The 57,671-nt window shown below is 45.8% G+C and carries 36 protein-coding genes, 3 pseudogenes and 1 riboswitch (1 of these 40 running past the window's edge); of the genes and pseudogenes, 25 read left to right on the forward strand and 14 right to left on the reverse strand.

What is annotated here, in order from left to right; genetic code table 11:
- Window positions 1–407, reverse strand: a pseudogene (locus K5Q99_RS08445) (hypothetical protein); the annotation flags it as partial.
- A gap of 330 nt (window positions 408–737) precedes the next feature.
- Between K5Q99_RS08445 and K5Q99_RS08450 the strand changes: the two are divergent.
- Window positions 738–3,515 (forward strand): TonB-dependent receptor domain-containing protein, encoded by a 2,778-nt coding sequence (locus K5Q99_RS08450; protein ID WP_198555537.1) that lies wholly within the window; start codon window positions 738–740, stop codon window positions 3,513–3,515.
- Between the two features lie 56 nt (window positions 3,516–3,571).
- Here K5Q99_RS08450 and K5Q99_RS08455 read toward each other — a convergent pair whose 3' ends face one another.
- Together K5Q99_RS08455 and K5Q99_RS08460 are read right to left on the reverse strand one after the other, a co-directional pair.
- Window positions 3,572–5,002 (reverse strand): cytochrome C biosynthesis protein, encoded by a 1,431-nt coding sequence (locus K5Q99_RS08455; RefSeq protein ID WP_220776602.1) that lies wholly within the window; start codon window positions 5,000–5,002, stop codon window positions 3,572–3,574.
- Between the two features lie 275 nt (window positions 5,003–5,277).
- Entirely contained in the window at window positions 5,278–5,703 is a 426-nt protein-coding gene (locus tag K5Q99_RS08460; RefSeq protein WP_220776603.1) for an organic hydroperoxide resistance protein, read from the reverse strand.
- Window positions 5,704–5,841: 138 nt separating this feature from the next.
- Between K5Q99_RS08460 and ohrR the strand changes: the two genes are divergently transcribed.
- The 5 genes from ohrR (at window position 5,842) to K5Q99_RS08485 (ending at window position 12,069) form a co-directional block, all read left to right on the forward strand.
- On the forward strand, window positions 5,842–6,339 hold the full coding sequence (gene ohrR, locus K5Q99_RS08465; RefSeq protein ID WP_220776604.1) for a transcriptional regulator OhrR: 498 nt from the start codon (window positions 5,842–5,844) through the stop codon (window positions 6,337–6,339).
- A gap of 133 nt (window positions 6,340–6,472) precedes the next feature.
- A complete protein-coding gene (locus K5Q99_RS08470) occupies window positions 6,473–7,648 on the forward strand; it encodes a glycerol-3-phosphate dehydrogenase/oxidase (protein ID WP_220776605.1) in 1,176 nt (391 codons plus the stop codon).
- Between the two features lie 109 nt (window positions 7,649–7,757).
- A complete protein-coding gene (gene rlmC, locus K5Q99_RS08475) occupies window positions 7,758–8,930 on the forward strand; it encodes a 23S rRNA (uracil(747)-C(5))-methyltransferase RlmC (protein ID WP_220776606.1) in 1,173 nt (390 codons plus the stop codon).
- 199 nt (window positions 8,931–9,129) lie between these two features.
- Window positions 9,130–10,278, forward strand: coding sequence for a chromate efflux transporter (gene chrA / locus K5Q99_RS08480; RefSeq protein WP_106651474.1), 1,149 nt, complete (start codon window positions 9,130–9,132; stop codon window positions 10,276–10,278).
- 126 nt (window positions 10,279–10,404) lie between these two features.
- On the forward strand, window positions 10,405–12,069 hold the full coding sequence (locus K5Q99_RS08485; protein WP_220776607.1) for a methyl-accepting chemotaxis protein: 1,665 nt from the start codon (window positions 10,405–10,407) through the stop codon (window positions 12,067–12,069).
- Between the two features lie 140 nt (window positions 12,070–12,209).
- Here the strand turns inward: K5Q99_RS08485 and fdhF are convergent, their stop codons facing one another.
- Window positions 12,210–16,499 carry a formate dehydrogenase subunit alpha gene (gene fdhF, locus K5Q99_RS08490; RefSeq protein WP_220776608.1) on the reverse strand — a complete coding sequence of 1,430 codons (4,290 nt, stop codon included), beginning with the start codon at window positions 16,497–16,499 and terminating at the stop codon, window positions 12,210–12,212.
- A 539-nt stretch (window positions 16,500–17,038) separates the two neighbouring features.
- Here fdhF and prfB point away from each other — a divergent pair.
- The 6 genes from prfB (at window position 17,039) to K5Q99_RS08520 (ending at window position 26,915) form a co-directional block, all read left to right on the forward strand.
- Window positions 17,039–18,137, forward strand: a protein-coding gene (prfB, locus tag K5Q99_RS08495) for a peptide chain release factor 2 (RefSeq protein WP_006080387.1) whose coding sequence is annotated in 2 segments (ribosomal slippage) — window positions 17,039–17,113 and window positions 17,115–18,137 — 1,098 coding nt in all. Because the reading frame shifts where the segments join, the coding sequence is not laid out codon by codon here.
- A 28-nt stretch (window positions 18,138–18,165) separates the two neighbouring features.
- On the forward strand, window positions 18,166–19,668 hold the full coding sequence (gene lysS, locus K5Q99_RS08500) for a lysine--tRNA ligase (RefSeq protein WP_220776609.1): 1,503 nt from the start codon (window positions 18,166–18,168) through the stop codon (window positions 19,666–19,668).
- 687 nt (window positions 19,669–20,355) lie between these two features.
- Entirely contained in the window at window positions 20,356–21,828 is a 1,473-nt protein-coding gene (locus K5Q99_RS08505; protein ID WP_220776610.1) for a carbon starvation CstA family protein, read from the forward strand.
- A gap of 310 nt (window positions 21,829–22,138) precedes the next feature.
- Window positions 22,139–24,304: a catalase/peroxidase HPI gene (katG, locus tag K5Q99_RS08510; RefSeq protein ID WP_220776611.1), complete on the forward strand. Its 2,166-nt coding sequence runs from the start codon at window positions 22,139–22,141 to the stop codon at window positions 24,302–24,304.
- A gap of 180 nt (window positions 24,305–24,484) precedes the next feature.
- Window positions 24,485–24,919 (forward strand): PaaI family thioesterase, encoded by a 435-nt coding sequence (locus K5Q99_RS08515; RefSeq protein ID WP_106651469.1) that lies wholly within the window; start codon window positions 24,485–24,487, stop codon window positions 24,917–24,919.
- A 307-nt stretch (window positions 24,920–25,226) separates the two neighbouring features.
- Window positions 25,227–26,915 (forward strand): OpgD/OpgG family glucan biosynthesis protein, encoded by a 1,689-nt coding sequence (locus K5Q99_RS08520; RefSeq protein ID WP_006083981.1) that lies wholly within the window; start codon window positions 25,227–25,229, stop codon window positions 26,913–26,915.
- A 97-nt stretch (window positions 26,916–27,012) separates the two neighbouring features.
- Here K5Q99_RS08520 and K5Q99_RS08525 read toward each other — a convergent pair whose 3' ends face one another.
- Window positions 27,013–27,729 carry a type 1 glutamine amidotransferase gene (locus tag K5Q99_RS08525; RefSeq protein ID WP_106651467.1) on the reverse strand — a complete coding sequence of 239 codons (717 nt, stop codon included), beginning with the start codon at window positions 27,727–27,729 and terminating at the stop codon, window positions 27,013–27,015.
- A gap of 84 nt (window positions 27,730–27,813) precedes the next feature.
- Here K5Q99_RS08525 and K5Q99_RS08530 point away from each other — a divergent pair, with 84 nt between their 5' ends.
- Both K5Q99_RS08530 and K5Q99_RS08535 read left to right on the forward strand, forming a co-directional pair.
- A complete protein-coding gene (locus K5Q99_RS08530) occupies window positions 27,814–28,629 on the forward strand; it encodes an AraC family transcriptional regulator (RefSeq protein ID WP_106651466.1) in 816 nt (271 codons plus the stop codon).
- Window positions 28,630–28,877: 248 nt separating this feature from the next.
- Entirely contained in the window at window positions 28,878–30,347 is a 1,470-nt protein-coding gene (locus tag K5Q99_RS08535) for an inorganic phosphate transporter (protein ID WP_220776619.1), read from the forward strand.
- Window positions 30,348–30,594: 247 nt separating this feature from the next.
- On the opposite strand, the gene K5Q99_RS08540 is transcribed toward K5Q99_RS08535, so the two are convergent.
- On the reverse strand, window positions 30,595–31,548 hold the full coding sequence (locus K5Q99_RS08540; protein WP_220776612.1) for a DUF72 domain-containing protein: 954 nt from the start codon (window positions 31,546–31,548) through the stop codon (window positions 30,595–30,597).
- A 294-nt stretch (window positions 31,549–31,842) separates the two neighbouring features.
- Between K5Q99_RS08540 and K5Q99_RS08545 the strand changes: the two are divergent.
- Window positions 31,843–33,325 (forward strand): annotated as a pseudogene (locus K5Q99_RS08545) (sensor domain-containing protein).
- A gap of 136 nt (window positions 33,326–33,461) precedes the next feature.
- On the opposite strand, the gene K5Q99_RS08550 reads toward K5Q99_RS08545, so the two are convergent.
- From K5Q99_RS08550 to K5Q99_RS08580, 7 genes are all read right to left on the reverse strand, one after another.
- Complete coding sequence (locus K5Q99_RS08550) at window positions 33,462–35,354, reverse strand: methyl-accepting chemotaxis protein (RefSeq protein ID WP_106651463.1); 1,893 nt, start codon at window positions 35,352–35,354, stop codon at window positions 33,462–33,464.
- Window positions 35,355–35,831: 477 nt separating this feature from the next.
- Window positions 35,832–38,465, reverse strand: a complete 2,634-nt coding sequence (gene pepN, locus K5Q99_RS08555) for an aminopeptidase N (RefSeq protein ID WP_220776613.1) — start codon at window positions 38,463–38,465, stop codon at window positions 35,832–35,834.
- A 249-nt stretch (window positions 38,466–38,714) separates the two neighbouring features.
- Window positions 38,715–39,308: a penicillin-binding protein activator LpoB gene (lpoB, locus tag K5Q99_RS08560; RefSeq protein WP_006080406.1), complete on the reverse strand. Its 594-nt coding sequence runs from the start codon at window positions 39,306–39,308 to the stop codon at window positions 38,715–38,717.
- Between the two features lie 69 nt (window positions 39,309–39,377).
- Entirely contained in the window at window positions 39,378–40,781 is a 1,404-nt protein-coding gene (locus K5Q99_RS08565) for a COG3014 family protein (protein WP_106651461.1), read from the reverse strand.
- Complete coding sequence (gene def / locus K5Q99_RS08570) at window positions 40,781–41,338, reverse strand: peptide deformylase (protein ID WP_220776614.1); 558 nt, start codon at window positions 41,336–41,338, stop codon at window positions 40,781–40,783. Before def ends, K5Q99_RS08565 begins: the two co-directional genes overlap by 1 nt.
- Window positions 41,339–41,403: 65 nt before the next feature.
- Window positions 41,404–41,616 carry a SlyX family protein gene (locus K5Q99_RS08575; protein WP_106651459.1) on the reverse strand — a complete coding sequence of 71 codons (213 nt, stop codon included), beginning with the start codon at window positions 41,614–41,616 and terminating at the stop codon, window positions 41,404–41,406.
- A gap of 9 nt (window positions 41,617–41,625) precedes the next feature.
- A complete protein-coding gene (locus K5Q99_RS08580; RefSeq protein WP_220591001.1) occupies window positions 41,626–42,576 on the reverse strand; it encodes a WD40 repeat domain-containing protein in 951 nt (316 codons plus the stop codon).
- A 154-nt stretch (window positions 42,577–42,730) separates the two neighbouring features.
- Here K5Q99_RS08580 and fkpA point away from each other — a divergent pair, with 154 nt between their 5' ends.
- The 6 genes from fkpA (at window position 42,731) to katB (ending at window position 50,001) form a co-directional block, all read left to right on the forward strand.
- Entirely contained in the window at window positions 42,731–43,504 is a 774-nt protein-coding gene (gene fkpA / locus K5Q99_RS08585) for an FKBP-type peptidyl-prolyl cis-trans isomerase (RefSeq protein WP_220591000.1), read from the forward strand.
- A 619-nt stretch (window positions 43,505–44,123) separates the two neighbouring features.
- Complete coding sequence (gene exeM / locus K5Q99_RS08590) at window positions 44,124–46,736, forward strand: extracellular exonuclease ExeM (protein WP_220776615.1); 2,613 nt, start codon at window positions 44,124–44,126, stop codon at window positions 46,734–46,736.
- Between the two features lie 111 nt (window positions 46,737–46,847).
- Window positions 46,848–47,303: a hypothetical protein gene (locus K5Q99_RS08595; RefSeq protein WP_220776616.1), complete on the forward strand. Its 456-nt coding sequence runs from the start codon at window positions 46,848–46,850 to the stop codon at window positions 47,301–47,303.
- 106 nt (window positions 47,304–47,409) lie between these two features.
- On the forward strand, window positions 47,410–47,847 hold the full coding sequence (locus tag K5Q99_RS08600) for a PaaI family thioesterase (protein WP_006080418.1): 438 nt from the start codon (window positions 47,410–47,412) through the stop codon (window positions 47,845–47,847).
- Between the two features lie 96 nt (window positions 47,848–47,943).
- Entirely contained in the window at window positions 47,944–48,186 is a 243-nt protein-coding gene (locus tag K5Q99_RS08605; protein WP_006080419.1) for a YgjV family protein, read from the forward strand.
- 339 nt (window positions 48,187–48,525) lie between these two features.
- On the forward strand, window positions 48,526–50,001 hold the full coding sequence (katB, locus tag K5Q99_RS08610; RefSeq protein WP_106651453.1) for a catalase KatB: 1,476 nt from the start codon (window positions 48,526–48,528) through the stop codon (window positions 49,999–50,001).
- A 111-nt stretch (window positions 50,002–50,112) separates the two neighbouring features.
- Here the strand turns inward: katB and K5Q99_RS08615 are convergent, their stop codons facing one another.
- Window positions 50,113–50,667, reverse strand: coding sequence for a TMEM165/GDT1 family protein (locus K5Q99_RS08615; protein ID WP_106651452.1), 555 nt, complete (start codon window positions 50,665–50,667; stop codon window positions 50,113–50,115).
- A gap of 410 nt (window positions 50,668–51,077) precedes the next feature.
- A riboswitch (cyclic di-GMP riboswitch) is annotated at window positions 51,078–51,177 on the forward strand.
- Between the two features lie 122 nt (window positions 51,178–51,299).
- Here K5Q99_RS08615 and gbpA point away from each other — a divergent pair.
- The 4 genes and pseudogenes from gbpA to K5Q99_RS08635 form a co-directional block, all read left to right on the forward strand.
- Window positions 51,300–52,745, forward strand: a complete 1,446-nt coding sequence (gene gbpA / locus K5Q99_RS08620; protein WP_220776617.1) for an N-acetylglucosamine-binding protein GbpA — start codon at window positions 51,300–51,302, stop codon at window positions 52,743–52,745.
- 566 nt (window positions 52,746–53,311) lie between these two features.
- A complete protein-coding gene (locus tag K5Q99_RS08625; protein ID WP_220776620.1) occupies window positions 53,312–54,487 on the forward strand; it encodes an aromatic amino acid transport family protein in 1,176 nt (391 codons plus the stop codon).
- 295 nt (window positions 54,488–54,782) lie between these two features.
- On the forward strand, window positions 54,783–56,939 hold the full coding sequence (locus K5Q99_RS08630) for a S46 family peptidase (RefSeq protein WP_220776618.1): 2,157 nt from the start codon (window positions 54,783–54,785) through the stop codon (window positions 56,937–56,939).
- Window positions 56,940–57,510: 571 nt separating this feature from the next.
- Window positions 57,511–57,671: pseudogene (locus K5Q99_RS08635) on the forward strand (IS3 family transposase); its annotated part runs 575 nt beyond the window's last position; the annotation flags it as partial.

Raw genomic sequence — 57,671 nt, forward strand, 5'->3', positions numbered from 1 at the left:
CCTGAGTAATCTTTATTCCTCACTCCAAATAATTGTATTTTACTTGAACAGTCTGCATTGCCTGAAAATAGCTCACCAGTCAAAAATGGAGTCGCATACTGTCCTGATTGGGTTGAGATTGTCATTACTACTCGTTCTTCATTTGCCCACCAAAACTCCATGACTGACTCTTCTTCACCAAAAAAAAAGTTACAAACTACTTTTTGATTGCTTTTATTGATAATCGCTAATCTTTTATGATTTTTATACGGATAAGTCGCGGCTAAGAAATCACCTTTAGGAGATATTTTAATCGCATTAAACATACTGTGCTTGGCGAGATCGTGTGCGTTTGTCGCGGCTGATGCATTAAGCCCACTTCCTAATATTAAACCAAGAAAAATCAGTATTTTTGTCATGTTAGTCATATGGATCTCCATCGATAGAATCTATTTCTACTTACTTCGTTTGATAACTGGCAGTACTCTCGCGCAATTACATTGACAGACGAACAGAGCATTACTCATTAATCAGCTGTTTGAACTGTTACGTCTCAACAGCTTACTATAACTTCATTTGTTTTTTTTGCCTTAAAACACACTTAATGGCAACATATTTTAAACATTAAGTTCAAAATATTTACATGAGGTGGTCTTTGCTATACCTTACATATGATTGCAAGAAATATGCAATTTTCACATAAAATCATCCGTCTGGTAACATTTTTACGTGTTATTAACAGCCGTTTTGGAGAATGTATGTATAAGACAACACTGCTTTGTAAAGCAATACAACTAGGCCTATTTACCGCTTCGATTTCTATTGCCAGCCACGCGTGGGCTGCAGAAGAAAAAGATGCTCAAACCAAAAATGAGAAAATTGAGCGTGTAGAGGTTACTGGTAGTCGAATTAATAGAACTGATTTAGAAAATGCTCAGCCCGTTGTTGTGTTAACCGCTGAAGATATGAAAAATGAGGGTTTTACAACGGCGTTCGATGCAATCCAAAGTATTTCTCAAAATACAGGAACAGCACAGGGTAACGAGTGGGGGGCGCAAGGTGGTTTTACACCAAATGCTGATGTAATCAATTTACGTGGTTTTGGGCCTGGCTATACCCTTGTTCTTCTCAATGGTCGACGTATTGCTGAAAACCCTACGCCCTATAATGGGCAAAGTAATTTTGTGAATTTAAGTGGCATTCCATTTTCTGCGGTAGAGCGAATTGAAATTCTGACTCAAGGTGCATCAGCTATATACGGTTCAGATGCTGTTGCTGGTGTTGTAAACATTATTTTGAAAAAGGATATAGATTCAACAACTGTGACTGCTATGTATGGTATTACACCAGAAGGTGGTGGTGCTCAAAATCGGTTTAGTCTTACCTCTGGCAGTACAGGGTCTGATTATTCAATTGGGGGAACCATTGAGTATTATAAACAAGATCCGATTTACTCTCATGAGCGGGATTATATGGATTCTGTTGATGATAACCCTGCCGGTGCGACTCCTCTTTCTCGAGGGATTTTATTGCTTGATAATTTTACTGGTAAGTATAGAGATCCTGGCGAACAAGGATGTGTAGATTCTGGTTCTGGATATGAATATGCGGATCGTAATGGTTTTGGTAAGTATTGTGGTGTTGATACTACAGGTGACAATACGATTCGAAATGAACGTGAAACCTTAACCGGTTATTTGTTTGGTACATACGACATCAACGATCATATGCAACTCTTTGCTGATACTATGTATTCAACAATAGATTCTGCAGTTTATGGTTCTCGTCACTTTTATAGTGAGAATTTGCTATTAAATACTCCTGATGGTTCTGGTAATTTCGGAGGAACCCGAGACTATGTATTGGCACAGAGGATTTTTAGTTTTGATGAGTTAGGCCAACGTAACACTCTATTTGATGAGCAGAGTTATAATGTCACTGTTGGTATTAAAGGTGATATTGATACAGCCTATAACTGGCAAGTGTATTACTCTGAGAGTCGTTATGATTACGAGAGTAGCCGAGATTGGATGAAGGAAGAAAAGGTCACCGAACTATTTCTAGGTGAAATAGATAATCCATATGGTCTTTATAATGGTGATGCTCCCGTAGGATTGTATGACAAAATTACACCAGAGATTCGGGACCAGTTACTTGGAACACAAGTTATTTTAGCTGATTCGTATGCTAGAACTTTATCTGCTGAAATTAATGGTGATTTATTCGAATTACCATCCGGTCCTATTGGATTTGCTGCTCTTATTGAATATAACAAGCAAGGCTATGATCTTAAACAGGATGACCGTACATTAAATACTGAAGGCAACGGATGGCAAGGCTTAACGGGTACGGAAGGTGGTGGCGATCGCAGTCGTTATGCTGCAGGTCTTGAGCTTCTGATCCCTGTGATTGAAGACTTAGATCTTGGTGTTGCAGCCCGCTACGATCAGTATGACGATGGCACTACCGAAGTTGGTGGTCGTTTAACCCCATCAATTACTATGACATATAAAGCTATGGATGAGTTAAAGTTCCGTGCAAACTGGGGGCAAAGCTTTAGAGCTCCAGATATGCACTATGTCTTTGCTGGTGATTCAGGCTACTTCACTACTGCGTATGACTATATTGATTGTCGTGTAAACGATCACGATGATGACCCTAATTTTGTACCGAGTCCAAGTGCTTGTGAAACGACATCTTTAAAAGGTAATCGTTCTGGTAGTAAAACGTTAGAAGAAGAGAAGGGAACAAACTGGGGCGTGGGGGTAATTGCTGAACCAGTGAAAGATCTTAGCTTAACTTTTGATTATTATAATATCAGTTTGAAAGATATTATTTCTGATGAAAGCGAACAAGATATATTAGATCTTGAATATGATTGTAAATATGGGCGAAATGGTAAAGACCCGTCTAGCAGTGAATGTACTAACAATGCAGCAAAAGTAGTTAGGGCTGCAGCGGGTGCTCCGAATGCTGGAGATATTGAAACTATTGTGGTTAATCCTGAAAACAAAGCACTCTATGAACAGAGTGGTTTAGATGCTAAGTTATTTTATACTTTAGATACTGAGTATGGAGACTTTGGCGTTCAATTAGGATGGACTCATATTTTAAGTACAAAATATCAAGTGGATTCTGCATCTTCTATTCAAGAGTTGCGTGATGATAAAGATAATTATGAGCCTAGATCTAAAACTAACTTAGTCTTGACTTGGCAATACCAAGACTGGTCCGTTGCTGTTCGTGGCGATAGAATTGGTGAAATTCCACTTTGGGAGCAACCTGCCGAAAACTACGATGATGAAACTGGCGATGTCATTAAAGTAGACCGTTTGAATCCTTACTACACGGTTAACATGAGTGTTGGCTATGATTTTACTGATAATTTGAAAGTATTAATTAGTGGTGAGAATATTTTCAATCAACGCCCTGAAGTAGATGTTACCCATGATGAATGGCCATTCTTTAACAGCTTCTCGTACCCTGGTGCCGCGATTGGCTCTGCTTATCGTGCAGAAATAAGTTATAAATTCTAAACAATAAAAAGTGATAGCACTTGTGCTATCACTTTTTTTAGAAGTATTTTTGTCTATCAGCTTTTGGTCATGAGGTATTTTCGACTTAGAACGATAATCGCTGTGGCAATGAGCGAGCCTAAAATCAATCCGAGTGCCAGGCTCACATTTTGCAGTGCTGTTGGGTCAATAACCAGTGCGATACCCATACCCAACATCATCACGCCTGACATAAGTTTCAGGGTTTGGCCTTCTTTTTCGGTTAACTTACGTTTGCCTAAGGTCGCACTGAAAACGATAACAATAATCGCCAGCGGGATCACATACACAATGTTATATAAAACCAGATACATATAGCGTTCAATGTCTGGCAGATTGTGCATAGAGAGCACGCTGGTGTAGATCATCGGGAAGCCTGCGGTGCAGAGCAGTTCATAGGCGTTGGCGAGGACTGCTAGTACGGTCGATCCAATAAGCAAGGCGCCTAAGCTACTCGAATTTGACAGTTTACCCATGCGCTTTATCAAACTCGTCCGATTTTCCGCCGACATCGACAGCGTCACCTCCCCCTTAGTAAAGAAGTAATCTTTGATGTTGATGACTCCAGCGATTAAGGCCAAACAACCCGCCGCTAAGATGATCATGCCGCCATCACTGCCTGCGCCCAACAGCTGGAAGATGTTCAGCCATGCCGTCATAAACAGGAAATAGATAAAGCCAGAGAAGAACACGAAAATCCCGCCGACGAGCAACATGCGGCTGCGACTCTTGGCATTAACCATGATCGACAATAAAAACAGTAAAACGAAGAAGGCGCAGGGGTTAAAGGCATCCACGCCTGCGAGCACTAAGGTGAGCAGCGGCAAAGACATAGTCTCGGGAGTCACTACGCCTACTAAAGGTAATTCAACGGGTTGAACTTCTGGCTCTGCAACGGACGCCTTTAAGTTGGAGGCATCACAGGTGCCTTCGCCAGTATCTGTACCACAAGTGCCAAAGAGCGGCGCATTGGTTTCTGTACTCGCGCTCGTACTGACAACGCCATTGGTGGGCATGTCCGCTTCGCTGAGTTGACCGCCAAGGGATAAATAACAATTCTTCAGTCGATTAACGAGAAACTCGCCCGTGACCGCTTCGCTCGAATAGCCCACAATGGCCTTTTCACAACTGGCCATATAGGGTACAGAACGTGCTTCTGTATTAGTTTTTGCGGCGATATTTTGCCAAATATCCTGCACACCTGGTGCGGACACCATATGAGATTCAAGTTCTATCCAAGGGTATTTTTGCGGCAATGAATCGATGAAAGGATGGGCCTCTGCACAGTGTGGGCAAGTTTTAGACCAGAAGAAATACAGCTTAATTTTGAGTTCACCCTGACCATTTATATTATGCCACGTTCGATCCGCTGAGCTTGCTGGTGTTGTCTCGGCCCAGCTAGGGATTGAAAAGGCAAAGAGGAATAATAGCGAGCAAAACAGAGATAATTTCGATAGATATTTTGTCATAGCGCCTCCCACAGAGAGTGGGTTTAAGTATCGTCAAACGGTTCGATTATCTCTTACTCTACTTAAATCAATCATTTTGATTAAATTAGATATTAAGAAGTGTTAGTTAACTCGCGAATAATAATTTTTTGGGAACTGAAACCAGTTTATCTCCCTGTGAAATGGGGTGATGCACACTCACTCTCAGCTTGAGTCGTTATTGGCTAATAAAGAATAAAGCACCCGAGGGTGCTCTATTTCTGACGTTATCAACAGGTGTCGATGATGGATTATGGTTAGCCTAGCGTTACGCCATTTACGCTAAGTTTCACGTCGATATTATTGCGAGTGGCGTTAGAGTACGGACAAACTTGATGCGCGTGACGTACTAGCGCTTCTGCGGCTTCTTGCGGTAAATCTAAGCTGACTTCTAAGGCAACCGCTAATGCAAAACCGCCGGTATCATTGGCAGCTATGCCAACAACCGCACTGACTGGCGCTTGTGTAATATCCACTTTGCCGATTTTAGCGACATGCAAAACAGCGTTTGAGAAACAAGCTGCATAACCAGCGGCAAACAGTTGTTCTGGGTTAGTGGCAAGTCCGCTACCGCCCATGGCTTTTGGATAGGCTAACGCGACATCCAGTAAACCATCATCCGTGCTCACTTGACCTTGACGACCCGCTTTTGCTGTGGCGCGTGTTTCATAAAGTGTTTTCATAATATTGACCTTTTAAGTTTAAGGATTAAGTAAATTGATTTGAATTGCGCTCAATTCAATTGTGGTAAACTATAATTCGATCTTTGGTGTGAATGCAAGTATATTGTGCGCAATATATTTAATTTGTCGGATCTTCCTATGGCAACAACTCAACCCAACACCCGTGTTAATACTGTCGATATGGCCGAAAATACCAGCAAAGAGAATGCCTTATGTCTTGAGAATCAAGTGTGCTTCTCACTTTATAGTGCCGCAAATGCTATGGTGCGTGCCTATCGGCCTTTGTTGGACAAATTAGATCTAACTTATCCGCAGTACTTAGTCATGCTAGTGCTGTGGGAAGAGCAGGGCATTAGTGTCAAAACCTTAGGCGATAAACTTTTCCTCGATTCAGGCACGTTAACGCCATTGCTGAAGCGACTAGAATCTAAAGGATTAGTGACTCGTGGTCGTAGCGAACAGGATGAGCGCGTGAGAGTGCTCGCCTTAACGCCAGCAGGGCTTGTCCTTAAAGCGCAGGCCAGTGAAATCCCCCATTTAATGCGTTGCAAAGTCGGCGGTGAGGCGAGCGAGTTAAAAGCCTTAAAGGCCATGTGCGATCAAGCACTTAAACAATTACATGCCAGTATTGATTAAACTCTTATCGTCGAGATTTGATCTAAGACTAACTTATTGACATATTAACGCTTATTAGCCGTTCGACTGAGCTTGATTGAATGTTTGAGGCTCAGTAGGTCGGTCGTCTATGGAAGGTTAGCGAGAGTGAGTTATGGCCAGTTTCGATATAGCCATTATTGGCGGTGGGATCAGCGGTGTCGGCATTGCCCAATATGCGGCAGCGGCGGGCTATTCCACCTTGCTGATTGAAAAGGGGGAAATTGGCGGCCAAACCTCGGCTAATTCCAGCAAGCTTATCCACGGCGGCTTGCGTTATTTAGAAACCGGGCAAATCAATTTAGTCCGCAAGTCCTTGCTTGAACGGCGTCATTTACTCAATCTTGCGCCCACTCTGGTTAAAGCTGTGCCTTTTTATATTCCCGTGTACGACAACAGTCAGCGCAGTCCTTGGACTATACGCGCAGGCTTAAGCATGTATGCACTGCTGAGTGAGTTTGATCCCTTGGGTCAGTTTGTATCTGTGCCTGCTGTGCATTGGCATCGTTTCAAAGGATTAAAACTCACGGGATTAAAAGCGGTATTTCAGTATTGGGATGCGCAGACCGACGATAAATTGCTCACTCAAGCGGTGGCGCGCAGCGCGCAGGCACTGGGCGCTGAAGTGTATGCCGAGGCTGAATTTCTTGAGCTGGAACATAAGCGCGAGGCTTGTGAGCTGAGTTTTAGCCACAGGGGCGAAATCCATAAAGCCGAGGCGAAGCTTGTGATTAATGCTGCAGGTCCTTGGGTGAATGCGGTTTTAAGCAAAGTCTTGCCCCCACTTGCGGGTGTTGAACTCGATTGGGTGCAAGGCGCCCATGTGCTACTGGATATTCCTGCGCCCGATGGCATCTTGTATTTAGAGTCTTGCTTCGATAAACGGGTCATATTTGTGATGCCTTGGTATGGACAAACCTTGGTTGGCACCACAGAAACTGAACTGGCTTCTTTGGATACACCACCCCAAGCGACCGAATCTGAAATTAATTATCTGCTTGGAATTTATAAGCATTACTTCCCGCTAACGCCGGAGATTGATGAGCTTAAGGCGAAGATAACCCAAATCTTCTGCGGCATTCGGGTTTTACCTAAGCAAAATAGCCTAGCCTTTGAGCGGCCGCGGGATACCTTGATGAAAACATCAATTTCCCATCCGCGCATCCTCAGTTTATACGGCGGTAAGTTAACGACGTTTCGCAGTACCTCGGCAGAAGTACTTGAATGGATTGAAAAGACCCTCGGTAAGCGCGAGGTGATTGCCGATGTTGATAAACTCAGCTTGTCTTGAATACATCTAAAATTGCGCCCTTGATACTGGTTTGAGCGTGTTTCGAGATGATTTTTACCTGTAAAACCGCTACAGTGTGGCGCTTTTTTACTGATATCTAGGATCTGCCGTGAGTGCTGCTATTGTAAATACCATCAAGCAATGTGGTTATTTTAACCAAGGTCAGTGCCTTTCTTGCCGGCATATTCAGCAGCCTCTAGCGCAGCAAGTGGCGGTTAAAACCCAAACGTTACAGCAATTACTCGCGCCTTTTATTCCCGCAAATTCGGTTGAACTTTTTCTGCCTCCCATTACTGGTGACGACAGCGGTTTTCGTAATAAAGCCAAAATGGTAGTGCTTGGTGCCGCCCATGAACCCGTATTGGGGATTATTAGCCCAAGTGGCGAGGCGGTGGATCTTTGCGACTGCTTGTTATATCCCGCTGATATGCAAGCCTTGTTGCACCGTTTAACCCGCTTTGTGCAGCAGGCGGGGCTTCCTCCCTATCGGGTTGATAAAGCCAAGGGTGAGCTTAAGTTTATTCTGCTGACCCGCAGCCAAGTACGCGGCGAATATCTGCTGCGTTTTGTGCTGCGATCCCATAATGGCATTGAACGCATCGAACGCGAATTACCTGCATTATTGGCGGAATATCCGCAAATAAAAGTCGTGTCAGTCAATATTCAACCGATTCATATGGCAATCCTTGAGGGCGATGAAGAGATTTTCTTAACAGAAAATACCCGTCTTGAAGAGCGTTTTAATCATGTGCCTTTATTCATTCGGCCCAAGAGCTTTTTCCAAACCAATCCGCAGGTGGCAGCAAAGCTGTATCAAACCGCCCGTGAGTGGGTTGCTGAGTTTTCTCCTCGCTCGTTATGGGATCTGTTCTGTGGCGTAGGCGGTTTCGGACTGCACTGCGCATCCAAAGACATTACCCTCACAGGGATTGAAATTGAAGCCGAGGCTATTGCCTGTGCGCAAATGTCTGCGCAAATGATGGGGCTTGAGAATGTGAGCTTTATGGCGCTCGATTCCACCGACTTTGCTAAGGGTAAAAGCGCTGCCGATAAGCCGGATTTGATTATAGTTAATCCGCCGAGGCGCGGTATTGGCGAGGCTTTATGCCAGTCATTAAGCGAGTTTGCCCCTAAGGCGATTCTCTATTCCAGCTGTAATCCCAAAACCTTAGCGAAAGATCTCGAGCATATTCAAGGTTATCACTTAACCAAGGTGCAGCTATTTGATTTATTTCCCCATACGGATCATTTTGAAGTCTTAGCTATGTTGGTGAAGGATTAGTTTTTAGCTCATCAATTTATCACTAAGCATTTGTACTTGTTCGTTTTACGATTATTGAAATCCGCTTAAACTATCTTAAGGGCTCTGCTGTGTGGAGCCCTTGTTATGCTTTTATCTGCGTTGCACGCGTGAAACTTCATCATAATGTCTTTTTAGTGGCATAATCTTCAGCACTTTATGCATTGATGGACGGCGATTTATGCAACAGATTTTCCTACGCTTTTTTACCTTAGGCTTGATGAGTTTTGGCGGACCTGCGGCGCACATTGGTTATTTTCGCCAGACCTTTGTTAATGAACTCGGTTGGCTCGATGATAAGCGTTACGCCAGTCTCGTCGCCTTAAGCCAATTTATGCCGGGGCCAGGGTCGAGCCAAGTGGGCTTTGCCATTGGTTATCAAAGAGGTGGGCTTGTTGGCGCGCTTGCAGCTTTTGCCGGTTTTACACTACCTTCCTTTATTTTGATGTACTTACTGGCGGTAACAACGTCGGCCTGGCTCGCTAATCATTATGTTCAAGGGATGATTTATGGGCTTAAATTAATGGCTGTCGTTGTGGTTGCCGATGCCGTTCTTGCTATGTTTAAACAGTTCTGCCAACGCAAATCCGCCCGTTTGCTGATGCTAGTCAGTGCTGCGGCGATTTTGATTGCGCCATTTATGTGGACGCAAATCCTGCTGTTACTCGGCGCTGCGACTATCGGTATCTATAAATTGAGTACGACGCAAGATGACACTGCACCGCTTGCACCGATTCGCTTGAATTATCTCTATTTACTGCTCTTTTTCGTGCTGCTCATCGGCAGTTTTTTTATGGTGGATTTCGGACCTGAGGCTTGGATCTTCAGCGAGTTTTACCGCGTAGGGAGTTTAGTGTTCGGTGGCGGTCATGTTGTGCTACCTCTGCTAGAAACAGCAGTGGGCGATACCATCGGCGGCGATCGTTTTCTGACGGGTTATGCCTTTGCCCAAGCTGTGCCTGGGCCTATGTTCACATTCGCGACCTTTTTAGGCGCCGAAGTCATGCTAGATAAACCTTTCATGGGGGCTTGCATCGCAACAGCGGCCATTTTTTTACCCGGATTTATCCTCATGCTGGTGGGCCTGAAGAGTTGGCATGCGATTGCCGCAAGACCAAAAATTGCTGGCGCGATAGCGGGCGTCAATGCCTGCGTTGTTGGCTTACTTGCCGCTGCACTTTACCAACCGGTGTTTTCTCAGGCGGTATTCTCGGGCAAAGATATGGCCTTGGTATTGCTCGGTTTTGGTGCATTAAAGTTATTTAAACCACCCATGCTGGTGCTGGTTTTAGGCTTTAGCCTGTGTGGGATCTTGCTAAATGTATTTTGAACTGAGGGCGATTAATTGCAGGTTTCTTGAGCAAGATTAAGATTTTGTTACTTTAAGCGCATAGTGAAATAACAATGTTAGCTATACTCCAAAGATACAAGTTGTATTCCTCTGGAGCATTCAAGTATGTCTAAGTTGAGTTTGCGCAATAAATTATTATTGCTATCGCTGTTCCCTTTGATCCTCGCATTATTTGTGTTGATGTCGGTTTCCTATTATGTCGAGCAAGATGCGCTTGCCGATGAGGTTGTTACTTTTAGATCTAAGCTCGTTGGTGAGCGCAAACAACAAATTAAAGAAGCTACCGAAATTGCCGCTGGTATAGTGAATTACCAATTATCGTTAAAAGAACAAGGGAATGTGAATCAAGCACTCAGAGACATACGTTTTGGTAGCGCGGGTTACTTCTTCATGTATGACTCTCAAGGTAAAAGCATCTTTCATGCCCTAATCCCAAGTTTAGAAGGGCAAAATAAGATTGATATGACAGATCCCCGCGGCACTAAAATTATCGTCGGCCTGCTCGACGCCGCTAAACATGGCGATGGTAGTTTCTCTTACTATTATCAAAAACCTAATACCAATGAGCAGATTGAGAAGATTAGCTATGTCATGATGATCCCGGGCACTGACTGGATGTTAGGTACTGGGGCATATATTGATGATATTGAAGCTGTTGTTGAAGATTATCGCGCCACAGTGACTGAGCAAATGGCGGATAAATCCTTCGCGATTTTGCTGATAGCGCTTTTCCTTACGGGTATTACTGGCTTTATCATTATGGTTGCTGCCCATCGTATGGTGGTGCCAATCAAGAATATGGCCGATAACTTAAATGATATCGCTAAGGGCGAAGGGGATTTAACCAAGCGACTTAGCGTAAAAGGTGAAGACGAAATTGCCCAACTTGGGCGCTCCTTTAACCTCTTTGTCGATAAACTGCAAAATATCATCGGCGATGTCGCGACCGCGACCGCTAAAGTAAAAACGGCAGCCAATGCGATTCATGATCAAACTAAAGTCATGTCGAGCCAGTTGGTGAGTCATAACAATGAAACTGACCAAGTGGTGACGGCGATCACTGAGATGTCATCTACTGCGAACGAAGTGGCTAAGAATACCACTCAAGTAGCCGAAGCGACTCATGCTGCTACTGGCGATGTAGCTAATGCCCAGCGCTGTGTTGATGCTTCACTTGAGGAGATTGCCTCCTTAATGTCGCAAATCAACAATGCGGCAGGCAGTATCAAATCACTCAGCGAGCAATCACAGAAGATCAACAGCGTACTGTCTGTGATTGGCGGTATTGCTGAGCAGACTAACCTGTTGGCATTAAACGCCGCCATTGAAGCTGCCCGTGCTGGTGAACAGGGTCGTGGATTTGCTGTGGTCGCCGATGAGGTGCGTAATTTAGCCAGTCGAACTCAAGCCAGTACGTTAGAAATCAACGAGATGTTATCGGCATTACATAAGCTAGTGACCCAAGCCGTGAAAGCCATGGAAGAGAGTCAACAAAGCTGCGTGCGTTCGGTGGATTCTTCTCGCACGATTTCCGACAGTTTAGGTTCAGTGACTTCGGCTGTGACTGCGATTAACGACATGAGTACCCAAATTGCAGCTGCGGCGACAGAGCAAAGCTCAGTAACCGAAGAAATTAACCGTAACGTGTATGCCATCCAAGAGATTGTGAATGAGCTACTTCATTCCAGCGAAGATGCCGCTAGGATCAGTATGACAGTCTCGGAAGAAGGCATTAACTTGGGCAAGTTAGTGGGCCAGTTTAAGATTTAGTGGGACAGTTTAAGATTTAATTGCAGCAATCTTGATTAAAAACGGGAGACTTAAAGTCTCCCGTTTTTATTTGGCTTATTTATCTTTTTGAAGAGCACTTAATCCATTTACTTTAGTCAATCCAGCCTAGTCAGTTCATTCTAATCAATTTTCTCGGCAACCCGCTCAACCCTTACCGAGCAGACCTTATATTCTGGGATAAAGGCCACAGGATCGAGCGCATTGATGGTGAGTTTATTCGCCGCAGCTTCCACAAAGTGGAAGGGCAGGAATAGTACGCCAGCTTGGGCTCTTTTCGTCACAAAGGCGTCGATTTCAATTTCACCGCGACGGGTAGTGAGTTTGATTTTATCGCCATTGCCTATGCCGAGTTGCTCGGCGTCATAGACTGAAATCATTACTTTAGGCGAGCCGAGTAAGTCGAGTCCGGCCGTTTTACGGGTTAAGGTGCCTGTGTGGAACTGTTCCAGTAAACGTCCGGTTGAGAGGGTGAGCGGGTACTCACTGCAGGGCATTTCTGCGGGTAAGCGATAACTCACTGGCGTGAACTTACCTAAGCCGCGGGTGAATTGATTTTGGTGCATGATGGGCGTTCCCGGATGGGTTGCATCTGGACAAGGCCATTGAATACCTTGGGGGATTTTACCGTCAACTCCAGTGCTTAATCGCTGCCAAGTAATGCCGCGATATTGTGGTGTTAGCTCATTGATCTCCTGCCAAATCGCTTCTTCATTGGGGTAATCCCAAGCGGCACCCATCGCATTGGCAATGGCTTGGACAATTTGCCAATCGGGCAGGGCTTCGCCTGGCGGTAACAGAGCTTGTTCGAGTCGCTGCACTCGTCGTTCAGTATTGGTGAAATGACCACGTTTTTCGACAAAGGCGGCGGCGGGCAGAACCACATCGGCAAGCTCGGCAGTTTCGGTGAGGAAGATGTCCTGCACCACTAAAAAGTCGATTGCATTAAGCGCCCTAAGCACGTGGGCTTGGTCAGGATCGCTCAATACGGGGTTTTCGCCCATCACATACAAAGCCTTTATTTTCCCTTTGGAAATATCATGCATCATATGGGTTGCGGTCACGCCAATTTCTCCCGATAACGGCGTTTGCCAATGTGCCTCGAAACGCATTCTGGCATGAATGTCAGTGACTTTTTGGTAACCACTAAAGAAGTTGGGCAGAGCGCCCATGTCACAGGCACCTTGCACATTACTCTGTCCACGAAGCGGGTTAATTCCCGCACCTTCAACCCCAATATTGCCGCATAGAAGTTGTAGATTGGATATGGCGGTGACATTGTCGTGTCCCGTCGTGTGCTGAGTGATCCCCATGGCATAGTAGATTGCTGTTTTTTCGGCCGTGCCTATGGTGCGGGCGATACAGGTAATATCTTCGACTTTAACGCCAGTTATCAAGGCCGCGTTTTCTAGGCTGTAATCTGCTTTTGCGAGTTCAGCGTAGAGAGCATCCACACCTTCGGTGCGTTCAGCGATATAACGTTTATCCTGCCAGTCGTTGCGGATGATTTCCGCCATAATCGCATTGAGTAGCATGACGTCAGTGCCGGGTCTGTGGGCGACATAAAGCTGTGCACTGTCGGCAATCGCGACACGTTTAGGATCGGCCACCATTAATTTTGCACCATGCAAAGCCACGGCTTGTTTGATTTTCGAGGCGATGATCGGGTGAGCGCTGCTGGTGTCTGAGCCTATGATAAAAATCACATCCGATGCTTGAATGCTCGGAATGTCATTGGTCATGGCGCCACTGCCGATACTTTGCTGTAGCCCTGTGACTGTGGATGAATGGCACAGGCGGGCGCAATGGTCGATGTTATTGGTGCCGAGTATGCTTCTGACAAATTTTTGCAGCAGGAAGTTTTCTTCATTGGTGGCTTTTGCCGAGGCTAAGCTTGCCAGTGCATTACTGCCATGTTGCTGTTTTATTTGCTGTAAATGTTCGGCCACATAGGCGATGGCTTCAGGCCAACTACTTGGCGTGAGTTGGCCATGTTTACGAATGAGTGGCGTGGTGAGGCGTTTTTCACTGTGAATAAAATCGAAACCAAATCGCCCTTTGACGCAGAGCATGCCTTGGTTAACCACAGACTCTTTATTGCCCTCGATATGACGGATCTGATTAGTGCTGGTATCGATTTTAAGGTCAAGCCGACAGCCTACACCGCAATAGGTACAAATAGTTGAGGCGGTTTTGAGTGGTGTTTCATCGCCTTGGCGTTTATCCCGCGCATCGACGAGTGCGCCTGTTGGGCAAACTTGTACACAGTTGCCGCATTGCACACATTTGCTGTCGGCCATGCTGGCGCTAAAGCCGACTCTCGGTGCGCGGCGTTCGATGGTTTCGCTTAGGTTTTGCGGCAGTGCTTGATAGGAATCATGGGCAAATTGAATCGCACAATGGCCACTTTGCAGTTGGCACACATCGACGCACTTACCGCAGCTAATGCAGCGGTTTGCATCAAATTGAATGAACGGACTCGATTTATCGACCGAAAACTTACGTGCGCTTTGAATGCTGAGTGACTTAGGTTCGACATGGTAGTCGGTCGCATAGTCCCTTAATTTACAATCAGTATTGGTTTGGCAGGCGCATTCAAGGCATCGCGCGGCCTCTTGCATGGCGGCATCGGGAGCAAAACCTAGCTCGACTTCGCCATAGTTGAGTAGACGCTGCACCGCACTCAGCTCTGGCATGGTTAAACGGGCTTTACGCGGTACGGCGGGATAAAGATCGGTTGCGGGCAAGTCTTGTGTCACCGCTTTGCTGATGACTTTTGATGAATTAAATTCAGTGGCATGCAGCTCACAGCTTAGGCCTTGTTTGAGTAATTTATCTATGGCGATAGCGGCTTTATGGCCATCGCCTATGGCGGCGACTGCGGTGGCAGGACCGCGGCGCGCATCCCCCACCACGAAGAGTTTTTCAACCCCTGATGACATAGTGTGCTCGCAGCCAATAAAGGTATTCCAGCGGCTGAGAGCAAGTGTGCCTTGGCTTAAAGGACTGGCGGGATCTTGCATAAAACTCATATCGGGAGTTTGTGATACTGCGGCTATCACAGTGTCGAAATCTTGAGTAAAGGTTTCACCTGTATCAACGGGAGCGCGTCTGCCAGAGGCATCGGCTTCGCCGAGTGCCATCTTAGCGAAGGTGACTGAATGGACTCTGCCGTGAGCATCGCTATGGTTTTCAAGCGGATTGGTTAAAAAATGAAACTTCACCCCTTCGACTTCGGCCTCGTGTACTTCGTAAGCTTCGGCGGGCATTTCTGCGCGGGTGCGGCGGTAAATTAAGGTGACATCGCTGCCTTCACGCACCGCAGTGCGGGCGCAATCGATAGCGGTATTGCCGCCACCAATGACGGCGACTTTCTTACCTAAAACAAGTGTCTTTTCGAGACAATGATCTTTTAAGTAATCGACACCTAAGTAGCAACCTTTGAGTGTGCTGCCGGGATAATCCATAGGCACGGCTTTTTGGGCGCCGATCGCAAGACAGACAGCATCGAAATCTTCAACTAATTGATTTAAATGCACCTCATGGCCGAGGCGCGTGTCTGTGTGTATGGTTAAGCCGTTATGGCACAAGAGTTCGATTTCTTTATCGAGTATCGCCTTAGGCAAACGATACTCAGGAATACCATAGCGCAGCCAACCACCCGCCTGTGGCATGGCCTCGAATATCTCTACGCTATGGCCTTGGTTTGATAAGTAATATCCGGCACTTAACCCTGCTGGGCCCGCCCCGATAATCGCGACTTTTTTGCCCGTGTCGGCTTGGCGCGGCGGCACATAACTCATGCCGCCCTTTTCGCCATCAGCTAAGTCGAGATCGGCGGCGTGGCGTTTTAATTGACGTATGGCAATGGGCTCATCGACCAGCCCGCGGCGACATTGCGCCTCACAAAAAGCAGGGCAAACACGGCCAATAGAAAGCGGCAGCGGCAAAGTTTGTTTAATGACTTTAACGGCTTCGGTATGGTTGCCTTGGGCTATGTGATACAGGTAACTCTGTACATCGACACCCGCGGGGCATGCTTGTTGGCAGGGGGCTTCGCAATCGGCGAAATGATCACTCAAGATTTCAGTCAGCGCTTGTTTGCGTTTTTGGCTTAAGAATTCAGACTGAGTTATCACCCGCATGCCTGCTGTGATAGGTGTTTCGCAGGCGCGAACGCAGCGCAAACTGGCGTCGGTGTTTTCAATTTGGACGACACACAAATTGCAGGCTTGCTTGTCTGCTTGTGCATGAGTGTGTGCATGAGTGTGTGCATGAGTGCCTAACTGCTGCGAGGCTGCGCTGGGATCACATAAGCTGGGTATGGCTATGCCCGCAGCATGTGCCGCTTGCAGTAGGTTATCGGTCGGGTTAACCGACAACACTTGGTCATCAATTCGAAGTTCTATCATCCCATGGCCTTTTTTATATGTAGGGTGCTTAGCTGCTATAGCGCGGGGCTGCAGGCTTAGGTTGCTTCGAGTATACCTAGACAGCTTTAGAAGACGCTTATGGGCGAGGGAAGTTTGCAACAGAATTGCAGCTTGAATCACAAACCTAGTGCAGACTGTGCGCTGATGAATGTTTGTTCGAATTGAGCCGTGATTAGGTTGGTGGTATTTGGGCTTTTTAGTGGTAATTTCATTGATATTACGAATGTTTTCTTGGCAGGTAAGTGGTACTTTGGGTCGCGTTTGGTCTACTGAATCAATTAGCTTGGCTAAATTTAAGTAAGATCACAGTCTTAACTCTGCGCTTTTTGTTAGTCTCGGCATTGGCAATGTGGCCTTTTAGGCCGGAAAATAATCCTTGTTATCCCATTTAATGAACAGTGCCCCCCTAGGTTTACCAGCCTGGTTAGGTTAAAATGCGCGGTTGCAAATACTGTTAATCACTGCCTCTTTTAGTGGAAGATCAATTAAAGCGGCCAAATAAAGAAAGTTGAAAATTCATGTTTGAAGTTAATCCAGTAAAATTCAAAATTAAGGAGCTTGCCGAGCGCACGCAGCTTCTTAGGGGGTATCTTTGACTACGATGCCAAAAATGAGCGTCTAGAAGAAGTTACCCGTGAGCTTGAAAGTTCAGAAGTGTGGAACGACCCAGAGCGCGCCCAAGCCTTAGGCAAAGAGCGCGCCAGCCTAGAAGCTGTGGTCAAAACCATAGACGATATGGACTCAGGTCTTGAAGATGTTGAAGGCTTACTCGAGCTGGCTATTGAAGAGGAAGACGAAGACACGTTCAACGAAACCAGTAAAGAGCTGGATTATCTCGAAAGCCGCCTTGCCGATCTCGAATTCCGCCGTATGTTCTCCGGCCCGCAAGATGCGTCAAACTGTTATTTAGACATTCAGTCTGGCAGTGGTGGTACCGAAGCCCAAGATTGGGCCAACATGGTGCTGCGTATGTACCTGCGTTGGGGTGAAGCCCATGGTTTTAGCCCAGAGTTGATGGAAGTGACCGATGGTGACGTGGCCGGTATTAAAGGCGCGACCATTAAGTTCACTGGCGAATATGCGTTCGGTTGGTTACGTACCGAAACGGGCGTGCACCGCTTAGTGCGTAAGTCGCCATTCGATTCATCGGGTCGTCGCCATACCTCATTCTGCTCTGTGTTCGTTTATCCAGAAATCGACGACGATATCACTATCGATATCAACCCATCGGATCTGCGTATCGACACTTACCGCGCATCAGGCGCGGGTGGTCAGCACGTTAACAAAACAGAATCGGCGATTCGTATTACCCACTTACCGACTAACACAGTCGTGCAGTGTCAGAACGACCGTTCACAGCACAAGAATAAAGACGCTGCAATGAAGCAGTTGAAAGCAAAACTGTTTGAGTTAGAAATGCTCAAGCAAAATGCCGACAAACAGGCCGCAGAAGACGCTAAGTCTGATATCGGCTGGGGCAGTCAAATTCGCTCTTATGTATTAGACGATGCCCGCATTAAAGACTTACGCACAGGCGTTGAAAACCGTAGCACTCAAGCGGTACTCGATGGCGATCTGGATAAGTTTATCGAAGCCAGTTTGAAATCTGGGCTGTAATTAATTCAAGGTATAGACGAGAAATAAGATGACTGAACAAGTAATTGATGAGAACAAACTGATCGCTGAGCGCCGTGCCAAGCTAGAAAGCATCCGCCCAAACTGTAGTGCTAATGCGCATCCAAATACCTTCCGTCGCACCCATAAAGCGGCTGAACTGCAAGCACAGTATGGTCAAAACACTAAAGAAGAACTCGAAGCCTTAGGTTTTAAGACCAGCATTGCTGGCCGCATCATGGCAAAACGTGGTCCTTTCTTAGTGATCCAAGACGTGTCTGGCCGTATTCAAGCCTATGCTGAAAAAAGCGTACAAGCTGATTTAAAAGAGCGTTTTCAAGGTCTGGATATCGGTGACATTATCGGTGTAACCGGTCAGCTGCACTTGTCTGGCAAAGGCGATTTATACGTCAACATGGAACAGTATGAGCTACTGACCAAAGCACTGCGTCCATTGCCTGCGGACTATTATGGTCTCGCCGATCAAGAAATGCGCTACCGTCAACGTTACGTGGATCTGATCGTTAACGAAGATTCACGCAATGCTTTCATCATGCGTTCTAAAGTGGTTTCTGCAATCCGTAACTTCATGATCAAAAAAGAGTTCATGGAAGTTGAAACCCCTATGATGCACGTGATCCCAGGTGGCGCTTCGGCCCGTCCTTTTATCACTCATCACAACGCCTTAGACATGCCAATGTACCTGCGTATCGCGCCAGAATTATATCTGAAGCGTTTAGTGGTTGGTGGTTTTGAGCGTGTGTTCGAAATCAACCGTAACTTCCGTAACGAAGGTCTGTCGCCACGTCATAACCCAGAATTCACTATGATGGAATTCTATATGGCTTATGCAGACTATAAAGATCTGATGGACTTAACCGAAGAAATGCTCAGCTCGATTGCTATCGAACTGCTTGGCAGTGCGCAAATGCCATACGGCGAGCACACAGTCGATTTCGGCGGCCCATACGCACGTTTAAGCATGTTAGAAGCGATTCAGAAGTACAATCCTGATAACGTGACTATCCAAGCTATGACCTATGAGCAAGTGAAAGATGTTGAATTCATGCGCGATTTGGCGAAAAGCTTAGGCATGAAGATTGAGAAGTTCTGGACTTGTGGTCAGCTGCTTGAAGAAATCTTCGGTGAAACTGCTGAATGGCAATTGATGCAACCGACGTTCATCACTGGCTACCCTGCGGATATTTCACCACTGGCACGTCGTAACGATGACAACCATTTCATCACTGACCGTTTCGAATTCTTCATCGGTGGCCGCGAAGTGGCTAACGGCTTTAGCGAGCTGAACGATGCTGAAGATCAAGACAACCGCTTTAAAGCGCAGGTTGACGCGAAAGATGCCGGCGACGATGAAGCTATGTTCTACGATGCAGACTATATCACTGCACTAGAGCACGGTTTACCACCAACGGCAGGTCAAGGTATTGGTATCGACCGTTTAGTGATGTTGTTCACTAACACTCATACTATCCGTGACGTGATCCTGTTCCCAGCGATGCGCCCACAGGCGTAATGCAGTCGAACCAGGTTTTTCATTGGTACATTTTGTTGCATTAGCCTTAGCTACGCGGCTGCTAGCAAGTCGTAATAAGTTGAGTTTGCAGTGAGTTAAGGAATGACCTACCCATCACGGCGATGATATGCCCCATAAAAACCAGCCATTTGGCTGGTTTTTTGTTTTCTAGAATAGTTAAAAATGATGCGTGCTAGAGTCGAACCACTAGTAACCTAAAAATAGGTTAGATGAACATCATCAAGTGGCATGTGAGTTTCAGGTGTGGCTATCGATTGTAGTGTAGATTGCGGGTTTAGTTTGTGAGTGTCGATTGTGGTTTTAACTTGGAGTTTCATATTGGGATGTCAGGAAATACTCAGCCAAGGTGAGAGCATCCAGTCACCAGTTATACACGATATTGGCTGTGTTCATTTCATTATTGGTAGAGAAGATTTACGGGAAGACCCAGGCTGAAGGGGTTAAGACGCGGCAATGAGTGAATGCCAAAATAGCAGGCTGCATCACTGACGTTATAAACAGTACGATGAACTATTTTCAAACGCATTTATTCACCTATGCCCACCCAGTGGTAGTTTCAGATAATCAACCCGACATTAGTCTAATAGGGTGTTGCTTGACCTCAGTCGCTAACTCAATGAAACTCTCCATTAAATCACCTCCTACTAAAGTATGGATAATTAAATAATGTTAATTTTCTTTATTTGTATCGCACTCTTAGTGCTTGCGTACAAGTTCTATAGCCCCTTTGTTGAACGTCAAGCGGGTATCGATCCTAAAGCTAAGACGCCACAGGCAAAATTCGAAGATGGTGTTGATTATGTGCCTGTTCATCCAGCTAAAGCGTTTCTGATCCAATTCCTCAATGTTGCGGGTGTGGGGCCTATTTTTGGTCCGATCCTCGGTGCTTTATACGGTCCTATTGCCTTGGTGTGGATTGTGCTGGGAAACATTATAGGCGGTGCGGTGCACGATTATTTTTCTGGCGTGCTCAGCATTAAAGAAGACGGTAAGAGTTTGCCTGAGATAGCTGGTCATTACTTTAATATTTACTTTAAAGGCGTGATGTTGCTGTTTACCGCCATGCTGCTGTTTTTTGTGGGCGTGGTCTTCATCATGAGCCCTGCAGGTTTACTGAGTAATCTCGATTATTTCAAAGATACTATCTTTGGCAATAACACCTTTTGGGTAGTTGTGATTTTAGCCTATTACTTTTTGGCGACTATGCTGCCGATCGATAAAATCATCACTAAATTGTATCCCGCATTTGGTTTGTTGATGATAGTGATGACGGTTTCTATTGCGGTTGCCCTGATGATCAATGCACCGCAGTTACCTGAGATGGGCGATGTGTTTGCTTATTTCGATCACAGTCACTACAACAATGAGTTACTTGAGCCAAATCCAGACGGATTGCCGGTATGGCCACTGTTGTTTGTGACTATTACCTGTGGTGCGATCAGTGGTTTCCACTCGACGCAAGCGCCCATCATGGCCCGTTGTTTGACCAACGAGAAGTATGTGCGTCCTGTGTATTATGGCGCTATGGTTGCTGAAGGTATTGTTGCTTGTGTATGGGCTACTGCGGGTATCGCGGCTTTCCCAGGTGGTTATGTTGAGCTTAAGAGTTTGCTCGACCAAGGTGGTCCAGGTTTAGTAGTTAACCAAGTGGCGACGACGTATCTCGGTGTGATGGGCGGCATTATGGCGATTGTGGCCGTGGCTATTTTCCCGATCACCTCTGGTGATACTGCGTTCCGTTCGCTGCGACTGACGATTATCGACGCCTTCCATATTCCACAAAGCATGCGTAATCGTTTATTGGTTGCTGTACCTATCCTAACGATTGCGTACTTTATGACGAAGATCGATTTCTCCTTGATTTGGCGCTACTTTGCCTTCTCAAATATGCTGCTATCAACCAGTGTATTGTGGTTAGCGACTAAGTATTTGTTCGATCGCGGGACCTTCCATTGGATTGTGAGCTTGCCAGCGATTGGTGGTACTAGTGTCACAGTTTCTTACATTATGACAGCGGGTATTGGTCTGGGTTTACCCCAACCTTTGAGCCAGCCTGTAGGTATCGCAGTCGGGGTTATCTGTTTAGTCGCGCTGATTATTGCGCACAACCGACGCAAACCTGTGGTAGACGTCAACTAGTCCGTTACACCAAGTTTGACCATTTAGACACAAGGGCTGCATTTTGCAGCCCTTGTTTTTTATGATTAGCAGTAACTTAGCTATCTTTTAATATCTTAATTTAAAAAGGGCAATGTTTGCTGAACATTATTTAATGGGATGATTTATCGCGTTTCATCTATAGGTAAGGTAAGGTCGTTAGACTGTTTTTTGTTTCTCTATAGAAACGATTAGTCGGTGAGTTAGAACGTTACGCAGTACAAACATGCAGCAAAAGTCATTTAGTTTTTACTTACTTGAATATTTTTTGCGAACAGAAGGAGAGCACGTTATGTCTGAGAACAAATGTCCTATGCATCATTCTGCTGGTGGCACCACGAATCGAGATTGGTGGCCTAAACAGCTCCGGCTCGATATTCTGCACCAACACTCTTCTTTATCTAATCCTTTGGGTGATGACTTCAATTATGCTGAAGCCTTTAAATCCCTCAATTTAGCTGCTGTAAAGCAAGATCTCCTTGCATTAATGACGGATTCACAGGACTGGTGGCCTGCAGATTTTGGCCACTATGGGCCGCTATTTATTCGTATGGCATGGCACAGTGCCGGCACCTATCGTACCGGTGATGGACGTGGCGGAGCGGGGAGTGGTAATCAACGTTTTGCGCCGTTAAATAGTTGGCCAGATAACGTAAACCTCGATAAAGCACGCCGGCTCCTTTGGCCGATTAAACAAAAATATGGCAATAAAATCTCTTGGGCCGATTTGATGATCCTCACAGGTAATGTCGCGCTGGAATCTATGGGATTCAAAACCTTAGGCTTCGCCGGTGGGCGAGTCGATATATGGGAGCCCGAAGCCGATGTCTACTGGGGTACCGAAGATAAGTGGTTAGACGATAAGCGTTATTCTGGTGAGCGGGATCTTGAAAATCCTCTTGCTGCAGTACAAATGGGGCTGATTTATGTTAATCCTGAAGGACCCAATGGCGACCCAGATCCTTTCGCTGCCGCTGTCGATATCCGCGAAACCTTTGCCCGCATGGCGATGAATGATGAAGAAACCGTAGCCTTGATTGCTGGTGGTCATACTTTTGGTAAAACCCATGGTGCAGGTGACGCAGCATTAGTCGGACCTGAGCCAGAAGCCGCAGGTATTGAGCAGCAAGGCCTAGGCTGGCAGAGTCGCTATAAAAGCGGTAAAGGTGGCGATACTATTTCCAGTGGCCTCGAAGTGACTTGGACTTCAACACCAACCCAATGGAGTAACAATTTTTTTGAAAATCTATTCGGATATGAATGGGAACTGACTAAGAGCCCTGCGGGTGCCCATCAGTGGATACCTAAAAATGGCGCGGGTAAAGGGGTGATCCCCGATGCGCACGATGCTTCAAAACGTCATGTGCCAACCATGTTGACTACCGACCTTGCACTGATCTTCGACCCTGATTACGAGAAAATATCACGTCGATTCTTTGAAAATCCCGATGAGTTTGCCGATGTATTTGCAAAAGCCTGGTACAAGCTGACACACAGAGATATGGGGCCATGCACGCGCTATTTGGGTCTTGAAGTGCCTGCCGAAACGTTTCTTTGGCAAGACCCCATTCCTGCGGTTGATCATCCCCTGGTTAATGAGCAGGATGTTACTGATCTTAAACTGAAGATTATTGGTTCTGGATTAACGATTTCAGAAGTCGTTGCAACCGCTTGGGCCTCGGCATCGACCTTCCGGGGTTCTGATATGCGCGGTGGTGCGAATGGTGCTCGAATTCGGCTCGCACCGCAAAAAGATTGGCCAGTGAATCAGCCTGAGCAGCTCGCTAAAGTGCTGAAAGTACTTGAAACTATTCAGTCTGAGTTCAACAAAAGCGGTAAAAAAATCTCTCTTGCTGACTTAATTGTGCTGGCAGGTTGTGTTGGTATCGATCAAGCGGCCAGAAATGCAGGGGTTGAAGTGACGATTCCATTTACGCCGGGTCGTATGGATGCCACGCAAGCGCAAACTGATGTGGAATCTTTTGCGGTACTTGAGCCTGTAGCTGACGGCTTTAGAAATTATCATCCCACCCAGTTTTCGCTATCGGCGGAGGAGTTATTGGTCGATAGGGCACAGTTACTGACATTAACCGCGCCGGAAATGACAGTGCTCATCGGTGGGTTGCGAGTGTTAGATACGAACGCCGATCAATCTAAAACGGGTGTATTGACCACGCGCCCAGAGTTTTTAACCAACGACTTTTTCGTTAACTTGCTGGATATGGGGACGATATGGAAACCCACTTCCAAAGCGGAGGATAGGTTTGAGGGTGTTGATCGCGTTAGCGGCCAGCAAAAATGGACGGCGTCGCGGGTTGATTTGATTTTTGGCTCTAACTCGCAGCTGCGTGCACTTGCAGAAGTATACGCGAGCAGTGATGCGCAACTGCGATTTATCGATGACTTTATCGCGGCTTGGACTAAGGTAATGAACTTAGACAGGTTTGATCTGCGCTGAGTTTAGCTTTAGTTTGTAAGTCTTATCTAAGTGGCAAATGGGTCCGATTTAAGCCTTGTCGTCTTGAAGGTTAGTCTAGTGCTTAAGTGGATTTTTCAGTCAAATGATCGCCTAACTCTCACTGGTTACGCGATCATTTTTATTAATCTTTAACGGCGTTTATCAATTTAGGGTAGGGATATGAACATTCAGCAAATGTCGGGTTTAGCTATTTTACAGGCAATGGCAAAGGGGGAACTGCCTGCTCCTTCTATCACGCAGACTATGCCCATGTCATTGATTCGAGCCGAAGAAGGCTCTGTGCTGTTTAATGCGACAGCCGATGATAAGCATCTGAATCCGCTAGGCGGCGTTCATGGTGGTTTCGCTGCCACTGTACTGGATTCTGTTACTGGCTGTGCTGTGCACACTTTGCTTGAAGCGGGTGTGGGTTACGGTACTATCGATTTGAATATTAAAATGATTCGACCTGTGCCTAAGCATCAAGTGTTAGTGGCCGAGGGCAGAGTGATTAATCTGTCTAAGTCCTTAGGAATTTCGGAAGGCACGCTAAAAACGCAGGATGGAAAATTACTGGCCACCGCTACGGCGACTTGCATGATTTTAAGACCATAGGCTGATGCTATGCGGTACCCAATGTTATTAGAACAGTACTTTACCCTGTTAGCTGTAAGGATTTTATGAGCATTAATTCAGTAAATAACGGAATTTTTTAATCATATTTTCATAAATAGGCTTCAAGATTGAAAATAGCTAGCATGCGATATTCCATTCGACAGAAAGTATGTTAGATTCTGGCGAATTGTTGCTGATCGCTGTATTGTTACCTCTGTCATCAACAGTTCTCCACAGGGCCATCGCTGCAAATTTAGTTAGATTTGCAGGGAAGTGTCAGGAAGTTACACCAATTCAGAGTCTGCTTATGCAACCCAATTTATTTCCCGAACAAAGAAACGTTTACCAACAATCGATGGTGACAGTACCTTCGATTGAAGCCCAATCTTCCTCTCGTCGCGGCCGTTTGCAGCGCATGGTTGGCAGCGTATTGTTAACCTGTAGCGTATTGCTGAGTCTTTCGGCGTGTGCGGCGGGTAAGCAGGCGTCACCACAAGAAGGTGAAGAGTTTAGTTACGCTTGGCTTAAGGGCTATGCCCGAACTATGGCTGCGCAACCCTACGAAAGCCATAAAGGCGAATTACCTAAAAGCCTTCAAGGCATGAGCTGGGATGATTACCAACAATTCCACTTTAAGAAGAAAGCTGCACTGTGGCGCGATCAGGACTCGGAGTTTCGTGCCGAACTGTTCCACCTAGGGCTGTATTTCGACACGCCAATTCACATTTATGAATTGAATGAAGGCAAGGCTAAGTTAATCGACTATTCGCCTTCTATGTTCGATTACGGTAAGTCAAAGGTGAAAGGCAGTCAGTTGCCTAAGGATCTTGGCTTTGCGGGTTTCCGTATGCAGTTCAATACCGATTGGGAACGTGACGTTGTCGCTTTCCTTGGCGCCAGCTATTTCCGCGCTGTGGGTCATGAGATGCAATACGGCCTGTCGGCTCGTGGTTTAGCGGTGGATACTGCGCTGCCAAAACCTGAAGAGTTTCCAATGTTCACCGACTTCTGGTTAGAAAAACCTAAACCAGGATCGAACATCACGACTGTGTATGCCTTGTTAGACTCTCCGAGTGTTACGGGGGCTTACCGTTTCGATATCGAGCCGGGTGAGCGTTTAAAAATGAAAGTGGATGTGGCGGTTTATCCACGAAAAGCAATTGAACGTTTAGGCGTCGCGCCACTGACCAGTATGTTTATGGTGGGTGAGAACGATCGCCGTACCGGTTACGACTGGCGTCCAGAAATCCATGACACCGATGGCTTAGCCATGCACACGGGTAATGGTGAATGGATTTGGCGTCCACTAGGTAACCCAGAAAACCTACGATTCAACGCCTATAGCGATGAAAATCCAAAAGGTTTTGGTTTACTGCAACGTGACCGGAACTTCGATCACTATCAGGATGACGGCGTGTTTTACGATAAACGCCCAAGCCTGTGGATTGAACCAACAAGCAGTTGGGGTAAAGGTTCAGTGCAGTTAGTTGAAATCCCAACACTGGATGAAACCTTCGATAACATAGTGGCTTTCTGGAATCCTGCTGAGCCGATTGTGCCGGGTCAAGAGCTGCTGTATAGCTACAACATGTATTGGGGCGGCATTCCACCGGTTCAATCACCCCGCGCTCGTGTTGTCGATACTTTCACTGGGATTGGCGGTGTAGTTGGCCAGAAACGCAAATACTACAGTAAGCGTTTTGTGGTGGATTTCGCTGGCGGCACTTTGCCTATGATTGGCAAAGATACCCAAGTTAAAGCTGTGATCACTGCATCTGAAGGTAAAGTCGAAATTGAGTCAGCCCGTCCGTTAGCTTCGATTAATGGTTACCGCGCTATGTTTGACGTAGTGCCACCCGGAGATGGTACTGAGCCGATTAACCTGAGAGTCTATTTAGAAGTCGATGGCCAGCCATTGTCTGAAACTTGGATGTATCAGTGGAATCCGCCTGCAAAGGATGATCGTGAATTGCACAATGCGGGTCATCTGCAATAAGCGATTTGTGAGTTATTAATCTAAAACGCCAGCTAATTTAGCTGGCGTTTTTGTTTTAACTGAGCCCGCTGAATCCTACCTCTGCAGGTTTTTGGGTTTATACGGCTTGATAGGCTAAGACTAGATTATCTAAAAAATGCCCCAGCAACTGATTCATTCGAGTCGTTGATTGCCCCAGTATGAACTCAGGGCTTTGAATATAGGGCATTTTCTGTGTGCTAGAAAAAGCATTTTCTTGAGCAATTAATGGCGCTAATTGGCTACTGATAAATTCAAGATGGCATTGAAATCCAAAAACTAAATCTGTGTAACGTACAATTTGCCGCGGGCAGGCTGCACTTGTGGCGAGCACTTCGCAATCGGGAGTGAGGCCAGGCATGTCGTTATGCCAGTGGCCGACCACTTCAGTGGTCGAAAATGTCTTAAGGTTAATATCACTTTTTCCTGCCGCAGTCAGTTCAATAGGAAAGTAACCAATCTCGGTATGCGGGCTCTTTTGATAACGGGCGCCTAATGCCTCGCCGATTAGCTGTGCGCCAAGACAAACCCCCACAACGGCTTTATTTTTTTGGATAGCTTGTCTGATAAACCTTTGTTCTGCTTGGCTATCAAAATATGGACAATCGCTTTGGCATGTCGCGGGAGATTGGGGGCCACCGAGGATAATTAATAGATCAAAACCATCACTATTGTCGGGTAAAGCTTCATTTAGATAGATTCTGCTAAAGCTCATACTGTAGTTTTTGCTTGCGGCCCAATCGCTAAAATAGCCTGGACCTTCATAGCTTTCATGGATAATGCAATGAATGCGCATCGAGTTTTCCTGTGTCTTTTATGGGATAACGCTATGCTATAATCCTTTTTATTTGGCTGAATAACGTTATATGGACAAGTAATAATGCTAAATCGCCAACTCGATTCGATTAATACCATTATTGAGCAAGCGCCTAATATGCCTTCTTTTGTAAAAACGATTGAGATGCAGAAGGGGTATGTGGATGCTTTACACCAGCACTGTTGGCATCAGCTTATTTTTCCGCTTCAAGGCCTGTTACAGACAGAGGCAAATGGGGCACTGTTTTTGGTTCCCCATACCACAGCGCTTTTTGTACCTGCAGGTGTCATGCATGAGTCTGTTGCGATTACAGATACCTGCTTTATTGGTGTCTATTTGAATCCTATGTATGGCCGAGATTATGGCGCCATGATAAAGCCCGTCGCTATGAGTGCTTTTCTTAGGGAGTTGGTGCTAACGCTTAGAAAACAATGTGTTTTTAATCCCCCAACGAATGTTGAGCCAATGGCTCTGGCGGCAATACAGTGTTTGCTTGAGGTGTTATACGATCAAATTAATAGTGCGGAAGGACAGACCTTTAAGTTACTGATACCGCAAGATAGGCGCCTAAAATTGATCTTTGAGTACTTAACTCAAACGCCAGCTTTAGATTTCTCTTTAGTGAAATGGGGTGAGATGGTTGGGGCATCGGAGCGAACATTGTCGAGGTTATTTGTGAGGGAGTTTGGTTCCTCATTCGTCTTATGGCGCCAACATTTGCGGCTGATCTATTCGCTGTCGTTATTGGCCACAGACCTATCAATACAGAATGTGGCCCACCAAATTGGTTATCAAAATGATTCATCCTATATCAAAGCCTTCAAGGAGCGTTTTGGGATGACGCCACAGCGATTTCGGTTAGGCGATCATGGGATATAACCCTGTTACGGCGTATGGTTATGAACACTATTTTTAGTTGGCTTATTTAATATTGAATCAATATATTGCACCTTTTCGCGGCACAAATATTCATTTGGCCGAATAAAATCAAGCCAGTGTTAATTGCAAGCATGCTACTGAGTTATTGGGGGCTAATTCACTTTTTGACAATCTAAACAATTTTTCACTGTAAAAGACCCCAAACTTGGGCGTAACCTGTGGGCGTTCTCGCCATGGGTAAGTATTTTATGTTTGAAATGTTCACAACGTTAGGCTTTGCGTGGTCGGTGGGTTTAGTCCTTGCCGTACTTTTTGTACTGGCATACGAATTTATTAATGGCTTCCACGACACAGCAAATGCGGTGGCGACAGTTATCTATACCAAGGCGATGCCGGCCAATCTTGCTGTTGCTACCTCTGCACTCTTTAACTTTGCGGGTGTGCTATTAGGTGGTTTAGGTGTGGCCTATGCGATAGTGCATTTATTGCCCGTAGATTCCTTGCTCGGCATGGATTCGACCCAAGGTTTATTGATGGTCTTTTCTTTGCTGTTTTCGGCAATTATCTGGAACTTAGGCACTTGGTATTTCGGTATTCCAGCATCGAGTTCCCATACCTTGATTGGGTCAATAATGGGCGTGGGCGGCGCGTTCGCGTGGATGAATCATCAGCCTATCTTGCAGGGCATTAATGTCTCTAAAGCCTCGCAGATCATGTTGTCCTTAATCATTTCGCCGACCTTAGGTTTTGTGATGGCGGGGATTTTTCTGCTCATCATGAAATATGTCTGGCAGAAACATAAAATTCACCGTACTCCCGATGAACAGATGCAGATTAATGGTAAAAAACACCCGCCATTTTGGGCCAGGGCGAGTTTAATTGTCTCTGCTATGGGCGTGAGTTTTGCCCATGGTTCTAACGATGGTCAGAAGGGTATCGGCCTAGTGATGTTAGTGCTGATTTGTATGGCTCCGGCGTATTTTGCCTTGGATATGGGCAGCCAACCCTATGATTTAGAAAGAACTCAAGATGCCAATCGGCGCATCATGGCGATTTACGACCGCAATCAAGCCGTTATTGCCGATGTGATCGACTTTAACGCTTTAGCAAACGTCCCCGAATATATGCTGGCCCATTGCTCGCCCGCGAATGTATTGCCCGCGATGTCGCTGCTCGACCGTCGCTTAGCAAAAGTCTCGACTTACAAAGATATGGATGTAGAAGAGCGACGCGAGGTGCGACGTTTACTCCTGTGCATCGATGATACTGCTCGCCAAGTGGCTAAATTGGATCTTCCTGCTAAGGATTTGAGTTCATTGGCTAAATGGCGAAAAGATCTCACTAGAACTACTGAGTATGCGCCCATTTGGGTGATTATTGCCATTGCGACTGCGCTGGGCTGCGGCACGTTGGTGGGGTGGCGGCGGATTGTATATACCGTGGGGGAAAAAATTGGTTCATCGAGTATGACTTACAGCCAGGGCATTGCCGCGCAGGTCACCGCTGCCGTCTCTATTGGGATTGCCAGTATGACGGGGATGCCGGTATCGACGACTCATATTTTGTCTTCCGCTGTAGCGGGTACTATGGTGGCTAATCGTTCAGGGCTTCAGATCCAAACCATTAAGCAAATCATGCTCGCTTGGCTGCTGACACTACCTATTACTATGTTGCTCTCCGCGAGTGTGTTTATCCTTGCCAATGCACTTTGGGGTTAGCCAAGAATACTCAAGTTGAATGCTCACATAGCCAAGCCTTGAGGGCTTGGCTTTTCGGTTCAGTGCCGTTTCCCGCGATAATTACCTAAGCCATCTTGTTAGAGTTGAGCCTTCAACACCAACAAGGACATAAGATGGCTGAGCAATCTAGAATACGTTTTAAAGCACAATACCAATAATAAGAGCAGCGATACCCACGGCGAGCTTGCCGTGGGTTTTATTACGCGCGTTTTACCTTGATAGCGTTCTACCAAGAAAGTCCCATCTGGGGACTTGTCTCTTCGGGTTTCTTTTCAAGCAGGTTTATCTCGGCGAGTTGAATGTGCGTTGCAATTTGGCTGCGCAATTTTTGATAGAGACGTATGGCGAGTTCTGGTGCGGTTTCATTATCGGGAGTATGGATAAATAGATAAGGCTCTCGGCCTTCAGTAAGCCACTGCGGGAGTTGGGCGAGCCAATTATCAAAAAAGGCATCGTTATCCTTAGATAAAGCGCTCGCGCCTTGCTGCGCGAGTCGTGTTACGGCATCGTCTGCTTGGCCGATAAAGCGCACCACAGGATGATTTGCGGTGGCAATCGCATGCACTGGCACTCGAGGTTTTTTCTTATGGGCGTCGATAATGGCGGCGTTGCTGGGTGGTAGGGCAAACAAGGGCCTGCTATCCATGATGATGCGATTCACTTTTTTATCGATAAGCAATCGATTTAGTGCACGCTCGGCTTCTCCCTTCGCAAAAAATGCAGCATGCTTGACTTCAACGCCATAGGTTAATCCTTGGGGGACTTGATTGAGAAATTGCGCTAACACAGGTAAGTTTTCTGGGCCGAAATGGGCGGGTAGTTGGATTTTCCAGATCCCCGTTTTATCAATTAATGGCGCCATCACTTGGAAGAAATCTTTCAACTCTTGGCCACAGTATTGCAATAGTTTTTGGTGGGTAATGGTATGCGGCAGCTTGAAGGTAAAGCGAAAATCATCGGGTGTAGCACTATGCCAGTTCATTACGGTTTGCTGTGCTGGCGTTGCGTAGAAACTGGTGTTGCCTTCGACCGTATTGAATATTGTGGCGTAACGGGCGAGTCGCTCCGCTTGTTTAATCCCATGGCCATAGACACTCTCTTGCCAATTTGAGTGTGACCACATGGCTAGCCCAAGGCGAAAATGACTCGGTTTATTTAACCCAGAACGCAACTCATCCAAAAAGACCTTCCTTAAATTTTATTCACATTGGCCAATGCAATCCTAGTCTGATGTAGGCTAGGGTTTGGGGCATTGTGCCGATACCCTTAGTCTAGAGTCAAATCTCGCCGCTGATGGCTTAGGGTATTGTATTTGATTTTGTTTGCATTTAATCCTATAAAAAGCCGAGCCCAACTTGGGCAACTCTGGAATGACATTGAAAATTAACCTACTCTAATAGTGCGTTATTATTATTTTTATGCTTATGATCAGACTTATTACTTAGCCAAATACAGACGTTGATTGGAGAACGGTGTGAATAATGATGGCTACACTTCCCTAAGCAATTTTATTGACCTTCTTTTGGATGCTATTTGCGTCGTTGATAAAACTGGGCGGTTTGAATTTGTCAGTGCGGGGGGCTGAACGTATTTTTGGCTATACGCCTGCGGAAATGATGGGTATGCAGATGCTCGATCTTGTGCTGCCTGACGATAGAGAACGCACACTCGCAACCGCCAATGAGATTATGACTGGCCGCTATAAGGTCGATTTCGAAAACCGTTATGTGCGTAAAGATGGCACAGTTGTCGATATTTTATGGTCTGCCCGCTGGTCCGAGGTTCACCAGCAACGTGTGGCAGTGGCGAGGGATATTTCTAAAAGTAAAAACGCCGAACGCCGACAAGCAGCCCTGTATGAGATTTCTGAAGCTGTGCATGTTGCTGAGGACTTGCTAGCCCTATACCGCCGTATCCATGAAATTATTGCGAAATTGCTACCTGCGGCAAATTTTGCTATTGCATTGTACGATCAGGATTTGAATGAACTCAGTTTCCCCTATAAAGCCGCCGCGGGGGATAATTCACTGGTTGATATCGCCAGTTTCAGCGTGTTCACTGAACAAGTGATCCACAGTGCAGAGTCATTACTCCTATGCCCCTTAAGCTTAACTGAGTATCCACAAGCTATTCGCGAAGAGCTGGGTAATGGCAATTTAAGTTGGCTGGGCGTGCCACTGAAGCTGCAAAAGGGTGTTATTGGTGCCTTGATGATGCATAGCTTGCCCACTTCGGCTTCTTATACTCATCAAGACCGTGAGTTATTGGAATTTGTTTCTACGCAAATTGCCTTCGCGATTGAACGCCGACAAATGCTAGCGCGATTAGAACATATTGCGCTGTATGATCAGTTAACCCTGTTACCCAATCGTGAGCTTTTTTACGATAGGTTTCAAAAGGCACTATCCCGTGCCCATAGGGAATCAAGTTATTTCTCTTTACTTTATTTAGACTTAGATAAGTTTAAATGGGTTAACGATACCTTTGGTCATAGCGTTGGCGATTTGCTGCTGCAAGTAACGGCGCAGCGTATTCTCAGCTGTGTTAGGGGTTCAGATACCGTAGCGCGTTTCGGCGGTGATGAGTTTGTGATCTTACTAGAACGTGTTGATTCTGCTCAAAATACCCTATTGGCAGCGCATAAAATATTACAAGTCCTTAATCAACCCTTCGAGCTTGCCGACCAGCAAATCCATATTTTACCGAGTATTGGTATTGCCTTGTATCCAGAGCACGGCATGGACGAAAAACAGTTACTCTCCTGTGCGGATGCTGCTATGTATAAGGCTAAGAAAAATGGGGGCAATCGTATTGAAATGGGCTATCAAGGGCTAAGAAACCTGCATGCAGATCCTCTGACTGCGGCTCCTGAGCTAAAGAGCTCTGAGTTAAAAGACACTGAGTTAAAAGACAGCGAGTTAAATAACCTTGAAAACAAGGTGACTAAGATAGTGTGAGTCCGATTGAGGTGTTCAGGCGCAAGAGTTGGAGCGGCTGGAAGGTATAAAGAAATGCCCGTCAATGTCAGTGACATTGGCGGGCATTATTGTCTGGAACGATTTTACGGCATCAGAGTATAGAATCGTGATGACTCTACAGTTTGAAGCGATTTACTTCCTGCTGTAATGACGCCGCCAAGTGGGCGAGTTCCTGCGCTTGCACCATAGAGGTTTGCGCTTCAATCGAGAGATTCTCCGACACTTCACGAATCGACTCAGTATTGCGGTTGATTTCGCTGGTGACTGAAGTTTGCTCTTCAGCTGCCGTGGCAATTTGGCTCGCCATATCCGAAATATCATTAATGGCTTTACTGATCAGCAACAGACTTTCGCTGGCGGAATTAGCGTCGGCCACACTGGTTTCTGCCATTTCATGACTCTGAGTCATAGATTTAACAGCTTTGCCGGCGGTTTGTTGGAGGGTTTCGATCATCGCTTGAATTTCTTGGGTCGATGAATGAGTGCGTTGTGACAGTACACGCACTTCGTCGGCAACCACAGCAAAACCGCGGCCTTGTTCACCCGCTCGTGCGGCTTCAATGGCCGCGTTAAGTGCGAGTAAGTTGGTTTGTTCGGCGATGCCACTGATCGTTAATAGAATACTGTTGATCTTCTGTGAGTGCTCATTCAGCTCACCGATAATTCGGCCGGCAGTTTCAACTTCACTAGCTAAATTACGGATAGATTGCTGACTCTGGGCGACTTGTTTGTGGCCATGATTCGAAAGCCCGACAGCATTTTGCGCAGTTTGTGCTGTGTGCTCGGCATTGCTGGCAATCTCTTCGGTGGCACTGGCCATTTCGGTGACAGCCGTGGCGACCATAGTCACTTCATCTTGTTGGACTTCAATGCGTTGGCTGTTGTCCGTGGCCGAAGCGCTGCTGCCTTGGGCCTGATGCTCAAGTTGACCGGCAATCTTGTGCATACGGGAAATCATGCCATGGAGACGTTCCACAAAGCGGTTAAAGCCCGAAGCTAACATACCAATTTCGTCGTGACTGTTGGCAGTATGAATGCGCACTGTTAGGTCACCATCACCTTCGGCAATATCATTGAGTGCTTGGGCAACGCGTTCGAGATCTTTGAATTGGATTTTGAAAATGGCGATTAAAATCAAACCAAAGAGTACTAATAGGGCGACACCTACGGCCGACATCCACCAGGCAAGATCGGTGGCCTGAGACATAATTTCTTTTTTATCCATCACGAAAATCAACGCCCAGTCCGTCGAGGGTATCGCCGCGACATAAACTAACTTAGTGGCGCCATCTAGGGTACGTTCTTCCATGGTATTGGCATTGGTGCGCTGTGATAACCAGCTATTGCTAAAATTACTATCAATTTTTGTGAGTTGCTGGGTATTGAACTGGCTATTGGGATGACTGATGATGAGTCCCGCAGTATCGACCATCAAGGTATAACCTTCGCCCGGCACTTCGAGGCGCTGCACCGCATCGGTTAATTGATCTATGGTTAAGTTTGCTGCGGCTACGCCTATCAGCTGTCCTGCTCCCATCACAGGCTCGGCAATGGTCACGACTTGTTTTTTCAGTGTGGCGCTGACGTAGGGCGCCGTCATGATCATTTTACCAGCGGCTTTAGCGTCCATATACCAAGGGCGGACGCGGGGATCATAATTCGCGGTATTTAGAGACGGATCTTGGCGATACATGTTGCCTTGCTCGTCGCCATAATAGGTGAGGGCAAAGTCAACCGCCGTATGTGCTTGCAGTAAGTGAGGGGTGACGTTTTTGCTCGGATCGGCTTCAATGGCTTGTTTCAGGCTGGTAATGGCCATTTTTCTGTCTTGCATCCACTGACCTATGCCGGATGAAAAGGTATTCGCCAGTTGGTCAATTTCATGTTGAGTGTTTTCTAACGCATTATTTCTAATGAAATAACTAGAGATACTTACGAGTACAGCAATAGTGATCAGTACCGCGGAAAGACTGCTAAACAGCAGCCGTGTTTTGAGTGTCGATCGCATAATCTATTCCTTTATATTCCGTTAGCGCTCTAACGTTGTTTTAGTATAGCGGCTGTAAGAGACAAAACATTAAAGCATTGAGAAATTATAGTAATAAATTTAGACATGACGCCCATAAATCAGTCGCTTTATAATGGCATGATTTTTATGCAAATAACGATTAGGTAAGCCATTTGTTATTAATGCTTACTCGATAAACTGAGAAGACTGAATCGAAGAGAAAATAATATTTTACGGATGACGAATATCATTATTTACCGTCACTAATCCATTAAAACATACCGATTCTCGCTAACGATATAATTAACTATGTTACCGTTTTTCGATTGCGATTAACTGATTCAGAATGCTAGCTTGTTTATTTAACGTTAAGTTGTTTGCGTTACTTTTTGTATGTTTCGAGCTTAGCCTCCATCTATTACCGCACAAAAAAGGAGCTTCTAGAAGCTCCTTTTTAATTCTAAAATGGCTTAAATATCATTGGGTCATTTTACTTTTGATCAACACGCAGCGTTGTTCCATTTGACGGGTTTCTAATAGATTGCGGCGAGTGATATTTGATAATCCCGTTTGACGATCAAGTACCTTGTCTAGCGCTGCTATACTATTGTAATTACAATCGGTAGGAACGAGGAAGTGGCTGTAGTTACGCATAAATACGGGACCTTTTTTGTCCATATCCATTAAGCTCGCCAAACGTTCTTCCGCAGTCGCTGCACTTAATAGTTTCTGCTCAGCAGGATAAAGATTTTGCATAATAATACGTTGCTTGGAGAAAGGCAGGCTGTCTAGATGGACCTTACTTAGCCAGCGACGTTTTGCCGCGGCCTCAGGGCGGATCACTTGCGCCGCAAGCGCTGCTTTCTCGCCTGAGTCCGAATTATCCTTGGCCGCTTCTTTGGTTAAACGTTGCTGCGCGTTAGGGAAATCATAGCGATTGAGCTGGGTGATAATCGCCCAGCGCAAATCTTGATCTAAAGTTAATCCCTTAATTTTTGTCTCGCCGTCAACGAGTTGTGCTAGATGGCGCAGTGAATCCCTGTCGCTGGCTAAACTGACATACGCATCGAACCAAATACGTTGGAAGTCATTATCGCCTTTGCTTTCCATCGCTTTTCTAAGGCTCATCTGGCTTAAGCCTTTGACTGCATTCTCAGCGTAGTTTTGCTGAATAGGTGCGATTTGTGCGAGATACTGCTTCGAGCGCAACATGCTATCGATGATCTGACCGACAATTGTGTAGTCCGTCTCAGCAGGCGCGTTAACAAACACTGTGCTTAGGTATTGATCTAAGCTCAATTTACCTTCGCGAACGCTGTCCCACAGACTTTGCCACAGCATAGAGCGCAGCAGTGGATCTGACACATTACTCAACTGCTGTTTTGCAGTGTTAAAGGATTTGTCATCGAGCTCGACTTTCACAAAACCCCAATCATCAAAGTTTGGATAGACTAAGTCAGGGCAGCGCTCACCAATCAGTTGTTTGACTTCGGTACGCTCACCCTTGTACGTGACAGGCACAGTAACGTCATGGCGTAAATCGTAGCGACCTTGGGTAAAGAGGGCTACTTGGACTTTTTGTTCGCGTAATGTTGGTAGTTCAGTGCTTGCTGGGAGCTGTAGCAGACTAAAGTCACTGATGCGGTTAGCTTCACAGCGATATTCCGCCTTGATGGTGTTAACGCCCGCGCTGTAGAGCCATTCTTGAGTCCATGCGCTTAAGTCACGACCAGCGGCTTTGCCTAGGCTATTGATAAAATCGTCTAATTCGGCATTTTGATAACTATATTGTTTTAAATAATTGCTGACGCCACGGCGAAACACCATGTCGCCCAGCAAGTGGCGCAGTTGTTTTAGTGTTGATGCGCCTTTTTGATAAGTGATCGCATCGATATTGTCGAAGGCGTTTTGGGTTGTTGCCACTGGCACTTCAATCGGATGCGTGGTGACTAAGCTGTCCTGCTCATAGGCTTTTTGTTTGCCTTTGGCGTAGAAGCTGCGCCAAGCATTGGTGAATTCGGTCGCTTCCTGAGTCGCAAGCGTTCCCATAAAAGAGGCAAAACTTTCATTAAGCCACAGGCCATTCCACCATTTCATGGTAACGAGATCGCCAAACCATTGATGCGCCATTTCATGCATGATAACGCCGGCTAAGTTTTGCTTTTGATCTGCTGTCATGGCCGCTTTAAAGAGGAAATGATCTTCAGAAAAGGTTACAGCACCTGCGTTTTCCATCGCGCCATAGAGGAAATCAGGCACTAGAATTTGATCGTATTTCTTAAAGGGATATGGAATACCGAAGTAGTTATCGAAGAAGGTTAATCCTTGTTTGGTATAGTTAAACCAATCCTGCGGTGTGACTTGGCTAGCCACAGATCCACGGGCGAACAGGCGCATTGGATAGCGGCCAGAGTTGTCTTGCCACATGTGGTAGGGACCCGCATGCATAGAAAAGTTATACGGACTGAGTTTCGGTGTATCAGGGAAGGTCCAACGGTTGTATGCGCCTGCTGGAGTGATTTGGCTTTCACGCATAGTGCTAATCACTTGCCAATCTTTAGGTGCTGTGACCGTAATCTGATAGTTGGCTTTGATATCTGGTTGGTCAAACACGGCAAACATTTGCTGCGCGGCAGCGGGTTCAAAATGCGAATAGAGGTAGACCTTGCCATCGACCGGATCTTTAAATCGGTGCAAACCTTCGCCGTTGGTGCTGTGAGGACGAGTAAACTGCACTTCAACCGTGTTTTCACCTGAGGTGAGTAAACGCGTATTTAAGTTAATGTAAGCGCCATTGTAATTGGGATATACGGCGGTGCCATTGATCATAAAGCGTTTTATCTGTGCTTTGTTTAAATCTAAGCTCAGCTGTTTGGGTATTTCGCTTAACTGAAAGGTCACTTTGGAGGTGGCGGAAAAGTCGGCTTCCCCTGTGAGCTGAAAATCTAATTCATAGCGAACATCGGAAATAACCTGCGAGCGCAGCGCGGCCTGATATTGGCTAATGTAAGCACTGGCGTCACGTGGACCCGTATTGAGCGTGCTTTGGGTGGCACACGACATCAGTGCGCCGCAGGCAAGGGCAACAAAACTGGCTTTAAACAAGTTCACAACTTCAATCCTTCAACAATTTGTTTTCTGCTTGAATATTGAGTTCAATATCGGGTGTCAGGAGTTGCCTAAGTGGCAAATGATCCCCCGTGCCAGCGCCGATTTGAGCCAGTATCATTGCAGTGTATTTTGGCCGAGTACACTACCTTATTTGCCTAGGATAACCAATGTTAAAAATGTAAAAAAAAAGCCAGCATTTCAGCTGGCTTATTGGAAACTCTGTTTGGCGACAGTCAGCGCCTGAGACAATTACATGCCTAAGAAAGACTTAGACTTCATCTTGCGGATTTCTTTTTCATCAGACCATTCAATCAAGCCTGTTTCTAAATCCATTAAACGCATTGTCATCTTGTAGTACACGTCTTTAGTGCTACCGTCTTGCTTCACTATGCTAGATAAATTGCCGTATAACATGTATTGCGCGCCGATTTGACGACCAAACTTGATGGCGGTTGATGGATCAACCATGCCAGTGTTGTTTTGGTAATCCAGTTGCTTACGGACTGAGTCTACTTTGGTCATGTCGATAAAACGGAACTTGCCTGAGCGCAATAGTTTGTTGCTGATAGAGTCGGTAACAGACTCAGTATCAATGTGCTCTGAGGTTTTATTCTTGATGCTGTCGACAAATAAAATCGGACGGCTATTAGCTGTCATGGCAACGATAGGAGGGAAAGTCATCATGCTATCCACCATCTTGGCTGCAATAGCTTGCAGATCCGTTGAGCCAAAGTTCTCATTGACGGTTTCAACTTCGGTGGCATCGCCATACTCGACTTTAGATTGACATGCAGCCAGACCCATAACGGCAGCCAGCACAAAAATCAGTTTAAATTGTTTCATAGTCAGTTCCATTTTGTGATTGTATAAACTTAATGACACTCGTCTTATTCAAATACCACAACCGCTAGGCTAAATGATTATTGAATAAATTCGGGTGTAATTACCAGTATCAATTGCCCAGACTAAGGTGGTTTTGCCTGCTGCAACGTCAATTTTTGCCGGTGGCGCTTTATCTAACTGCAAAGTGTACTCACCCGCACTCAAATAACGCCGCCCGATCTGTGCTTGTTTAGGCAGCGTCAGCCAACTACGGCGATCCGCTTGCTCTGTTACTACGTTAAAAATCTGCATCGCAATACTGCCAATATCGGCGGCATTGTTTCCGGGTCTGCCACTCTTCTCAACCTGATAGGCCATCTCGGATTTGGCATAGACCCTTGCGACTTGGCGAACCAAGGTTGCGGGCAGATCTTCCTTGAGTGCTGTGATGGCTAAGGCATCAATATTGGCAATAGGTTCAGTTTTCAGCACTGTACCTAAACCTTGCACTTGCGTCTCTGGCACAAAAGTATTGTTTGGCATGTAAGTGGCTAGCGACACGGTTTGCCAATTGCCATGGATAGTAAAAGGCACTGTAAGTGCCTGTTTGGCCGGAACAAAACCGCGCTCGACCATCAAAATCACTTGGCCATCTTTGGGATTAGGTAATTTAGCATCGCCCCAACGGCGTTTAAATTCGTCATATTGTGGCATGCCAAGTTGTTTGGCGAGGCGCACCAGATCTTGCTGTAAATAGGTGTTGTTTGGGGTGATTTGTGCCGCTTTACGATAATCAATATAGGCATCGTTTGGCTCACCTAGCACTTCATGTAGTACGCCTGTGGTGTAATAGCTGTAAGCGTTTAAGAAAGAACTCGTCACAGTGCCTGCGGCTTGACCTAGCTTGTTGACCTCGGCATCGATAGTCCCGTTCGCCATGGCTTGTACTGATTTTTGTGATTTTTGATAACGCTCTTGTTCGCTGCTTTGTAACTCGTTACTGCGACGAACTTCGACTAAAGCGCCTTGGTAATCGCCACTAAACAAATAGTTTAGCGCTTGGTATTGGTGCAGCATGATGCGTTCATACCCTGGCCCTCGGTACGGAATCGCATTATCGTTTAACACTAAGCTGCTGGCTGTGGCACCAAGGTCGCTGACACTGACTTTGGCCTTATCATCAAAGGCGGTATAAGCATCGACCGCTTGTTGATAGTATTTTTTACTGGCCGCAAAATCACCGGCGACTTGAGCAATACGGCCCGCTTCTTGAGCATAGAGTAGGCCATCGTTGCCATTGATATTGCTGGCAAGTTTGTCGATACCAGCCAAGGGAGCTGCACTATTCAACTCTTGTTTGAGCGGTTCAATCTGTGAAGGGTAATTAATAAAAATACTGTTGTAGGCGCAGCCCGATAAACTTAACACCAACCCCATTGCCAAAGCGGGTGCGATAAACGCGCGAGATAAAGGTGTAACCAAAGACAGTTTCATTATTGCGCTTCACCTTGTTCGATGGACTTGGCTGAAATCGACTGAGCCTGTTCTGGCATACGTGAACGCTCGAGTAAGGTGATCCCTTGTAGGTGATCAAATTCGTGTTGAAAAATCCGCGCAATAAAGCCTGTTAATTCGGCCTGTTGCCACTCGCCTTGTAAATTCTGGTAGCGCACTTCAATGGCTTGATGTCTTAGTATGTTAAATCTTTGGCCGGGAACGGACAGACAACCTTCTTCGCCGCCGACTAAGTCACTCGATGCATGAATGATTTGCGGATTAACCACGACTACAGGCGCCATATTGGGTGCGTCGGGATAACGTTCATTAGGTTGAGAAGCCATAATAAATAAAGCTAAGGGACTGTGAACCTGTGGCGCCGCGATGCCAACGCCTTTGGCGGGTTCCATGCTGGCAGACATTTGCTCTGCAAGGTGCGCGAGCTCGGCATCGAAATGATGCACTGTAATTGCAGTCTGCCCTAGGATAGCTTCACCCACTAACGCTATGGGTAATAAAGGCGGGGTTTGTTTTGGCATCAAATGTTTAAACATCGCATTCCCTGGATATTTTGCGGTAACCGTCTTTGAATCAAAGTCGTATTTTAAAGCGTCAGTATTTAGTAATGTGGCGGCGGCGTTTCTTCAGCCTGAGTCGCCATATTACTTGGTTCCATATCTTGTAGCTTACCAATCAGTAAGTGAATTTGGTGTTGTTGGTGAGCCACGAGTCGATTTAATTTGATCACTTCTTGGTTTAATTCTTCGACTGTGAGCTCTTGAAAAGCCAATTTGGTTTCTAGATCTTCAATCTGTGCTTGTACGCCTTGCATGACTAACCTCTATTGCTGCCAAGTCTCAACTAAGCCTTGGCTACTGATACTAACGACTTTATTGGTATCTCGAATTGCCACAGAGTATACAACGGCTCCTCGATTTTGGCTGTTTTTAGTGAGTGCAACCTGCCATTTTTCGATTTCTTTACCCGAGTCGCGTTGCCACAGTATGACTTCCCGCGCCGGCGTTCCCGTTAATATCTGGCTGTCTTGTTTGATAAACCGCACCGCGGAAAAGTTCATCTGACGACGTGTAATATCTAACTGATTTAAAAGCTTGCCGCTGGTGTTATCCCATATCTTTGCTTCATTGGTGCTGCCATTGGTAAAACTTAGCGTACCACTGTCGTTAAGCGCCACTTTAGTGATACGGCTGCCTAAGGTCCAAGTATGAAGCGGCTGACCGGTTTGCGCCTGCCAAAGAATCGCCTGCATATCATTCGACCCCGTTAATGCTAAACGGCCATCTGCGGAGAGTGAAACGCTATTGACGCGATCTTTATGTCCCAGAAATTTGATTAAGGCACTTTGGGCGGCATTGAGTGACATGACGGAGCCATCATTTAAACCAATGAGTAGCGCGCCATTATCGGCTACCGCCACGCTTTCACCGGATGATGGCAAGGACCACCAACCCAAGGATTTTCCGTCGGCTATTCTCCACATGGCAACTGAATCTCGGCTTAACGATGCTGCAAATAGTCCGTTGGGCGAAATCGCTGTACCTGTGACGCCAGTATTGATATCGCCATGTATCCATTGGTATTTAAGTGTATGAGTGCTGAGATCCCAGCATTGAACTCCACTGCTTTGGGTGGCGACTAAGGCAAATTGTCCATTGCTTGATAGGCTTGCGCTATAGCTAGGTTCAGTGGTGAGAACGCTAATGTCTTCCGCTTTAGGATGGCAAGCTGTCAGAAAAATTGTGCAAATTACCAGCAGTAGATTTTTCTTCATGAACTTGCTCCCTAAGTTGCTGTCTTTAGACTTGATCAAGTGACATTAATCACTGTTAACCCATAAAGAATCTAGTTGGTATAACCGAGATAACTAGTATAAAGTTGTCACGCTTAGGTTATTGTAACCGCTTGAGGATGCTGAGGAAGCTTTAATGAAATCGATTTATAAATTATCGTTAGTTGCATTGGCCGTTATTGGCCTATCTGCTTGTAATCAAGAAGAAAAAGCAGCTGCTGCGAGTACAAGTGTTGAATTAACGACAGAAGCTCAAAAAGAAGCTTACAGTGTAGGCGCTTCAATCGGTCGTTACATGTCAGGTCATATCAAAGAGCAAGAAGAATTAGGCCTGCCAGTTGATCGCACTCTGATTGTCACTGGTTTCACTAATGGTCTGAATGACCAATTAAAATTAACCGAAGAAGAAATGCAAACCATTCTTCAAGGTCTAGATAAAAAGTTAAACGATAAACGTCAGGAACAAGCCACTGCGATTTCTGCTAAGAATATCGAAGATGGTAAAAAATTCCTTGAAGAAAACAAAGCTAAGACTGGCGTAGTGACCACTGAATCAGGCTTGCAATACGAAGTATTAACACCTGGTACTGGCGAAAAACCTGCTGCTGAAGACACTGTAGAAGTGGATTATGTAGGTACGTTAATCGACGGTACTGAGTTCGACAGTTCATACAAACGTGGTCAAACGGCTAAGTTCCCACTGAATCGCGTGATCCCAGGCTGGACCGAAGGCGTACAATTAATGCCAGTTGGCGCTAAGTACAAGTTTGTTATTCCTGCAAACTTAGCCTACGGCGAGCGTGACACTGGTACTATTCCACCCAATTCCACACTGATTTTTGAAGTTGAATTGAAATCAGTTGAGAAAGCATCTGCAGCGCCAGCCGCTGAACCAGCAGCTAAAAAGTAATGAATTAACTGCCGCGTTTATTACGCAGTAAGTGAAATACCGCTCCTAAATGAGCGGTATTTTTTTGTCTGTAAAAATCACATTATAGTTTTAATGCTTAATTTATTGCCTTGCTATACAAGGTTTACAGCCTTAACTCATGTTTAATTTTATATAGCAATCGTCAATCTCTATCGGCTATTACAATGGATGGTATTAATCATTAACGTTAGCTCGCTTTAGCGTTGGTTTTATTTCAAAATAATGAAGGCTAAATTACGTTTTAATGATATCTACTATCTTTTAAAGCGCCGCATTCTTTACATTTTATTGGGTATTGCATACCGATAAAAGTCATTAAAATATCACATTAAAATATTGGTTATTATTTGTACTCGCCAGTGCTTTGGCTGAGCTTGGGTGTATTACTCTTACTGTTTGTTTTTATTTGGCTAATACTTTCGAATTATTACCTTGTTCTTCTGTGTGAACAGTGCTGTGTCCATAATCATTTACTCATCAATGTGTTACATTGGTAATGTGCGATCTTGCCCTCTTTTTTTACGCATTCAACTCTGAAATAATCCGCCCGCACGTTAATAGAAGTTAGCGGCAATATTATAATAATGGGGTTGATGATATGGATAATGTTAATAAGTTAACGGCTATTTCTTTAGCTGTCGCAGCGGCTTTACCTATGATGGCAAGCGCTGATGTGATGATTACCGAATATGTTGAAGGTAGCTCAAACAATAAAGCGATTGAACTCTATAACGGCGGCGATACGGCAATTGATCTCGCGGGTTATAAACTGGTTCGTTATAAAGATGGTGCAACTGTTGCGTCAGATATGGTGGCATTAGATGGCCAATCCATTGCGCCTAAAACGGCTAAAGTGATTTTAAATTCTAGCGCTGTGATCACGCTTGACCAAGGTGTTGACAGTTACTCTGGCAGTTTAAGTTTTAATGGTGGTGATGCGGTCGCACTCGTTAAAGATGATGCGGTTGTCGATATTATTGGCGATGTGCCTACTCCTGCGGGTTGGGGATTAGACGTTACCTTAAAACGTAAATTAGATGCGTTAGTGGCGAATACAGTATTTAATGCCGCCCAGTGGGAACAATTACCTAAAGATACCTTCTCAGGTTTAGGTTATCTAGAAGCTCCAGCTGAGCCTGAAGTACCTGTTTTTAGCTGCAGCGGCGCTAAAATAGTGCCTATTTATCAAGTGCAAGGTGCGGGCGAGTCTAGCCCTTACGTTCCAGAAGGTGCATTTGAGTCTGAGGCTGAAGTGACTGTGCGCGGTGTCGTGACTGCCCGTGGCGAAAGCTTGTTTAAAGGTTTTTATCTGCAAGAAGTGAAAGGTGATAACTCACCGTATACCTCTGATGGTGTGTTTGTATTCTTAGGTGAAGCGGCGCCTGAAGCAATTCAACCTGGGGTTGAAGTGTGTGTGCAGGGTAAAGTGAAAGAATACTTTGGCTTAACTCAAATCGATATTAAAGCCGATAAGAAATTTGAAGTCGGCGCTAAGGGTGAAGTCCCTGTTGCTGCGCCTTTCTATGTCGCCGATGGCGAAACCTTAGCGCAAGCATTAGAGCGTTATGAAGGCATGAATGTGGCTTTAGATGCGGGCAGCGATCTTAAGATCAGCCGTACCTTCAGCTATGATTACGCTGGCCGTCGCAACAACATGTTAGTGTCTTATAAAGAACCGCTAATGAAGTCGACACAGCTTTATCCCGCGCTTTCTGCTGAAGCGACTGCGTTAGTTAAATCTAACCTCGAAAACCAACTCTTTATCGAATCTGATTACAAACCTGCAAATGGTGTAATTCCATATTTCCCTGATTTCAATGTGGAAACTGGCTATATCCGTGTGGGCGACCAACTGACTAACCTGCAAGGTGTGATTGGTTACAGCTACGGCGCTTATCGTTTAGTGGCAACTAACACTATTACAGCGGGTGATTTTATCCGTGGTGATGACAGAACTGATGCCCCAAGCGTCGCCACTAAGGGCGATCTACGTGTGGCTAGCTTTAACGTGCTCAACTTCTTTAACGATGTTGATGGTGGTGATACCAATCCATCAGGTAGTAATCGTGGCGCGCTAACGCTGGAAGAAATGGTGCTACAACGTACTAAAATCGTTAGCGCTATTACTGCCATGAACGCCGATATCGTCGGTCTGATGGAAATTGCCAACAACGGTTTTGGTGAGAAGAGTGCGATTAAAAACTTAGTCGATGCACTGAACGAGAAGCAAACGCCTGAAAATGCTTATAGTTTTGTTGAAATCACCGATGCCGACAAGTATGACGGCAAGTACTTTGGTACTGATGCTATCACTGTCGGCATGTTATACCGCGGTGGCAAAGTGACCTTAGCGGGTGCTGCGCAAGCTATCGATACTCCTGAGCAACATGCCAGTGCTGGCAGCGTGACTCGTACTAAAGATGGCAAAACTGAGACTAACCCAGGTAACGATGCTTACCAACGTCACAGCTTAGCGCAAACTTTCAAAATTCATGATGAGTCGCTGACCGTAGTTGTTAACCATTTGAAATCTAAAGGCTCAGGCTGTTTAGAAGATTGGGCAAACTTCGAAGAGTCAGTCGATCCTGCCGATCAACAGGGTAAGTGTAATGCGTTCCGCGTATCTGCAGCCAAAGTTTTGGGTGAAACGCTAAAAGATGTGAAAGGCGATTTACTGATCATCGGTGATATGAATGCTTACGGTATGGAAGATCCTATCCGTGTGCTGACCGATTTTGATGCGAGCAAGTCAGATCGTGACATCATGACCGCGTCGTGGACAACGCTCGATGGCAAAGTATTTGAACGCCAAGGCAGCAAGATTGAAAAAGGTTATGGCCTGATCAACTTGAACACAAAAGCCCACGGTACAGGCACTTTCTCTTATAGCTATAACGGCGAGCTAGGTAACTTAGACCATGCTTTAGCCAATGCTAGCTTAGCTAAGCGCTTAGTGGATATTGAAGATTGGCATATCAACTCAGTGGAATCTAACCTGTTTGAATACGGTAAGAAATTCTCTGGGGATCTGGCTAAATCTGAAAATGCGTTCTCTGCATCGGACCACGATCCTGTGATCGTTGCCTTAAGCTACCCAGCGCCGGTTGTGCCACCAAAACCTGAGCCAACGCCTAAAGATGATGGCGGTGCTTTGGGTTATTTAGGTTTAGCACTGATGTCTTTGTTTGGTTTACAACGTCGTCGCCGTTAACCTGTGTAACGGGTGCGCTCACAAGTGTTATTTGTGAGCTAGACTGAAATGAAGGGATGGTTCGCCATCCCTTTTTTAGCTGTTTTTTTTCAGTTTTTATTAGGAGTGAGTATGGATACAGTCTCAAATCCGCTGAAAACCATTAAAGCGAAGGCGCCACTGTGGTTTTACTTTGTCGCAACGCTCAGTTTATTGTGGAATATCATGGGGCTGATGGCCTTTGTGATCCAAATGACCATGACGCCGGATGCCTTGGCGCAAATGAGTCCAGATCAAATCAAACTCTATGAGACCACGCCGGCTTTAGTTGATGCGGTATTTGGCTTTGCTGTGGTGTCGGGCGTTCTGGGCTGCCTATTGTTGTTATTGCGAAAATCCCTTGCCTATAAAGTGCTGGTTGCCTCACTTATCGCGGTTTTGTTGCATATGAGCTATGTGTTTTGCATTCAACAAGCGGCTGTGGTGCTAGGAGCTGACGCATTAATCATGCCGAGTGTGGTGGTGTTCTGGGGATTGTTTCTCGTCTGGTTTAGTCGGTTGAGTATCACTAAACAATGGTTAGTTTGAGTCTTATTTTTGCTGAGATTGACGGGACTGGCTTAGCGTAAAACTAGTTGAACTTCATCCACTTCGCAGTAAACTGCTGATTGGTTTTATTGACTAGGAAGTTGCAATGAGTATTTGGTTTAGAGCTGTCACGTTAGAGGATTGCGCGCGTTTAGATGCCGGTATGGGCGGTAAAGGCACCTTGATGCAGACCTTAGGAATTGAGATCAGTGAGATTGGCGACGATTACATGAAGGCCACTATGCCAGCGAGCCCTGCGGTGCATAACCCTTTGGGGATAGTCCATGGCGGCGCGAATGTTGCGCTTGCTGAAACCGTTGCCAGCTATGCAGCAAACTTTGCGGTGGATTTTGAGCAGTACTATTGTGTCGGCCAAGAAATTAACGCTAACCACTTACGGGCTTCCCGTAATGGGCTATTAACCGCCACGGCTAAGCCTATTCATTTAGGAAAACGCAGCTCTGTATGGGAAGTGTTAATCCATAACAGCGCCGGTGAACTGACTTGTATTTCACGTATGACGGCGGCTGTCGTTAAACGTTAAGTGCTAAGTGCTAAGTGCAATAGCCCAGCCTATTTCCTGTGGTGTGAATGGCGTATCAATCGTTTGATTTAAATAATATATGAATAAGGATTGGATATGGATAACGCGACAATTTGGGAATGGGTTGGTTATTTAGCGTCTGTGGTCGTTGCAATATCACTGATGATGTCAAACATCAAAAAACTGCGCTGGTGGAATCTTATCGGTGCGGCATTATTTGTGGCCTACGGCGTGGCAATTGGGGCTTATCCTGTTGCCTTAGTTAACTTTTTTATCGTACTGATAGACACTTATTATCTGGTTAAGCTTTACCGCGAAGCCGACTCACCCGCCAGTTAATGGCAGCGCATTATCTTTCTCTGCTTTTTTGTACCGCACTCAGCTTTACAGTAATCTGCTTCATCCCTGCGAGCAGCCATTTGGTTTTTCAGCCGCACCTTAGTGATGTGAGCGGACCATTGGCTGTGAGTCCGCGCAATCGGTTATCGACTTTGCTATGTTTCTTTTAATCTTTTTTATAGATTGCATGAATCTAGTTTAATCGTTTTATTATTTGGTGGCGATTCTCTATTCTTGCTCCATCGACAACACGTCGCCAGCCAAGGAGATACACCATGGCCACCATTTACGATTTAATTGAAACCTGGTTAACCAGCAATCAAGACTAAGGAGCAGGGCATGAGTCAACAACATCAAACAAGTCAGTACTTAACGAGCCAAAACGGCGCCCCAGTGGCCGACGATCAAAACTCACTGTCGGCGGGTGAACGTGGTCCTCTGCTATTACAGGATTGGCATTTAATTGAAAAGTTAGCCCATTTCAACCGTGAGCGTATCCCTGAGCGTATCGTGCATGCCAAAGGTACTGGCGTTTACGGCACATTTACCCTGACTAAAGATTTAAGCGATTACACCATTGCCGACCATTTCAATGGCGTTGGTAAGCAAACTGAAACCTTCATTCGTTTCTCAACCGTCGGTGGAGAAATGGGTTCTGCCGACGCAGAGCGCGATCCACGCGGTTTTGGTTTACGTTTTTATACTGCCCGTGGTAATCACGATATCGTGGGTAATAATACGCCGACCTTTTTCTTGCGAGATGGGATTAAGTTTCCAGACTTTATCCATACGCAAAAGCGTAATCCTAAGACAAACTTAAAAGATCCGCAGGCTATGTGGGACTTTTGGTCATTGAATCCTGAAGCTATGCATCAAGTGACCATTTTGATGTCGGATCGTGGTATTCCGGCGAACTACCGTCAAATGCACGGTTATGGTTCACACACTTTCTCGCTGTGGAATGCCAAGGGCGAGCGTTTCTGGGTGAAGTTCCACTTTAAATCCCAGCAAGGTGTGGTCAACTTAACCAATGAACAGGCTGATAAATTAAAAGGGATCGATCCCGATTCATCGCAGCGCGATATGGTGGTGGCGATTACTGATGGTAACTTCCCGCGTTGGACGGTTAATGTGCAGATTATGCCTGAGGCAGATGCCAATACTTACCATATCAATCCATTTGATTTAACTAAGGTTTGGCCGCATAGCGACTATCCATTACTTGAGATTGGTGTATTAGAACTGAATCGTCTGCCACAAAACTATTTTGCTGAAGTTGAGCAAGTGGCATTGGCACCGAGCAATTTGGTCCCAGGCGTCGGGGCTTCACCCGACAAGATGTTACAAGCGCGTTTATTTGCCTATGCCGATGCCCAGCGTTACCGCATTGGTGCTAACTACAATCAATTGCCAGTGAACTGCCCGCATGCCGCTAAGGCAAATCATCATCAACGTGCAGGTGCGATGGCGGGCACACAATGCCCTTACCATGGTAGCCAAACGGGTGGCGACGCTTCGGCAAACTATGGCCCGAACAGCACTGCTGATGCCTTGGTTGAGCCAGTAAACTTTAGCGAACCACCATTGCGTTTAGAAGGTGAAGCGGCGCGTTACAGTCGTTATAACCAAGACGATTACACCCAAGCGGGTAATTTGTATCGTATCTTCTCTGAAGCGGAGAAAGCGCGCTTAGTGGCAACAATTTCGGGTTCATTAAGTCAAGCGAGTTTAGATGTGCAGCAACGTATGGTGGCGCATTTTACTCAAGCCGATGCGGATTACGGTCAACGGATTAAAACGGCATTAGGCTTATAAACTGCGTTTCTAAGCCGACACTGTTTATCTCAATACAACCGTTGTAAGTAGAAAGGCCAGTGATGTTTATCACTGGCCTTTTTGTTGCCTTAATTCAATATGATCAATGATCTAGAACAGTAGTGTTGCTACGCCTAACAGTGCGAACAATACGGCGCAGCCACGGTGTATCCACAACATAGGCAATTTTTCGGCGCTGAAGTGACCTGCGATCACTACGGGTACGTTGGCAAGCAGCATGCCTAAGGTTGTACCTGCCACCACCATAGTTAATGAATCGTATTTTGCGGCTAACACTACCGTTGCGATTTGGGTTTTATCCCCCATCTCGGCGATGAAAAACAGGATAAAGGTGGCGAGGAAGGGACCCATTTTGTAGAAACGGCTCTCTTCTGCATCGACTTTATCGGGGATTAACACCCAAAGAGCGATCGCGAAGAAGGACGCAGCCACTAAATAGCGGGCAAGATCTGGGCTGACCCAGTTAATCGCCCATTGGCCAATCCAAGCGGCGGCAAAATGGTTGAATAAGGTCGACAGCAAAATACCTAAAATTATGGCAGTTTTGTTTTTAAATCTTGCGGCAAGAATTAGTGCAAGCAATTGAGTTTTATCACCAATTTCGGCAATAGCAACCGTAAAGGTTGAGGCAAGTAGGGCTTCCAAGTGTGATCCTTTAGGGGTGGTTAAGACATAAGCACAATAAACCGTCCACCCCTAGGTGCAGTTATTGTGCTCAGGTCTTGCTGGGCAAATCGATGATTTGCTGTGAACACCATGGCGTGTGGCCAAGTATGTTGATGTTCACCCTAGATGACGATGGTTCGACATCCAGTTAGCTACTCCCCCGAAGCGAGGTGGGCATTATACCTAAGTGAATTTCGGTTTCAAGCACGAGTTTATTACAGTAGGCATGAATGAATGTTTGACGGGTGTCAGAATAATACCGCGCGACATTCTGTAATTATATGAATATAAATGGATTATTTTTTGACAGCGTTGTCTTTTGTTGCTAATTTAGCCAAGTCATTTCTACCTGATTACATATTGTTAACTCGTAGTGATTCGATGACACCTACCGTATTTGGCAAACTAATTGAAAAGTTAGGACGCAAAGCTTCCGGTCTAAGGTTGTAAATGGATTTTTTAGTGAACTAAGATAGCGGAGTTGCCGCAGAATTCGATTTCTGTGAAAGATAAACGACTGCTGTTTAATGCTGTTGTTTGCCCAAATACCACTTTTATACCTAAGCCCAAGCCAATACTGGCAAAGATGGGTGCAAATGGAGTGCATTAAAGTGGCAAATCCTACTGTTTTTTCCCCTGTTTCTAAATTGAGTTTATTGGCCGCCGCAGTGATGGCAGCCAATGCGTTTGTGAGTATTTCTGCACAGGCGCATGGTTATGTTGTGGCACCTGAATCGCGTTCATATGCCTGTAAAACAGGTAAAAATGCCAATTGTGGTGCGGTGCAATGGGAGCCACAAAGTGTTGAGGGGCCATCGGGTTTTCCTGAATCAGGTCCTGCTGATGGCAAACTGGCGAGTGCTGGCAATGGTGCTTTTTCACCTTTGGATGAACAAAGTCCGAGCCGTTGGGCAAAGACGGATATTAAATCGGGCTGGAATAAATTCAGTTGGCAGTTCACAGCAAATCATGTCACCCGTAATTGGCGTTATTATTTAACCCGCCAAGATTGGAATCAAAACCAAGCTTTAAGCCGTGCGAGCTTTGACTTAGCGCCATTCTGCGTGGTCGATGGCGGCATGGTGCAGCCACCTAAGTTAGTGACCCATGACTGCTATGTGCCAGAAGGCCGCAGCGGTTATCAAGTGATTCTAGCTGTGTGGGAAGTGGGTGATACCACTAATAGTTTCTACAATGCTATCGATGTAAATTTAGGCTCGGGTCCTGTCGTACCGGGTGAATGGCTCGATGTGGGCGATATCAATCCGTCACTCGATCTCAAGGCGGGCGATAAAGTGATGACCCGAGTGTTCGATGCCAATGGTGAGCAACCGGCTAAGCAAACAGTGATTACCATTAACGATGCGACTCAAGGTGATAAACAAAATTGGCCTTTCCTATTAGCGAGCGCGATTAATGCCCAGCAGTCTCAGTTAAAAGCGGGACAAAAAAATGCATCAGGTGTGATTGAGCCTGTGTATGGCAAAAACGACATTTTTACTGCGACAACTTCAGGTATTGAGCGTGTCGAAGTGGGATTTGATCTGGCGCCCGCACCGGGCAATAGCTTAGAAGTCACTTCACTTGCCGATGATTATCAAATTATCGACGGCGCAGCGCAGGTTCGTTTTGACGTCACCAGCAATGCTGAAATGTTAGTGTCAGCGTATTTGTTTAACCACGATGGCACGGCAGCCGGTTTTGTCAGTCAAACCGTTAACAATACCAGCGCGAGCTTAGTGTTAGACGTGGTTGCGCCTAAAGCTGGACATTATCACTTGCAGGTTAAAGCTGAGCCTAAACAAGGTGATGTTATTCAGCAGAACTTTGATCTTTTCTTAAAGGATCAAGCACCAACGCCGGAAGCGGATTTTGTTTTCCCTGAAGGGGTGAAAGGTTACGTTGCAGGCACCACAGTGTTACAGCCTAAAAATGGCAAAGTGTATCAATGTAAGCCATTCCCCTATAGCGGCTATTGCATGCAGTGGTCGGCTTCTGCCACAGGATTTGAGCCAGGTGTTGGCGCTTCTTGGGCTATGGCGTGGACTGAGCTGTAAATTAACATCTTGAGTTAATCGATTCTCAACATGATGTGATTGGGCTTAAACACAGCGAATATGTTTAAGCCCATATTCAGCGCGTTCGCGACAGTCAAAATATACGTTTTACCTCGATTCACCCACAATGCGGCATCCCACGTATTTCCAACAAAGGTAGCGATTTTGTTGGCTTGTATGTTTTCGTTTACCACAGCGCTATTAAGTTGTTACCGTACAGTGCGCGACTTATCTTTGTTCACAACTGGCTTGCCCACTGGGTTTGGCTCTGTTAATGTCCCAAACTATCTATTTTACCTATGTTGTTATTAGGATTATCACAATTGAAAGTCATGCCACTTTTATGCAACCGATTTAGTTAGCCTCAATGGCGACTGGGTTGAAATATTCAAAAGCTATTGGGGCCAATTGATCTGCAGGAATGAGATCCGATTGGATGCTTTTTGAAGCTGCTTTAAGTGATGTGTTGCTTATTTCGATTTAAGACGCAAGGCTTTATCGGTTCAAATCTTACTCAAATAAAATAATAATTAATCATTGAACAGGACTATTGTGTGAATTCAAAAATGTTAGGCTCGATCGCCATCGTTGCCGGGACGGCCATTGGCGCAGGTATGTTAGCCTTACCTTTAGCCACCGCGGCTTTAGGTATTATTCCAGCGTTAGTATTACTCGTTGTTATTTGGGGCGTTTCTGCCTATACCTCATTATTGATGCTCGAAATTAACTTACGCACTGGCGTGGGCGATAACGTGCATGCTATTACGGGTAAATTACTGGGTAAAAAAGGTCAAATTATTCAAGGAGCTTCTTTCCTGAGTTTATTGTTTGCCTTGACCGCGGCTTATCTCACAGGTGGTTCTTCGTTATTAGTGCTTAAAGCGAAGAACATGTTCGATATCGTGCTCGATAATCAAGCTGCGGTATTGTTGTTTACCTTAGTGCTGGGTGGATTTGCGGCGCTTGGCGTAGCTTGGGTCGATAAAGTGTCCCGCTTCCTGTTTTCGTTAATGATTTTACTGCTGGTGGTTGTGGTGTTATTTCTCCTGCCTGAAGTCAGTATTGCCAGCATGGCAACGGGCGCGATTGCCGAGTCGATGACCAGCAGTTGGATGGCGGCGATTCCCGTAGTGTTTACTTCGTTCGGTTTCCACGTTTGTATCGCCACTTTAGTGCGTTATCTGGATGGCGATGCAGTTTCGCTGCGCAAGGTATTGTTAATCGGCTCGACGATTCCACTGGCTTGTTATGTGCTTTGGTTGTTGGTGACCCTAGGCACAGTCGGTGGCTATGAAGTCAGTGGTTTCGAAGGTTCATTACCGTCACTGGTGACGGCATTGCAGGATATTGCCCATACGCCTTGGATCAGCAAATGTATTTCGTTATTCGCCGATTTAGCCTTAGTGACCTCATTCCTCGGGGTGACCTTAAGCCTGTATGACTTTGTCGCCGAGTTAACCCGTGCTAAAGAGACGTTTGCTGGCCGTATACAGACCTGGTTGTTAACTTTCACTCCGCCAGTGTTATGTGCTCTGTATCTGCCAGAAGGTTTTGTGGCGGTACTGGGATTCGCGGCCGTGCCATTGGTGGTGATGATCATCTTCTTGCCAATCGTGATGGCATTGCGTCAACGTCAAACACAACCGGGCGGTTATCAAGTGTCGGGTGGTTCTATAGGCTTAGTGTTGGCAGGTTTGTTAGGCGCTGTGATTGTGGGTGCCCAGCTATTTGTTGCTATTTAGCGGCTTAGTATTTAATCCGTGGCTAGCGTCAGTTTTGTAGCGAACGCCGCAGGGTAACGCTGATGGAATCTAGCTGATGGAATGTATTTGCTTTGTAAGCGAATTTTTCCGAGTCTGTTATAGAGTGTATCCGATGTGATAAAGTCAGGCCCCGGCCTGACTTTTTGCTTTTTAGGTTTTAAAGCGAGTGATGCTGGTTTTTAATACAGTGACTTAAGATAAAAACAACACGACTAAAACGAGAACATGGCCCAGCTTGCGCGTGGCTTCATTCACATAAAACGGACTTAACACAATGAAAAAATGGTTACTCACAGTTGCCGTAGCCGCCAGTTTTGGCGCTCAGGCTGACGAAGGTATGTGGCAGCCCCATCAACTGCCTGCTATGGCCGATGAGCTAAAAGCAAAAGGGCTAGAAATTGATGCCAAATCGATTTCTAAACTCACCGAATTCCCGATGAATGCCGTGATCAGCCTTGGTGGCTGTACTGCGTCATTCGTATCGCCAAAAGGCTTAGTGGTCACTAACCATCACTGTGCCTATGGTGCGATTCAATACAACTCCACCCCAGAAAAAAACCTGCTGCAAGATGGTTTTTTAGCTAAGACCTTCGCCGATGAATTACCTGCCACACCGGGTTCACGTGTGTATGTGACCGAAGATGTGACCAATGTGACCGAGCGCGTAAAAGGCGGGCTCGAAGGTAAAGTGGGCAGTGCCTTCTATCAAGGCGTTGAAAGCCAAGAAAAAGCCTTAGTAGCTGAATGCGAAAAAGAAGACGGCTACCGTTGCCAAGTGTATAGCTTCCACGGCGGCCTTGAATATTATCTGGTTAAACAACTGGAAATCCGCGATGTACGTTTAGTCTATAACCCAGCCGCGAGCGTGGGTAAATACGGCGGCGATGTAGACAACTGGATGTGGCCACGTCACACCGGTGATTTCTCTTTCTATCGCGCCTATGTGTCTAAAGCGGGCAAACCTGCCGATTTCAGTAGCGATAACGTGCCATACGAGCCAAAAAGCTTTTTAAAAGTATCGGCTAAAGGCGTGAGCGATGGTGATTTTGTCATGGTGGCTGGCTACCCAGGTCGCACCAACCGATATCGCACTGCCAATGAAGTACAAAATCAATTCGAGTGGGCTTATCCAGAAGGTAAGTTATTGCGCGAGCGCTTTATTGAGATCATTAAAGATACCGCGCCAGAGGGTAGTGACGAACGTATTAAGTACGAGAGTCAAATTGCTAGTCTTGCAAATTACGCGAAAAACTTCACCTCGATGATCGAGTTTTATGGCAAATCCACCATGTTGACGGATCGTAAAGCCCGCGAAGCAGAGCTTGCAGCGTGGATAGCTAAAGACAGCGGCCGTGAAGCGAAATACGGTAAAACCTTAGCGGAATTAGACGCGTTAATTGCCAAGAGTAAAGCGCATCAAGAGCGTGACATGATCTTAAGCTACATAGGTAGCACGACAATGTTGCCAACGGCGCGCAGTTTGTATCGCTTAGCGAACGAGAAACAACTGCCGGATATGCAGCGTGAACCAGGCTTCCAAGAACGTGATATGACTCGCCTCAAAGCGAGCATGGAGCGTATCGACCGTCGTTATGCGCCAAGCGTCGATAAAGCCGTGTTGTTCGATATGCTGAAACGCTACGCCGCACTGCCAGAGGACAAACGTCTACCCGCATTGGATAAAGCCTTTGGTATCGATAAAAAGTTCAACGAAGCTAAGCTTTCGAAAACCTTAGACAAAATGTACGCCAAAACTGAGTTAGGCAAAAAAGACGTGCGTCTGGCGTGGATGGATAAATCCGTTGCCGATTTTAAAGCCTCTAAAGATCCTTTCATTCAATTCGCCGTGGCTATGTATGACACAGATATGGCAGAAGAAAAGAAAGAAAAAGAACTGGATGGCGAGCTGATGAAAGTGCGCCCGCAGTACATGGATGCCATCATTGCCTACAATCTTGAGCAAGGTAAACCTGTGTATGCCGATGCAAACTCTAGCCTGCGTGTCACTGTGGGTCATGTGAAAGGCTACTCGCCAAAAGACGGTTTAGTGGCTGTGCCATTCACTCGCCTTGAAGGCATAGTGCAAAAGGACACAGGTGTTGATCCTTTCGATGCGCCGAAGAAAGAGTTAGAGCTGATCAAGCAGAAGCAATACGGTGATTTCTATGTGAAAGCCATCGATTCTGTGCCGGTTAACTTCCTGTCGACGTTAGACACAACCGGCGGTAACTCAGGTTCACCCACCTTAAACGGCCGCGCTGAATTAGTCGGTCTGCTGTTCGATGGTGTGTATGAAAGCATTATCGGCGACTGGGCATATGACGATAACATCAACCGTTCAATCCAAGTGGATAGCCGCTATATGTTGTGGGTCATGAAGTATTTAGATCATGCCGACAACCTGTTAGCCGAGATGGAAATCGTTAAGTAATCTATTGCCGCACCAGCGATGGTGCGGCAACTATCATTGCCTAATGCTTGTGTCGCATTATTTACGTGATAACTAGCTAGCGAACGCAAGATAATCAAAAGCGATAAGCCAACGTGGTTTATCGCTTTTTTGTTTTCGGAGATTTGAAAGCGTTTCGAGTGAACTAATGGATAAAACCATTGTATTAATGTAAGCGTATAGCGGAGGCGGAGCCATGGCATTGACTCGCCGACACGCAGCAAGTCCATCCTTGGATGCTCGACCGCCCCGTCCATGGGGCGGACGGTCGTCTCGCCAATTACCATGGTTCTCCTGTTTAACATTGGTGTGGCCTGTTTGTTTTAAAGAAGATAGGTGACTCGTTTGGGGACAATTTCGTGATAGCAGCTTTGCTAAATTAGTCATTTATGAATTTTTGTGTATTGAAAAGTTTCTTAAGTCACTGTCTAGTTTTGGTGGTGCAGATAAAAAATGATTTGATACCTCCTTCAATACAAAGCCCTTTGTTCTGGTCTAATCCCATCGGACACTTAATTTTGAGACAGTATGGTCAATAAATTAAGAGGTCTATATGAGTCTGAAGAAATCACATAAAAGTTATCCGCAGGCATTTAAAGATGAAGCCGTCTTGATGGTGCTAGAACAAGGTTATAGCGTTGCCGATGCGGCAAAGTCTCTTGGAGTTAGCACGAGCCTGCTTTACAACTGGAAAGAAAAACACGAAGCCCTGAA

Source organism: Shewanella hafniensis (assembly GCF_019655335.1).
GTDB lineage: Bacteria > Pseudomonadota > Gammaproteobacteria > Enterobacterales > Shewanellaceae > Shewanella > Shewanella hafniensis.

Coding starts and splice junctions, on each gene's coding strand:
- K5Q99_RS08450 (WP_198555537.1), top strand. CDS start 738: ATGTATAAGACAACACTGCTTTGTAAAGCAATACAACTAGGCCTATTT.
- K5Q99_RS08455 (WP_220776602.1), bottom strand. CDS start 5,002: ATGACAAAATATCTATCGAAATTATCTCTGTTTTGCTCGCTATTATTC.
- K5Q99_RS08460 (WP_220776603.1), bottom strand. CDS start 5,703: ATGAAAACACTTTATGAAACACGCGCCACAGCAAAAGCGGGTCGTCAA.
- ohrR (WP_220776604.1), top strand. CDS start 5,842: ATGGCAACAACTCAACCCAACACCCGTGTTAATACTGTCGATATGGCC.
- K5Q99_RS08470 (WP_220776605.1), top strand. CDS start 6,473: ATGGCCAGTTTCGATATAGCCATTATTGGCGGTGGGATCAGCGGTGTC.
- chrA (WP_106651474.1), top strand. CDS start 9,130: ATGCAACAGATTTTCCTACGCTTTTTTACCTTAGGCTTGATGAGTTTT.
- K5Q99_RS08485 (WP_220776607.1), top strand. CDS start 10,405: ATGTCTAAGTTGAGTTTGCGCAATAAATTATTATTGCTATCGCTGTTC.
- fdhF (WP_220776608.1), bottom strand. CDS start 16,499: ATGATAGAACTTCGAATTGATGACCAAGTGTTGTCGGTTAACCCGACC.
- lysS (WP_220776609.1), top strand. CDS start 18,166: ATGACTGAACAAGTAATTGATGAGAACAAACTGATCGCTGAGCGCCGT.
- K5Q99_RS08505 (WP_220776610.1), top strand. CDS start 20,356: ATGTTAATTTTCTTTATTTGTATCGCACTCTTAGTGCTTGCGTACAAG.
- katG (WP_220776611.1), top strand. CDS start 22,139: ATGTCTGAGAACAAATGTCCTATGCATCATTCTGCTGGTGGCACCACG.
- K5Q99_RS08515 (WP_106651469.1), top strand. CDS start 24,485: ATGAACATTCAGCAAATGTCGGGTTTAGCTATTTTACAGGCAATGGCA.
- K5Q99_RS08520 (WP_006083981.1), top strand. CDS start 25,227: ATGCAACCCAATTTATTTCCCGAACAAAGAAACGTTTACCAACAATCG.
- K5Q99_RS08525 (WP_106651467.1), bottom strand. CDS start 27,729: ATGCGCATTCATTGCATTATCCATGAAAGCTATGAAGGTCCAGGCTAT.
- K5Q99_RS08530 (WP_106651466.1), top strand. CDS start 27,814: ATGCTAAATCGCCAACTCGATTCGATTAATACCATTATTGAGCAAGCG.
- K5Q99_RS08535 (WP_220776619.1), top strand. CDS start 28,878: ATGTTTGAAATGTTCACAACGTTAGGCTTTGCGTGGTCGGTGGGTTTA.
- K5Q99_RS08550 (WP_106651463.1), bottom strand. CDS start 35,354: ATGCGATCGACACTCAAAACACGGCTGCTGTTTAGCAGTCTTTCCGCG.
- lpoB (WP_006080406.1), bottom strand. CDS start 39,308: ATGAAACAATTTAAACTGATTTTTGTGCTGGCTGCCGTTATGGGTCTG.
- K5Q99_RS08565 (WP_106651461.1), bottom strand. CDS start 40,781: ATGAAACTGTCTTTGGTTACACCTTTATCTCGCGCGTTTATCGCACCC.
- def (WP_220776614.1), bottom strand. CDS start 41,338: ATGTTTAAACATTTGATGCCAAAACAAACCCCGCCTTTATTACCCATA.
- K5Q99_RS08575 (WP_106651459.1), bottom strand. CDS start 41,616: ATGCAAGGCGTACAAGCACAGATTGAAGATCTAGAAACCAAATTGGCT.
- K5Q99_RS08580 (WP_220591001.1), bottom strand. CDS start 42,576: ATGAAGAAAAATCTACTGCTGGTAATTTGCACAATTTTTCTGACAGCT.
- fkpA (WP_220591000.1), top strand. CDS start 42,731: ATGAAATCGATTTATAAATTATCGTTAGTTGCATTGGCCGTTATTGGC.
- exeM (WP_220776615.1), top strand. CDS start 44,124: ATGGATAATGTTAATAAGTTAACGGCTATTTCTTTAGCTGTCGCAGCG.
- K5Q99_RS08595 (WP_220776616.1), top strand. CDS start 46,848: ATGGATACAGTCTCAAATCCGCTGAAAACCATTAAAGCGAAGGCGCCA.
- K5Q99_RS08600 (WP_006080418.1), top strand. CDS start 47,410: ATGAGTATTTGGTTTAGAGCTGTCACGTTAGAGGATTGCGCGCGTTTA.
- K5Q99_RS08605 (WP_006080419.1), top strand. CDS start 47,944: ATGGATAACGCGACAATTTGGGAATGGGTTGGTTATTTAGCGTCTGTG.
- katB (WP_106651453.1), top strand. CDS start 48,526: ATGAGTCAACAACATCAAACAAGTCAGTACTTAACGAGCCAAAACGGC.
- K5Q99_RS08625 (WP_220776620.1), top strand. CDS start 53,312: ATGTTAGGCTCGATCGCCATCGTTGCCGGGACGGCCATTGGCGCAGGT.
- K5Q99_RS08630 (WP_220776618.1), top strand. CDS start 54,783: ATGAAAAAATGGTTACTCACAGTTGCCGTAGCCGCCAGTTTTGGCGCT.